Here is a 56768-nt window from a genome sequence, read left to right on the forward strand (position 1 = left end):
TGTGCGATCACGCCTACGTTACTTAGAGTGGTCAAGGATGAGCAATCCGGCACCGACCACTACGATCCCGCCCCTCCCGAGCGGGTCCTCGACGCGCTACGGTATCCACCGGCCGGGCCTGCTTCACCACCGGTGATCAGCTTTTCACCCCAGCCCCCTGTACCCCGGATCAGCGCTCTGGCCCGGGGTACAGCCGTGTCTCCACCAGCAACGCCGCCTGGTTCGGCACTCTGTGCGCATGACCGACGTCTTTGACCACGCCCCGCAGGTATGGAACGCCGCGCAGCTCCGCGCAGCACTCAAGGACCTGCCCGACGACACCCCCATTCACATTGGTGTCGCTGAAGACCCCGGCGACTTCGGCGGGTACCGCGAATCCGTCCTCGTCGACGCCCACCACGTGGAGAACTGGTGGCCGGCCACTGGCACCACGCCCGAACGGGCAGAGAAGGAGAAGGCGCTCACTCTCTTTGCCGACTGGACGCCCGGAGAGTACGACCTGCTCGACTGAAGCTCCCGCGCAACGGCATTCCCGGAGCCGGCAGCCGCGCCCGGCGACGCACCGGCCCCGATCGCGGCGGCCCGTACCCAGCGCCGCCGCCAGGCCGCGGGGACCAAGGCCGCCGCGCTGCGCCGGGCCCGAGCTGAGAAGGCCGGTCGAGTGGCTGTGCCTCTGCGCCTTGAGCAGACGGCGTGACCGGTGCTGGCTGCGGTTCAGGCGCTCTGTCGACGTCTCATCCGGCACGGTACCGGCCGCAGGACGGGGCGATCCGCCTATCAGCAGTAAGGGCGGGCCGGGCCAGCTACTCGCGGCGCGCGAGCTCCTCCGGGGTGGGCCGGTGCCGGGTGACGTACGGGCGGCCGCTGTAGTCGAGGGTCACCGCGTGCCGCGGCACGTCGTAGAAGACGTGCTCGATGACCAGGCAGGCCGGTCGGTGGAGATAGCTCAGGGCGACGCTGTGCTGGAGCGGCTGAGTCCCCAGCACCGGCGCGAACAGGTCGAGTACGGAGCAGGCCAGATGCTCGGCGCCCTCGAAGCGGCTGAACGTGGCGTGGGTTCAGGCAGATTGCACTGGGAGATTACTGCAGAACTGCACAGGCACATGAAGATCCTCGCCCCCACCGCCGCGTATATGTCAGACGCTTTCGCGCCTGCCCGGAAGCTGCTCGACCGGATCATCGCCGCTGACCCCGAGGCACCCGCCCTGCCGCCGCCCGACGCAAAAGACGCACACTTGCGGACCACTGCCGCCCGCGTCTGGGCCCTGACACGCGAACACCATCCCGACCTCGCACAGGCATTCCACTGCATCGCCGATCCCGCCTCAGCAGCCGAACGTCCCCTGCGGACACTGTTCGCCGCTCTCCCAGAGCATTTGAAACAGCACCCGCACATCGCTGACTAAATCCTGCTCGCAGCCGAAAGACTGGGCGCTGCCCATGCGCTTCGGTCTCGGTACTCCGGCCACAGTATCGATGACCTTTTCCGCGATAGCTTCGACAGTGCCTCCGAGACGCTCTTCGCCATGGGAACAGCGGCCGCCACGACGGCCAATATCCAAGCGCTTGCCCCGGCGTCCGGCGTGCCCGACACCCGAGCGAGAGTACGCCCGACGGCTCACGACCCGACCGGGATGCAGCAACTGCGGCAAGGCGCCGAATCACCCCGCCCACAACCCCTTCAGTAGAGCCCTCACACCCCGGCGGCCCCTTCCGCCTTCGCCGCCCGGTCCGTGCTGCCGGCGCCCGCGGGACTGTAAATCGTTCGGTGTAACTCCCGATCATGGAGGATGCATCGATGACCAGTGAGAACGTGGCCGAGGCCCAGATAAGCGAGGCGGTAGAGCCGCAGCCGGCGAGGGTGGTGGATGACCGGCTGATCGACGAGCTGGTCTCCCGAGCTCAGGCCGAGGGACTGCAGCTGACCGGCGAGGGCGGACTGCTCCAGCAGCTGACGAAGCGGCTGCTGGAGTCCGCCCTGGAGGGCGAGATCACCGACCATCTCGGCTATGACAAGCACGATCCGGCCGGGAAGAACGGCGGGAACCTCCCGCAACGGCACCCGGACGAAGACCGTGCTGACGGACGTCGGTCCGGTGGAGATATCCGTCCCTCGCGACCGGGACGGGGCGTTCGAGCCGAAGATCGTCAAGAAGCGGCAGAAGCGCCTGTCCGGGGTGGACGAGATGGTCATCTCCCTGTCGGCGAAGGGCCTGACCACGGGCGAGGTCCAGGCCCACCTCGCGGAGGTCTATGGCGCCGACGTCTCCCGCCAGACGATCTCCACGATCACCGACAAGGTCCTCGAGGGCATGGCCGAATGGCAGAACCGCCCGCTCGACCCGGTCTGTCCGGTCGTGTTCATCGACGCCATCCACGTGAAGATCCGCGACGGCGCCGTCGCCAACAGGCCGATCTACGTGGCCCTGGCCGTCACCGTCGAGGGCCGGCGCGAGATCCTCGGCTTGTGGGCCGGGGACGGCGGCGAGGGCGCCAAGCACTGGATGCACATCCTCACCGAGATCAAGAACCGCGGCGTCAACGACGTCCTCATGCTCGTCTGCGACGGGCTGAAGGGCCTGCCCGACGCGGTCGAGACCGTCTGGCCGAGGACGATCGTGCAGACCTGCGTGGTCCACCTGCTGCGGAACTCCTTCCGATATGCCGCCCGCCAGGACTGGGACAAGATCGCCAGGGCTCTCAAGCCGGTCTGTACGGCGCCGACCGAGGAGGCCGCGCTCGAACGATTCGCCGAGCTCGCCGACACGTGGGGCAGGAAGTATCCGGCGATCGTCAGACTCTGGGAGAACGCCTGGGAGGAGTTCACCCCGTTCCTCCGATTCGACACCGAGATCCGCCGCATCGTCTGCACGACCAACGCGATCGAATCGGTGAATGCCCGGATCCGGCGGGCGGTCAAGGCCCGCGGCCACTTCCCCAACGAGCAGGCCGCCCTGAAATGCGTCTACATGGCGATCATGTCCCTCGACCCCACCGGCAAGGGGCAAACCCGCTGGACCCTGCGCTGGAAGACCGCGCCGAACGCCTTCGACATCACCTTCGACCGCCGCCTCTCCGCACCCCGTCAGTAACCCCAAACACCCCTGATACACCGTTCGATTGACAGACCCCCTCGCCCACGAACGGCTGCTCGGCAACGAGCACCCCAGTACTCGTGCTGTTCGTGGTGCGCTGTCCCGGTGGCGGTCGGCAGAGGGTGGTTCTGGGGAGCCTCCGTTGTAAAGAGGGACCGCGAAGATCTTGGTGGGCGGGGCGTCTTTCTGGTCGTGCATGAGGCGGTCGTGCGGGTGCGGCTACAGTCGCGAAGGGGCCCGGTGCGGGTCAGTCGACCTCGGCCGGCGGAGCGAGAAGCGCGAAGAACGCCTTGCGGTCCTCCTCGCTCAGCTTGCCATCCAGGGCGACGGCCCGGCGCAGGGTCCGGAGCGTCTTGTCTGCCGGGATCTGCCACCGGGTGTGGGCCTCGCGCGTGATCTCGCCGATGTAGTGGTGGGCGGATTCGGGGTGGTGGCGGATGAACCAGTCGAGCATCTTCGCGACCGGGCTCAAGAGGTAGAGGTGCCGCTTGTCGTCCGCGTGCGCCCCGGTCTTGCCGTTCAGGTCAATGGCGTCGGCGAAGTCGTTGAGGACCGCGCCCTGGATGGACGGGCCCAGGATGTCGGTGGGCAGGATGCGGTCCAGGCTGACCGCGACGTCCCAGGCCAGGGCGTCGGCGACCTCGCGGACGGAGTTCTCGTTGCGTGCCCGCAGGATCCACCGCTTGCGCACGTCCGGCCGGTCCCACAGCAGGCTGTGGAAGTCGTCGGCGAAGTGGTCGCGGACCTCGGCGCCGCCGGGCGAGAGGTTGTCACGGTTGCCGGATGACATGGCGGCCTGGACGCCGTGGTAGGAGCGCTGGCGTGCGTCCACCCAGTCGTCGGCCACCGCCCGGGCCCACTGGTCGCGGCCACCGACCGTCGCCTGTGGCTGAGGTACCTCGCTGTTGCCGCGCGAGATGTAGGCGCGCAGCGTGGAGGCGGTGATGCCGCCGAGTTCGGCCATGTCCGGGATGCCGAGCAGCTGGGCGCCGGTGAGCTCGGGGCTGGAGATATCGACCACGCACTTGTCCAGCGGGCGTGAGGTCTCCTGCTCCTGGTGGCGGGCGGCCCACAGTGCCAGGTGGTCGGGCCAGTTCTCCGGGGCCGGGACTTCGGGATCGAAGGTGGTGACCTTGCCGATGGAGGCGCGGGCCGGGTCGGCGCGGCGGTCGAGCATGTCGGCGGCGCTGACCGTGGCGGCGGCGCGGGACTTGCGCCGTTCGTGGTCCTGCGCGACAGGGTCCCAGACCTGTCCGGGCCGGTACCAGGTGGTGCCGTCCCACCAGTAGCCGCCGGCGCGGAACAGTAGCTGGCTCCCCGACCACTGGCTGTGCAGGTCGGAGGTGTCCTGGTCGCGCATCAGCAGCACGGTCCGGCCGTGCTCGGGGTGGTAGCGCACCGACCAGCCCAGGGTGTGGTTGAGCGGGTCGGTGGTGAAGGCGTGCCAGCCACCGCTCTCACGGTTGTGGTCGTAGCGTCCCCACATGCCGTCGCCCTGGTGGCGGCCGACCGCCTCGATGGCTTCGGGACCCTTGTCAAGGGGGATGTGCGAGTCGTCGACGAACGGCAGGCCGGGCACCGGGTGGTCGGTGCTTGCCCCGTTCGCGAGCGGGTGGACGTGAGACAACGTGATTCCCCATTCCCTGCCGAGTGCTGCACATCTTATGCAGCGATTCACTTACTCTCTTATACATCGTCAGCAACCCTTCTTGTACAGCATTTTCGAGCCAACTCTCTGCAGCGGAATGTCCGAGAGCGGCCTGCCGGGGGTGAACGAGCTCGCCGAAGCCGAGGCGGCCATGCGCCTGTCCTCGCTCATGGCCCGCTACACCAAGGTCGACCTGCTCTGCCGGCCCGGCCGATGATGAGGGGTGGGACTTGGCGTTCGAGACGATGGAAGACCTCGAAGAGCTAGTCGCTGAAGCCCGTGTCGCCCGAGCCCAGGAACGACGAAAGGCTCCCGGAGGGTGATGTCTTGCTCTCCTCGCTCAAGTCGGCGACATCGCCGTCCGCGGCGATACCCAGCTGCCGTACTCGACGCTTCCGCCCCCGGGACGGTTGGATCGTTCGGCAGGGCCTCACAGGCGCAAGAGCAAGGCGAACGCGCGCCCACCTGACGGCCTGTCGGCCGAACGCGAACCGCCCCGGGCTCCTGGGAGACTGGGGCGACTAACGGGCGCAGGGGCGCTCTACGCGGCGAAGCCGATGTTGGTGACGTACTCGTACTGACCCCACGGGGATCCCAGGTCGACGATGACGTCTTCCCAGGAGTCGTCGAGGGCCTGGTGGGCGCCGGCCGACCAGGCTTCGACGATGCGGTCCCAGCGGCGGACGTTCATCGCGCGGTACTCCACCAGCCGCTGGAGCGGCCGCGGCACCTGCGACTGGTTCAGCGGGTGGATCTCGACCCGTGTCCCGCCGTTGGCATTCAGACGTCGCAGGAGGTGCCGGGCGACATTCTGGCGGCGGACCTGGCGATAGGCGGCGTCGATGCGTTCCAGGTTGGCGTTCGACGGCCGGCGCCGCTCCTCCAGCCACGCCTTCAGCGTGCGGTCGGTCACCGTGAGTCCGGCATCGCGGGCCGCCCGGCGGCTGTGGTCGGTCCGGGTCAGGTAGTGCAGCCGCGCCATCAGACCGCGCTTCACAGTGACCGGGGTGACGTTGCCGTCCGCCAGCTCGTCGAGCTTGCGTGCGACGGCGTCGCTGCCCTTGATGCCCCGGGCGCCGAACTTCCCGAAGTCGATGTTCCTCTCCGGCATGAGTCTCTCCCCCCTTCCTCGTCGTGCGAACTGGTTACTCGTCAGCGTGGACAGATCTTCTGTACGCCTCTCTGCGCCGCGAACTCGGTCCGCCTCGGTCTCTGGGAAGGGCCCGGGGCGGCTGATCGTCAGCGAGAGGCGCCCTCAAGGGACTTGAGGGGCGGTCAGAAGGGCGGGAGGCCGCTGGACCCCGAAGCGGACACGGCGGCCAGCTCCGGGAACTGTGCGGCGATCTCGTCCCGGATGCGCTTGGTCTCTTCGGCGTCGGCCTGCTGCTGCGCGGTGCGCTCCGCGGCTTCTGCTGCTGCGTGCTCCTCGGCCTGGCGGTCCAGATCGGCGCTCAAGTCCGCGGCGGCCTGCTGCTCCGCCTCCAGGGCGATGGCTTCCTGCGCCCACCGGTCCGCCAACTGCTGCGCAGCGGCTGCTGCCTCGTCCTGGCACCTAGCGCACTCCCCGTCCTCCGGGGCCTGGCCCTTGCCAGGGGTGTGGCAGATGCTGCACTCCCACCAGCCAGGGCGGTGCGGTGCCTGCCGCACGGCGCCGGTGTTCCTCCCCGCTGCTGCTGCCGCTTTTTTGGCCGCCCGCGAATCTGCGCGTCGCTCCGCGCAGACCCGGCAGTCCGCGCCGGTGTCGATGTCGCGGCCGTCCTCGCACCGGAGGTGCGGGCACTCCCCCGCCCGCACCAGGGCCATCGCCACACCCACGGCGCTACCGATGCCCTTGCCCTCGGCGGAGTGCAGCGCATCGGCGTACCCGTGCTGCACCCAGCGCCGGGCCACGCGATCGATGATCTGCTCGGTGGTGCGCGCGCCCATGCTCTCCAGCCACTGCCGGCGGCTGCGCCTGGGCAGGGTGCCGTAGGGCAGCAGCGCCACCAGGGCGGCAGGCAGGGAAGCGACGACCGCCTTGACCCGGGCTGCCTGCTCCCCCGTCAGCTACTGGCCCTCCGCGCCCTCAGCCCGCTGCTTCGGGACATCCGTCCCGGCCGGTGCGCCCTGCCCTTCCGACGACGAGCCATCTTGCCCGGACGCGGCGGAGCCGCCCTCCGCGCGCTCGCACGCGCTACTACCTTGCACCAGCCCTCCGGGCGTCAGCAGCGCTACGCGGCGCAGGCGCTAGATCTGTTGTGGAAGAAGGGTCTGGAGGAACGGCTGTAGATAGGGCGTCACCCATGACGCCACCCGTCAGGGCGGGTAGGGCGCGATCCGGCCGTGACGGGTGGGGGAGAACCTGCCTGCTGCGCTCCCAGGCGCCACACGGGGCGTACAGCGGCGCAGTAGCACCTCGGGCCCAGGCTGAACTGGCACGCCCGCGCCATCTTCTCGAGCGGAGTCAGCGCTGGTCAGCGGCCTGAAGCGGGTACGGTGATCCGTTACGAGTGACGCTTTCGCGTACCTGCTCTGTCCGGTGACGCGCTCGGTAGGCTGCCTGCCGGCACGCAGAGCGGTCGTAGATCGAATCACGCCGATGTCCGTGCCCCAGGGCGAACCGTCGGCCGCACACGGGGCACTGCGCCACGAGCTCGGTCTCCACGCCCAGGTTGAACCACAAGCCAATGGCGACGGCCTCGGCGTAATCACGGCGCCATCGTCGCGCGGCCGCTTTGCAAGCGGGGCTGCAGAACTGCTTGTCGCTGCGGGCACCCGCCGGCAGCGGCTTGGAGCAGTTGATGTACGCGCACCGGCGCACCCGCCCGGCCATATCTCCACCGTGCGCCGCGCCAGGCGGGGCAGAACCTGCCTGGCGCGCTGCCAGGCGCCACACGGGGCCTGCAGCGGATCAGGCTGGTCTGGTCGGCAAGGCCGGCACCGTGCCGGGTGTGCTTCGTTACGCAGGCATGAGTGACGACGTCGAAGCCTCTCTCCGTGATGCATACCGTTCGCACGGGGCAGACGAAGAGACCATGCAGGGGCTGGCCAGCATCATCGGCCGCTTGCGCACAGAGCACGGTGAGGACTGGCCGGCTGCGTTCTTGGGAACGCTCTTCCACGCCTATCAGACGGACCCGCAGGTTCGGGCCGGGGCGCAGGACCTGGTCGAGCCGCTGCTTGAGACGGCGCGGCTCTCAAGGTCCGTGGGCGGTGATCCGCAGGTTGCCCTGCAGTACTCGCACAACCTGAGCGAACCCCAGGCGCGGATCTTCGATCTGATCCAGCAGCGGAACCGAAGAGGTTGACTGGGCTGTTCATTGGGCCGAACGCCTCAGGCGGGTGACAGGCCGCCTGGTGTCCAGGTCCAGGTTGAACGGGTCCGGGAGACGCAGCACCGCGCCGGGCCGAGCCAATCGGCGATGCCGACGAGGCCCAGTACCGGCAGGAAGCGGCGGCGTAGGGTCCGCGCCCGGCCGTGTGTGGTCGGCTTCTCGGCCCGCCCCTGCCGCGAAGAATGGCGGCCCTCCGCCCTGGGGAGGAGTGCGGCGTGAACTTTGAGTTTGAGTGCTGGCGCTGCGATACGGACTGCGTGGTCTACGGGAAGCCGGCCGGCTTCTGGACCGAGCAGTACCGGGTGCCTGACGAATGGGATTGCTGGAACTGCGGTGCCATCAACATCACACCGGACCCGCCCTGGACAGAAGCCGACTGACCTCCCGGAAACCAGCGCCTACGGCCGTTCCAGCTTCGGCTTCACCCCGAAGGTTCTGCCGCGGGCATTGATGTGCTCGCAGTCGGCCTTCTGGGTAATGAACGAGGCCCCCGTCTCACGCGACAGCGCGGAAAAGAACCGCTTCCCATCAGGAGACTGATGGGTCGTCGTCCAGTGGTAACCATCGGCCCCACGCATGGCCCGCAGGATCATGCGTCTGCCAAGCCCTTGGCGTTGCCAGTGGTCAGAGATGGATATCTTCCAGATCCGGCCCTGATCGCAGGGCCCGCACGTGCTCCAGGACAGAGTCGCGGCGTCCCAGCCGGTTCGGTCGCAAACCCGCAGCATCTGGAACTGGGCCGGCTGGCCTGGCGGGTAGTAGAGCCAGAGCCGTTCTCGGAGCGGGTGAAGGCGCAGCATCCGTGTCCACGCCTCGCTGCTCAATCCCTCTGGTGCCGTCACAGCGATTCCGGTCCGTAGATCGTGCAGGTGCGCCTCTTGGAGCCGTCCAGCCGGAGTTCTTCGCCGGTTTGCCGAGAGTGGATCATTGACATGCGTGCGTCTCCTGGGGAGGTCCGGGCCGACCACGAAGGCCGACCCGAACAGGGTGTCAGGCTTCCTCGCGGTGGCGGGCGACTTCTTCGACGCTCCACCCCACGAACTCCGCTACATCCTCGTTCGGCGTCCCGCCCGACCCCAGCCAGTCCTGCAACGCATCGGCAAGGCTGTCCCGGAGGCGCCCGACCTCAAGCTGCTGCGGTCACGGGCAGCCGATGCGTACGACGCCTTCCTCGACACGGCGACCGCCGACCTCGGGGAAAGCGGACTCCTGGCCTGAGGCCCTCGGGGTGCAAGACCGAGGCCAGATCGTGACGCTCTGTGGATTGTCAGTGGCGGGGCGTAGTGTCGGCCGGTATGGCTCATGGCGTGTTCCACAAGGAACTTGGGGCGATCAATCTCTCCGAACTGGACCTCACCTCCGCTGGAGACCGGCGGTTGTGGGAGTCGCTGCACGGCAAGACCGTCAGAGGCGACTTGGAGTGTCTGGAGTGCCGGGAGAACGACCCGGGCTGCCCCCAATGGATGTTTCTCCGGCTCTGGAAAGGGCGTCCTGTCGCCGTCCACTACAGCACGGGCATCCGGCATCCCACCGCACCGGAAAGCCCAAGACACAAGGCGCTCAAGGAGCGCATCGCCCGCGTCGCGGAACATGCTGGGTTCTCTGCCGACCTCGAAGCGTGCGCGGCCGACGGCCGCCGCCGTACCGACGTTCTCGTGCACGGCGAGAACGGGCTGCAGCTCGGCTGCGAGATCCAGTTGTCCTACGCCACAGCTCATGCCGTGGCCAAGCGGAGCGACATCGCCCGCGCTGACGGGCTGACCCCGCTGTGGACTACCGACGACATCGGTGCGCCGTTGATCGAACGCACCCCCTGGGCCCGTATCGACAAGATGCCGCTGGAGGCCTTCTCCAGCGGCAACGCACTCCTCGTCCGTGGCGGGGTCAAGGGCCTGAATCTCAAGAAGTGCGACAGCCGCAATCCTCTGTTGATTTTGTCGGGGTGAACGGGAGCCACTGCATCGGCGAGTTTGGGAGCCACTTTGCTCCATCTGTGACGAGGATGGGCCCGACACAGGTCCATGATCGTCAACGGGTTCGGGAGCCACCCCTGTCGGGTGACATCACGCCTGTGGATGTGGAGTGTCCGCCGTGGTCCGGAGGTGTTTGGCGATAGTTTGGTCGCCCCGGGTCCTGCTGGTCCGTGTCCCTGACAGGCGCGGTTCGGCAGGGCCCGGCCTCGCGTTCGGCCAGCTATTGGTCGGCGGTGTGCTTACTGACTTCGGATCGTCAAGGTGACGCTGGTTTGTCGAGGGTTAGGCCGGTGCCCGCTATGAAGCCGTCGAGCGTGTCGGGCCGGTACTGGAGGCGTTTGAGCCGGTTGCGGACGAGCGTTTCCAGGCGGTCGAGGGCGACGACGGCGAGGTTGGTTGAGGTCGGGCGAGTAGGCGGGCAGCAGGAACACCGTCAGCCATGCACGCTCGGCCATCAGCTCGCGCATGGCGTGGGAGACGTGGGTGTTCAGGCGGTCCCAGACCAGCATGATCGGCGCTTTGACGAGTTGGTGGACACCGTCGATCAGTGCGATGAAGTCGCGCTCGCTCATGCTGCGGCGCTTGCCTCTGCCGGCGGGGTGGGTACGCAGGCGGTGGCACGGACGGGTGCGGGAACCGGGCCGCATGGCAAGCAGTCCGGCCACCGACAGCCGTCCCGAGCGTCGCCCGCTCACCGTCACCTGCGGTGTGCGGCCGCGTCGGCCCCAGGTGCGTCCCCTGGGCGGCCTGCGGGTGAAGCCTGCCTCGTCCTCGAAGCAGATGTAGCCCCGCAGGCTGCCCGGGCTCTTCTACCTCCGCCCAGGTCGCCTCCTTCCAGACGGTGACGGCCTGCTCGTCGCGCTCGGCGACCCGCCGCGCGGGGACCTGCGGGCTGAAGCCGAGCCGGTGCATCAGCCTCGTCGCGCCGGAGACGCCGTAGGAGACGTGGAACTTCCTGCCGATCAGCGTGGCGACCCTTGCCGCGGTCCACACCTGGTCCTCCACCCAGCCGTGCGCGGCCGGGCCCTGCTCCAGATACGCGGCCAGCTTCTCCAGACAGCTCGGACAGACGGCACCGCGATCCGCTCGGGCCACGGGAAGCCAGAGCCCGCACACCACCCTCCCGCCACAACTGGTGCCACTGTTAGCCCGACTTCCGGCTCACCCGTAGACGCTGTGCCACCTCCAGCGGCTTGATGCCGTGCTCGAACAGCTCAGCCGCCTGCAGTCGTACCGACTCCCGGCGCAGCCGACCCGCAGCAGTCAGCCCCCCATCCGCATACCTCATCCACCACCGAACACAGCCACCACACCGGGCCCCTCAGGGACTTCGAGAAAGTTCACCCCAACGAGCCGAAGTCAGTAAGGACGTGCGCTCAGCCGTCTACGGGGATCGGCCGGTTCGGTGGGCCGTCGGTCAGCAAGGACGCCAATAGTTTCGGCAGCTCAGCCGGCCGCAGCACATCCGAGGTCGCGGCCAGTTCCGCTATGGTCCACCAGCGGTGCCCGGTGATCGCGGCCTTCTCGATCTCCTCGAAAGCCGAGGTATCGACCTGGAACGCAGGCGTCCGGGCCATGTAGTAGCGCTGGCGAACCTCATAAGCGACGCCGCCCCGGACCGCTGTCCACGGACGCCCTCGCCAAATCTCCGGACCCAGCGAGAGGTTCGTCAGCCCGGTTTCTTCTCGCAACTCCCGCAGGGCTGCCTGCTCGTGGCTTTCGCCTGGCTTGAGTCCGCCTCCAGGGGTGAACCACCGAACGGAACCGTCCCCCTTGTTCAGGGCAGAGAACAGCAGTAGCCGACTGGCGTCGTCCAGCAACACCACGCGCGCGCTCGGGCGCGGCGCCAGGCTCCCCTCCGGTTTCATCACCTCGTCAGATTAGAACCGCGGTCCCTGGGTGACCAACGGAGTTGGTCACCGGGCTGAGCTTTCACGCAAGTCTGGTCAGAGCCGGATTCAGAGAGCCTCATGACCGTGCGGTGGCCTGGCGGTCGGCTTCGGTGGACTGGAAGCGGTAGGACTCGGTGCCGGTCTGGATCAGCGTGCAGCGGAACGCAATGCGGTCGGCGATGGCCGCGCAGAGCCGGCGGTCGCCGAAGGTCTTGTCCCACTCGGCGAACGGGGAGTTCGTGGCGACCGCGGTGGCCTTGCGCTCCTCGCGTTCGGTGAAGATCTGGAACAGCAGCTTGGCGCCCTTCTTATCCAAGTTCGCGTAGCCAAACTCGTCCAGGCAGAGCAGGTCGACCTTGGTATAGCGGGCCATGAGCGAGGACAGCCGCCTGGCCGCCTCGGCTTCGGCGAGCTCGTTCACCAGGGCCTGGGTGGTGATGTAACGGGCGGACAGTCCGGCCTCCGCGACCGCGGTACCGACCCCGATCAGCAGGTGGGACTTGCCGGTGCCAGAGTCACCGATCAGCACCAGCGGAGCACGACGAGCCGGACCGTCGACGTTCCGCACAGTCCGAGCTGCGCTCAAGACTCGATGAGGGACGGGCCCGCGCCCGCCTGGATCAGACAACACTCGCCAGGAAAGCGGGTCTGGGGCGTACGACGGTGTCGAAGACACTCTCCCCCAGCGGCGGGGTGCCGTCGGCGGACACGGTGACGGCGCTGGCCGGCGTGCTGAAGCTGCCGGTAGGCGAGCTGCTGGAGTTGCGGCGGACCGCGGCCGAGGAGGCAGACACTGCGTCAGCTGACGTGTCGGGGCCGGGCCGGCCGATCGGACAGTGGGATCCGCACGAACTGGAAGTCCACCCCGCCGGCCCCGGCAAGGGCCCGTCGGGCGCCGACGGCGTGCGGGCACTGCCGGGGTATGCGCGACGCGAGCATGACCAGGTGCTGGCCAACGCGGTCACGGCGGCCGCAGCGGGCCGCAGCGGAATCGTGGTCCTGGTGGGGACCTCCTCGACAGGTAAGACCCCGGCGTGTTGGGAGGCCGTGCAGCCGCTCGCCGAGAAGGCCTGGCGGCTATGGCACCCCTTCGATCCGACCCGCGCCAAAGCCGCACTTGAGGACCTGCACCGGGTCGGGCCGCGGACAGTGGTGTGGCTGAACGAGGCACAGCACTACCTCGGCGACCGGAAGTTCGGCGAGCGGATCACGGCGGCGGTGCGCCAGCTGCTGCTCGACGAGGAACGCGGCCCGGTCCTGGTCCTGGGCACGCTGTGGCCCGAGTACGCACACGACTACACCGCCCCGCCCAAACCGGGAGAGGACGATCCGTACAGCCTGGTGCGGGAACTGATGGCCGGACACACCGTGAGCGTCCCCGACACGTTCGACGCCGCGGCCCTGGCCACCGCGACGGCCCTTGCCGAGCAGGGCGACACCCTGCTGGCCAATGCCCTCACCCGCAACCGGAACGGCGGCCGGATCACCCAGGACCTGGCCGGAGCCCCCGAACTCCTGCGCCGCTACGAACAGCCCCGCCAGGCCGCCTCCCGCGCGCTTCTGGAAGCGGCGATGGACGCCCGCCGGCTCGGCACAGGCCTCCACCTCCCGCAGGCCTTCCTGACCGACGCCGCCCCCGACTACCTCAGCGACCACGACTACGACCAGCTCACCGACGACTGGGCCGAGCAGGCCTACGCCGAACTCGCCGAGCAGGTCCACGGCAAGCAAGCACCCCTGCGCCGCACCACGCCCCGGCCCTCACGACGCCCACCCACCCCCACCACTGACGCCGGCACCACCCTGCCCCCTCCCCCGGGCCCGGTGTTCCTGCTCGCCGACTACCTCGAACAACACGGCCGCACCACCCGCCACCGCCTGTGCCCACCCGCATCCTTCTGGTACGCCGCACACACCCACCTCACCCACCCCGACGACCTGAACAACCTCGCCAAAGCAGTCAAAGACCGGCACCGCCTGCAATGGAGTCACCACCTCCTCCAACGCGCCGCCGACCACGGCAGCACCGGCGCCCTGGCCTACCTGGCCTGATGCGGGAGAAGGCCGGGGACCGGGACGGCGCCGAAACCCTCGCCCGGCTGGCCGCCGACCACGGAATCACCGACGCCCTGCTCCGCCTGGACGCGATGCGGAATATCGGCACTGTCACGTTGGCTGACGAGTGGGATGATCTTCGGGTTGATCACGGTGGAGGGGGTTGTCCGTGGACAGTACGCCGCCGTCGTACAAGGGGCACCGGTACCCGGTCGAGGTGATCTCCCACTGCGTGTGGCTGTACTTCCGCTTCCCGTTGTCATTCCGTGAGGTGGAGGAGCTGATGCTGCAGCGCGGCTGCATCGTCTCCTACGAGACGGTCCGCCGCTGGTGTCTGAAGTTCGGACAGGCTTATGCCGACGGACTGCGCCGCCGTCGGCCACGGCCCGGGGACAAGTGGCACCTGGACGAGGTCTTCATCAAGGTCAACGGCGAGCTGAAGTATCTGTGGCGGGCCGTCGACCAGAATGGCAACGTCCTCGACATCCTCGTCCGGAATCGGCGGGACAAGGCCGCGGCAAGGCGCTTCTTCCGCCGCCTGATAAAGAAGACCCGTACGGTGCCGAGGGTGGTCGTCACCGACAAGCTCCGCTCCTACAGCGCGGCGCACCGCGAGGTCATGCCCTCGGTGGAACACCGCTCCCACAAGGGCCTGAACAACCGGGCGGAGAACTCCCACCAGCCCACGCGGCAGCGTGAACGCGCGATGAAGGGATTCCGTTCCGTAGGCGGGGCCCAGCGGTTCCTGTCCGCGCTCAGCGGCATCTCGCTCCACTTCCGCCCTCACCGCCACCTGATGACAGCCTCCGATCACCGAGCCGAGATGACCGTCCGCTTCGCGATCTGGGACCAGATCACCCAGGCTGCCAGCCGGCCCACCACGGCCTGACCACAGGCCCGGACCGCAAGCCCACCATGCCCCAACGCGCCGTCAGGCACCGACATACTCAACAACTTGACAGCGCCTATCGAAGCGTACGGGCGTCGCGTCCACGTGCACCGCCACGGCGCCGCAGCCACCGGCATCGGCGGGGCGCGCTGTCAGCGGCGTCGTCACCCGTCGCCGGGTTGCACGGAAACCTGGTGCACATGAATCGAGGTGACATAGAGTCATCTGCAACGCATGGGGGGTGGGTGGTTCGGTGATGACCGGGCGTGTGGATCCACAGCGCATCGGTCCGTACACGGTGTTGCGCAGACTCGGCGGCGGCGGAATGGGCTTGGTGTATCTCGGCGTCGGAGGAACGGGGCGCGCCCACGGTCTCGCGGCCGTGAAGGTGATTCGCCCCGAGTACGCCGAGGACCGGCAGTTCCGGCGCCGGTTCGCCCACGAGGCGCGGACCTCGGCACGGGTCTCCGGCCCCGGTATCGCAGCGGTGCTGTCCGACGGGGTGGACGAAAACCCGCCATGGCTGGCCACCGAGTTCGTCCCCGGCCCTTCACTGGGCGAGGCCGTCCGTACGTACGGGCCGCTGGACGTGCGCCGACTCGGCGTCCTCCTGGCGGCGGCCCTGCGGCAGATCCATGTGTCCGGGCTGGTGCACCGCGACCTCAAGCCGTCCAACGTGATGATGGGTAACAGCGGCCCGGTGATCATCGACTTCGGGATCGCCCGGGCCTACGAGGACACCCGGCTGACCCGGACCGGTGTCGTCGGTACGTCCGGATACATCGCTCCGGAGTACCTGCGGCATGGCCGGTTCGACGCCCGTTCCGACGTGTTCGCGCTCGGCGCGGTGCTGGCGTTCGCGGCGTCGGGGCGGTCGCCGTACGGCACAGGCAACCCGGCGGCCGTCGATGTCCGGGTCCTGTCCGAGGACCCGGACCTGACGGGGATCGATCCGCCCGTGGCCGACCTGCTGCGTGCTTGTCTGGACCGGGACCCCGCCGAACGCCCCACACCGGCGAGACTCGAGACTGCGCTGTCCAATCTGCCCGGTGGGGCCCCGCCCTGGCCGCCCCCCGCGCTCTCCGCGGAGATCGCCCGCCAGACCAGGGAGGCCGCCGAGCAAGTCAGCTATGTGCCGACGGTGGTGGACCCGGCCGCCGACCCTCTGCACGGCACCCGGACCCGTACCGCAGCACGGCCTGTGCCGCCGGTGTCGCAACCGCAACCACAGCCGTCGTCGCAGCGGAGTCTTCGGCCGGACCCGCCCGTGCTGCAGGGGTTTTCGCCGCCCGCGGGCTCCGGTCGTCGGCGGCTGCCCCGCCGAAAGCTGCTGCTCGGCCTCGCGGCGTTGTCGGCGACCGGAGCCGGGGCCTACACATTGGCCGGAGTCTTCCAGGAGGAGCAACCGGACCCGAGGCAGAACTGGCGCTTCGCACCGGGGAGCGAGATGGGCGAGGCGGTGATGGCGGGCGGTGCGCTCTATCTCGGAAGTCACGAGAACAGCAACCTGTACGCGGTCGACGCGGCCACCGGCCGCCGACGGTGGGCCTACACCGCGGAGAGCAGCATGGCCGACAAACCCGCGGTCCTCGGTACCACGGTCTTTGCGGCGAGTTCGGAGGGCAGGCTCCACGCGGTCGACATCGCTACCGGCCTCCGTCGCTGGTCCGTACCGCTGGCCAGTCTCGGAGGGGTCTCGGTGGCGGCGGGCGGCAAGCTCGTTTACGCCCGCGCCACAGACGGCTACCTGTACGGCCTCGACCCCGCCACCGGCCGCCGGCGCTGGCGCTTCCAGACAGGAGAGGGCATGCCGACGGGCCGGACCCCCGTCGTGGCAGACACTGTTTTCGCCATGACGAACAGTGGCGTGCTGCACGCCGTGGACGGCTCCACGGGCAGGCGCCGGTGGAAGTTCTCCGTCACCGGCGACACGACCAGCGGCTCGCCTGCCGTCCACGGCGGTACGGTCTGCCTGGGCACCCGGGAGCACTGGGTGCACGCCCTGGAAACCGCCTCGGGCAAGCAGCGCTGGAAGCGCCGGCTCGGGGGCAGCATCAATGACGTCCAGGTGCAGGGCGACGCCGTCTACGTCCACTGTCAGGACCAGTTCCTCTACGCCCTGGACGCGAGAACGGGCAAGCAGCGCTGGCGGTGCGAGATCGGTGCGGGCACCGAGGGAGTCGCAGTCGTCGGGGACACCGTCTACGCGGGGAGGTCCCATCCGAGCAAGCTCCTGGCTCTCGACTCCCGTACGGGAAAGCCGCGCTGGGAGGTGCCGCTGAGGGATCCGTCCGCCCTGCCGTGGAGTGAGGACGAGGCCCGGATCTCCTCAGAGATCCACATCAGCGGTCGCAACGCGTACTTCACCGCTCTCGGTCTGTACTCGTTCCGCATCGATCCCTGACGCGCCGGCTCCGGGTCCCGGACGCTTGCTGTCACCCTTCGCACGGTGCACTGCGGGACCGCCCGGCCAGCAACAGCCGATCCGTCGCAAGGGCGCATGGGCCAGGTCCGCGCCGGACAGACCGCCGGTGACCTTGACCAGTTTGCTCAGGTCGACGTTCTCGATGGGCCGGTCCCGCAGGTGGTAGCGGAGGATCGCCTCCCGGGCGGGCCCGTCGGGCGGGAGGACGAGGATCGTCCTGTCCAGACGGCCGGGAGGGCGCAGGGCGTTGTCCACGTCCCAAGGCACGTTGGTGGCGGCCAGCACGAAAACACCCTCGTTCGCCGCCGAGTCGATGCCATCCAACTCGCTGAGCAGCTGGTTGACCACATTACGCATGCCGCTGTGCGCGGTGCGGCTGCGCTTGGCGCCAAGGGCGTCCAGCTCGTCCAGGAAGACCACGCAGGGTGCCTGGCGGCGAGCGGTCTCGAAGACCTCGTGCATGTTGCGCTCGGAGTTGCCGATCCACATGTCGAGCACCTCGTTCACGGACACGGACAAAAAATCCCCTCTCGTCCGAACGGTTCGTGCAGGCGACCGCAGCATGGATCGAGGGAGCGACCGAACGAACCGCCGCCTGGGACGTCAGTGCCGTGCTGAGCGTGACCGCCGACGCGGCGGGCGAAGAGCTCACCCGCCGCGTCCTGATCCAGCTTCCACCGGGCTACGACCTCCTCTTCGGCCGTCCAGGGCACGCCTGACCCCGGAAGGGGGCTGATGGCGACTTTGGCCGCGCGCAGGGTGCAGGCCGTGCCTTAAAGAAGAGTTCGCAGACGTACTCCTGTTTCTCGCCGGTGACCAGCAAAAAGACAGCGAGCGGGCGGCAGGCCAAATGGCCCGCCGTCCGCCCTACGGACGTGACGCTGTCTCAGTCCTTGGTCGACCTGGCCGGATATGTTGGGGCATCGCCGCGGCCGCAGCCCGCCTCTGCTTCAGGCGTTTCACGAGCCGGCGCCCGGCCCTGCCCCTCGCCGATGACGAGGAAGAGCACGGCGCCCATCAGCAGCACCGTGCCGGTGCCAACGAGCGCGTTCAACCGCTCACCGAAAACCGCGATCCCGATGACCGCGGCGGTAAGAGGCTCGACCAAGGCGACCACAGAGGCCGTTGAAGCCCGGACAACACTGAGCCCGGCGAAGAACAGCGTGTACGCCAGCGCCGCCGGAATGGCACCCAGGTAGCCGATCAGTGCCACCGTCGACACCGCCTGCTCCATTTCGGGCAGGAGACCTTCCAGCAACGCCAGCGGCAGCAAACAGACCGTGCCCACCGCGAAGCCCGTCACCGTCGACTCGAACGCGCCGCCGGAACTCTTGCGGCCGGACGCGCGCCCGAGCAGCGTCACACTCGCGTACCCGGCGGCGGAGAGCAGCGCATAGCCGATCCCCAGCGAAGGGGCCGGGCCCGTGCTTCCGTCGGCGCCCCCCATCAACAGCACCAGGCCAACAACACTGCTCGCCACGGCGGCTGCCCCGGCCGCGCCGGCGCGCTCGCCCAGCAGAAGCCGTGCCCCCACACTGACCAGCACCGGGCCCGAGCCGAGGGTCACCACAGTGGCGACCGACAGCCCAGCCTGCTGAACTGCGGCGAAGTAGGCGGTCTGATACACCGCCAGACCGAAGCCGGTGATCAGGAGCCTGCGCTTGTTCGCCAAGAACGTCGCGTGCAGCGAAACGGCCGTGTGAGGACGACGGGCCCGCCGGACCAGGTGAGCCGTCAGAAGCAGCCCGAGCCCCGTCAGGAACCGCCAGAAGGACACGGATACGGGGCCGATGTTCCCAACGTCGTACAGCTCGGCCGCGACAGCACCGCCAGTGCCCCACGCAGTGGCCGCAATCGCGACATAGAAAACACCCTGCCGGAAAGACAGGTCCAAAGAGGAATGCAACGTAGATCTCCTCGCTTGATTGCCATCACGATGTCGTCGTGAGCACTCAACGCAGCCGCTCCGGCATGCCCGGGGCGGCTGGGAGACGGGTGCCCGCCTAGACGGCGGGCGGCGGAGGAGTCAGAAACAGCTGCATGTCCCCAAACTACGGGCAGCATGCGGACGCTGACGGCCATTTCCGTGACCTCGCTGTCAGTCATGGCATGCGTGGCATAGAGGTCATCGCTGGTCACAGATGCCTGCGACCCGCCACAGATCCTTTTCAACGAAGTCCGTAAGGTCCGCCAGCTCCTTACCCCGGTCGCCCAGGCCGAGCCCGGCGCTGCATACGGGGTCGATATCCAGCAGCAGGTCGGCTGACTCTCGGCACTCCTGGGGAACCTGGCTTTCCACCTGGACGATCTGCCCAGAGCCCGCACACACCCCTCCGCGGCAGAAACTGCGCAAGATGCGCATGCCGGTGCAGCCGGCCTCGACGGCGGTGGCCAGCGTCTCGCTGATGAATTTCGGGGCGCCCCGGGAGTCGGCTGCTTTGCCGCGGCGCATTCGCACGGTGGCGATCACCGGTCGGGAGGCGGGGGTGCAGATCGTGGCGAGGAGGGGGTGCAGGGTGCGGATGTCCTTGAACCGGCCGTACTCGCCACCCTGCTTGGTGCGGCCGTAGACACGTTTGTGGGTGGAGTCGACGTCGATGAACGCCTTCTCGCCGGAGCCGGGCAGCAACGGGGTGTGCGCGGCCAGTTCGCCGAGGAACCTGCGGTGTACCGCGTGCAGTTGGAGGGCGTGACCGTGGGTGAAGGAGCGGAGGAAGGTGCCCAGGGTGGACGGGGCACGGACCCCTTCGAACACGGCCGACATCGCGCCGTGGCGCAGAACGTCGAGGTCGTCGATGCTGTCCGCCCCTGCGGCCATGCCGCCCACGATGCCGGTGACCTTGGCGTCCGCCGAGGCACCCGCGCCGTTCTTCGTCCCGGTCAGCCTCACGTTCTCCCTCACCAGCCGGGGCAGACCGTATCGCTCGGCCAGCCGCATCACCGGAACCAGCCCGGCATGCGCGATCAGGTTCGCGTCATCGAAGGCAGCGGAGACCGCCGCCCGCGTGTGGGAAACTTGCATCTCGGAAGTGCCTTGCTGATTGTGCGTGCTGGAAGCCTGAAGAACTCCCATCATCGCAGGTCACAAGGCACTTCTTCGTTTTCCGAGACGTTATCCACAAGGCACGGGCCGGTGGATCGAGGCTTAGCTCAGGGCGCCGCTCGCCGGGCGCGGTGCGCGCGTACCCGTCCGCGGCTGGCGCACGACGGGGAGGGGCACCACCGGCGACGGCCGGCGGGGTCGGTGAACACGCCACGGCAGTCGTTCTCGGGGCACACCTTGAGCCCGGCCCGGTCCGCGCCGGTTAGGTGGTCCGCGGCCTGCCGCGCGATGCGGACGAGGGCTTCGCCGACGGTGGTCGGCGAGCTGCGGCGCAGGCGGTCGCCGCCGGTGAGTTCCACCGGGTCGTCGGCGGCGAGGAAGTCACCCAACTCCGCGACCGCTTCGTCCGGAGGTGTGCGGTCCTGGGTGGTGGCGAGGGCCAGGGCACGCAGGCACTCCCGCAGCTGCCAAGTGCGTTCCAGGTCGGCGTGCGTGGGCCTGCGGTGCGGCGCCAGCTCGCTCACCCTGAGCCAGTCCGCCAGCCGCTCCGCCGAGTCGAGGCGTTCGACCGGGTGGCTGCTGAAGGCGCGGCCCCGCGTGGCGAGCAGGTTGAGCCAGGTGGCGCCACAGTCGAAGCGGAAGCTGTGCGGGTTGTCGGTCACCATGCCCCGAGTGTAACGCCTCAGGCGTTACGTCTGTTAGCGTCGTAACGCCCTGACCGTTACGTATTGACGAGGAGACCGATCATGGCCGATTCCGGACCTGTCGACCCCGTGCCCCTCTCCGAGCGGCTGACCGCTGCCGTTCTCGACCGGGAGGAGGGCTATCGGACGCTTGACACCCTCCAGGACCCCACGGCCCAGTCGCTCTTCCCTTGGTTGGAGGATGTGGCTCCGGGCTTTCCCGATTGGCTGATCACCACCCTCTTCGGTGGTACCTATCAGCGCCCCGGACTCTCACCGCGCGAGCGGCAGTTGGCGAACCTGGCGGCGCTTACCGCGCTCGGCGGCGTCGATCCGCAGCTGGCCGGACAGGTCGTCACCTCGCTGCGGGTGGGCCTGACGCCCGAGGAGGTGGTCGAAGTCTTCGTCCATCTGGCGCCCTACGTCGGCGTTCCCAAGGCGCTGGCCGGCCTGCGAGTCGCCGCCGCGGCGCTGGAGGACGCGGCCCCGCGCGAAGCGGATCGGAGCGACCTCCGGTGAGCGGGGGGACGGACCACATGACGGGGCAGACGGTCAGGACCGTACTTGGCGACATCGCCCCCGGCGACCTGGGCGTCTGCGACGCCCACGACCACCTGTTCCTGCGAAGCCCGCGCCTCCCGGGCAAGGAGCTCGACGACACCGCAGCGGCACGGTCGGAGCTGGACTCCTTCGCGCAGGCCGGGGGACAGGCCATGGTGCAGTGGACGCCCTGGGGTATGGGACGGCGGCTGTCCGCCCTTCCCCCGCTCTCCCGCGACAGTGGCGTCCACCTGATCGCGGCGACCGGCCTGCATCAGGTGAAACACTACGAAGGCGACCGGTTCCCGCACGGGGTCGACGAGTTGGCGGACCTCTTCGTCCGGGAACTCACCCAGAGCCCGGTGAGAGCGGGCCTGATCAAAGTGGCCGGCGCCTTCCACCGCCTGGACGAGCACGCTCGCCGGACGATGGCCGCAGCGGCGGCCGCCCACCACGCCACCGGCGCACCGATCGGCGTCCACCTGGAGGGCGGCACCGCAGCCCTGGAAACCCTCCAACTCCTCTGTGAGGACCACGGCGTACCGGCCCGCCGGGTGATCCTCGGCCACCTTCTCCGCTACCCCGATCCCGCTGTCCACCTGCGCGTCGCGGAAGCCGGGGCGTACCTGGCGTTCGATGGGCCCTCCCGGGCCAATCACGCTGGTGACCATCGACTAGTGGAATGCGTGGCGGCACTCGCCGACGCCGGGCACGCCGACCGCGTGCTGATCGGCGGCGACACCGTGGTGGCCTCGGCCCGCTCGTTGGCGGACGGGCCAGGGATGCGTCACCTCCTGGAAGGGGTCAACCCCCGGATCGCCCAGGAGATCGGTAGCGACGTGGCCCACACGATCTTCATCGAGAACCCCGCCCAGGCCTTCGCGGCACACTGGCGGACCCCCGCGCGACAACCGCCAGAGACGCCGAGTACGCCTGCAGAGACCAGCTGATCCGCGTATCCGAGCAATGGGAGAATGGCCCGCCTCGCTCTGCTGTCCGAGGGCGGTCACGTCATCGACGTCCGGCCCGCCGCCGACTTCGCAGCTGGCCACATCCCCGAGGCCCTATCGATTCCGCTGCGCGAGCAGTTCGCCACCTGGCTCGGCTGGCTCCTGCCCGACACCGCACCCCTCGCCTTCGTCACCCGGCTTCGTCCTCGCCCTCGTACTCCTCGACCGCCCCCTGCTCGCGGGCATCGTCTCCGCTGCCTTCCTCGGCCTGGGCACCGCCATGGTCTACCCGGCCCTCATCGTTGCTGACACGCGATCACATGGTGGCCTTCATCGCTGATCAGCGCCACCGCGCCTCCCGCGGGCTTCCCACGCTCGCCCTTCAGTGCGGCACATCCCGTGGCCCGCAGAAATCACGCCAGGTCACTGCTGGAACGGCTGCCCAGGTCTTCACCGGTGCCGCCAAAGCCCGCGCCAGTTCGGCAAGCTGGTGACCTTGCTGCGGCGTGAGGGTGCAGACGCGGTCTGCAAGGGTTGGTCGTGGGGCCTTCCGCTGGAGGACCGGGCGCTGCTGGTCATGGCGTACTGGCGGACGAACTTGACGATGCGGCAGATCGCCCCGCTGTTCGGCATCTCGAAGTCCACAGCCCACAGGATCATCGCCCATCTCGGTCCGATGCTCGCGCTCCAGCCCCGCAAACGGCACTGTCACGTTGACTGACAGGGTGGGATGATCTTCGGGTTGGTCATGCTGGGAGGGGTTGTCCGTGGGCAGTACTCCGCCGTCGTACAAGGGGCACCGGTACCCGGTCGAGGTGATCTCCCGCTGCGTGTGGCTGTACTTCCGCTTCCCGCTGTCATTCCGTGAGGTGGAGGAGCTGATGCTCGAGCGCGGTGTGATCGTCTCGTACGAGACGATCCGGCGGTGGTGCGCAAAGCTCGGCCAGATCTATGCGAATGAGCTGCGCCGACGCCGGCCACGGCCGGGTGACAAGTGGCACCGGTACTCGTTCCAGCTCCCCGAACTGCCGGGCGGCCTGCGCCCGCTGCGCGATCCGGACGCGGCCGAAGAGGTGTGACCCAGGTGCGGTGACCTTCACCGCCGGGGCTGTCCCGGCGGTGACGTTTGCACTGGTCACCGGCTCGCAGGGTGCCGAGAGCCGTAACACCGACGGAGGGCGTGGCGGCTATGCGTGGCGGCGGGTGCGGTAGGCGGCCGGTGAGAGCTCCGGGCTGCTGCTGGGCCGGGAGTGGGGTGCGGGCGGCCGCCACACCGGGTGGGTGCGGCGGCCGTTGGTGGAATCGGCTCGTGGTTCGAGTCAGTCAGCAGAGCGGCGGATCAGCCTGGCGTCACCGCACCCCTCTGGCACTCCGAACCACTCCTCCAGCGCCTCCGCCAGCCCGGCCGTCGGCGTCGGCGCATGCGCCCCCGCGTCGGCCGCCCAGGCTGTGAAGCCGTCCGGACGGACGAGGACCGCCGCCAGTTCCGGGCGGGACGGGCAGCCGGCCGTCAGGGTGTCGACGCGGCCGGCATACCCCGCAGCGAGGGCCCTGAGCTCCGGATCGTCGGTGAGGTCGAGCAGGAGCGCCCGGCCGCCGTGGAGGTGGTCCGCAAGGCGGCTGCCGTCGGCGAGTTCGAGGTCCGGGGCGCTGCGGCCGATCAGCGGGTGCTCGCCCGGCAGCTCGTAGCGCACCCCGGTGCTGTTGAGCCGGGCGGTGAGGTACGTGGTGCCCGTGACCGTCTCCGCCAGGTCGCTGACGATCTCGCGCAGGGCCCGGGTCTGCGGGTCCGGGCGCATGGCCGCGACCTGGGAACGGGTCCAGTCAAGGATCCCCGCGCCGACCGGGGGCCGTTCGGCGGTGTAGGTGTCCAGCAGCCCTTCCGGTGCCCGGCCGCGGATAACCGCGGCGAGTTTCCAGCCGAGGTTCATCGCATCCCCGATGCCCAGGCTCAGCCCCTGGCTGCCGAACGCGGAGTGCACGTGCGCCGCGTCGCCCGCCAGCAGCACCCGGCCTTTGCGGTACTCAGTGACCTGGCGGGCGTGGTCGGTGAAGCGGGTCGCGGTCTGAACCCCGGTGATCGTGACGTCCACACCGGAGACGCGGCGCAGCCTCGCCTGGAGGTCCTCGGTGGTGACCGGCGCGTCCCGGTCGGCCGGCGGGCCGTCGAACTCCACCGTGACGATGCGGCCCGGCATCGGCCCGTGGGCGTAGACCCCGGTGTCCGTGGCGGTCCAGCCGACCGTCAGGTCCTCGGCGCCGGTCATCTCCACGACCGCCTGGTGACAGGTGATCTCCGGGTCCGTGCCGGGGAATGCGAACCCCGCGAGTTTGCGGACCGTGCTGCGGCCGCCGTCGCAGCCTACGAGCCAGCCGGCGCGTATGGCCCCGTGGCTGGTCCGCACCGTGACGGCCCCGTCGTCCGAGTCGAAGCCGGTCAGCTCCACTCCCCGGCGCACGTCGACGCCGAGCTCGTCCGCCCGCCCGCCGAGCAGCCGCTCGATGTCCTGCTGCGCCACGAAAGCGATCTCGGCGGCGGGTCCGGCGTCGCCGAGGCCCGGCTCCGTACGGTCGACCAGGTCGGCGCGCAGCATGATTCCGGCGAAGTGCCCGACGAACCCGAGCCCTTGGCCCGTGGCCCCGCCTCCGTCCCCGCCGTTCCGTTCGCGCATGAATGCCTGGAAGCGGTCCATCGCCTGCCGCTGCACCTCGGCCAGCGCGGGCAGCATGCCCCGGCGGTAGAGCGCCTCGGCGCTGGGCGTGGTGATCGCCCCGCCCTTGATCGTCGGGTCCACTTCGGTGAGGCGCTCCAGGACGGCCACCCGCGCGCCTCCGAGCCGGAGCTCGCAGGCCAGCATCAGTCCGACCGGGCCGCCTCCGGCCACCACTACGTCATAGTCCATGGCGCCGACTATGACCGAGGGCCGAGAAGGCCAAAAAGGCGCCGTGGTGTCAAGGAGCCAACCCGCGAGGAGGGACGGGAAGCGGGCCATCCGCGCTCCTCCTCAGCTACCTCACCCGCCCCCGCCGGTGTCCCGGCCGGTCCTCGATCGGCTCGGTCAGACGGTCAGCGCTGCAAGCTCCGCGCTGGCGGCGGCAATCAGCTCATGCCCTGCAGCCGCGGGTCGAAGGTGCGCGCCGTCCGAGACGCCCAGCCCTACGTGTCCGTTCGCCGTAGAGGCTCATCGGCTGCTATCGCCGGGAGCGAGCAGGGTCGTGAGCTCGGCGATCGCTCCGGGGACGGCTTGAAGTAGCGGCGGACGTTCTCCGGCTTCTTGTGCCGGGACTTCGCCATGAGCATCAGGAGTGACGAGCCCTGCTCGCCGAGGTGGGTCAGAGAGGAGTGGCGGTATTCGTGCAGGTCCCAGGCCGTACCGGGACCGCGGAGGGCAGTGTGCTCGTCCAGCAGTGCTCGGGCCTGCCCGTACGACAGCCTGGCCAGCCCGGTGTCCGGGCAGACGTAGCGGGGGCTGACGACCTTGCCCGGCCCCGGACGGTCACAGCCGGCTCGAGCTGGCGAAGTACCGCAGCCCCGCGGTGATCAGCGCCGGGCCGCGCAACCGGCCGCACAACATTCTGGGCACGCACCGCGTCATGTTCGCCGTCGACGACATCGCCCCAGCCCTCTTGTGTAGCCGGGCCTCAGCTTGACTCTGTCGGGGATCTTGAAGTCGCCGAGGTCAGCTGCCCAAGGTTTGCCAGGACTTCAGCCGGGGAATCTCGCGCTGGTCGAGGTAGTCCTGGAAGGCGGTCGGTCGGCGGGGTGCGGGGGTTTCCTCGTCCGGTGGCAGTCCGCTGAGGCGCTCGATGTTGACGGCGATGGCCGTCAGGACGTGCTGGATGTGGGCCTTTTCCTGTCCTCGGTAGCGGCAGCGCCGCATGCCGTGAACCGTGGGCGAACTCGTTGACCGTGCCCTCCACTCCGGAGCGGACCGCATAGCGGGCCTTCCACTCGGGCGTCTGCTGCTCGGTACGGACGCGAGGTTGCAGGTCGCGGAGTTCTCGCGGGGGAAAGCCCACAGTGCGCGCACTGTCTGCGGTGCTGGTGCACTGCGCGCGGGCCGGGCAGGGGCGGCACTGGCTTTTGGTGAACCTGGCCACGATCAGCGGGGCCGCGGTGGGCGAGGAGGTCGGGTAGGGGCCGTGCCAGCCCGCGCTGACCTGTCCCTTGGGGCAGGTGACCTGCTGGCGGTCGTAGTCGATGTGGAAGTCGTCCCGGGCGAAGCCCTCGTTCCGACGGTGCTGGAGGGTGGGGTTGCTCCGGAGCGGCCCGGAGACGGTGACCTGGTGTTCACGGGTGGCTTGTGCCAGGTGGGGCAGGGAGGTGTAGCCGCCGTCGACCAGGTGCTCGGCGGGCAGCAGCCCGCGACGCGCCAGGCGGGCGTGGATGCCGGGCAGGACCTGGCTGTCGTGGGTGGTGGCCGCGGTGGTGACCACATCCGTGATCACATTCGGGCCGTCGGGAGCACAGGTCTCGGTCAGGTGAGCGGAGAACCCCTTCCAGCTGATGATGTGCCCGTGGCGTGCGTAGCGGGCTGAAGTGTCGTAAGGAGAGACGATCGCCCGGGACGAGGGCGGCAGTCCGGGCCCGTCTTCCTTCTCGGCGGTGCGCCAGCGCAGGTGTCCTGCGGCGTCACGGTGGTAGTTCTGCACCACGATCTGGCGCAGGGCCTGGACGCGCGGGCCGGCCGTGTGGTCTGTTCCGTGCCGGTAGAGGTGTTCCAGGAGCCGGACGGCGTCGTTTCCGGTGGCGAGGATTCTGGTCTTGGGTTTGGTGGGGTTCTTGCCCAGGCGGACCGGTCGGCCGTAGCGGAGCCCCCAGTCCTCGTCGACCAGCTCGTCGAGCAGGTGAGGGGAGGTGCCGGCGACTTCTTCGAGTACGGCACGGACCGCCTCGGTGATCAACTCCAGGCGGGTCAGGTCGCGCACGCCGGCCAGGACGTGGGTGGAGTCGGTGCGCTGCGTGGTGCGCTCGCGCACCAGTCCGGCCTCCTTGAGGCGGGCCAGCGCGAGGTCGAGAAGACGGTCGGCGCGGTCGTCTTCGGCGAGGCGATCGCGGAAGTCGGCCAGCACGCTGTGGTGGAACCCAGGGTCGTCCAACTCCATGGCCATCGCGTACTTGAAGTCGATGCGGCAGCGAACCGCCTCGGCGGCCTGCCGGTCCGACAGGCCGAGCAGGAACTGCAGTACGCAGACAGTGGCCTGCTGAGCAGGCGAAAGCCCCGGACGCCCGTCCCTCGGGTACCAGTCGGCGAAATCCTCGTCGCACCACAGCCCGTCCAGCCGGTCACGCACCCATATCGCCGTCGTGCCACCCGGGTTGCTCGCCCGCGCAACCCGCGCGGTCAGAGGCGGAACTTGCTCACCGGAACGGGGGCGAAGGGACAACGGGCACCTCGACAGCTTCGTCGGTCGGCGGAACTACCCGAGCATGACCGTTGACCACGCTGTCGCACCGGGAAACTCCAAGATCCCCGACAGAGTCAAGCTCAGCTTGTTCTTTATGGTCTGACCTCGAACGATGCCCCGAACGTGATCGCTCGTACGGGGATTCCGGGGACGTGAACACGGCCTCCGTCTGATCCTGTGCTCCGACAAAGAGGCACCTGACCAGCGCGAAGGCCGTGGGGGAATGAGTCTGCTGCATCACGATGTCCGGCGGGAAGCGTTCGCGGCGGCGTCACACTTCCGGGACGACTTCTTCGACTGCCTGCCCGTGCGCGGGGACACGCTGTTCGAGCTGACCGACGCGTTGCTGTGCGCGGACGGGCCGGTGACCACGCCGGTGGACCTCACGCTGACGGCCGAGCACCGGCGCGGGCACGGTGCGATGTACGACGCGCTGAACAGCGGGGACGTGGATGTGCCGCGGCTGCGGCGGGTGCTGGCCGGGCTGCCGCAGCCCGAGGCCGCCGACGGCCGCCTGGTCCTGGCGGTGGACGTCACCCACTGGCTCCGGCCGGACGCACCGACTAGCCGGGACCGCTTGTTCTGCCACGTCTACGGCCGCAGCGGCCGGTCCTCGGACCAGTTCGTGCCCGGCTGGCCCTACTCGTTCGTCGCCGCGCTGGAGCCGGGCCGGACCTCGTGGTGCCAGATCCTGGACGCGCTGCGGCTGGGGCCGGCGGACGACGTCGCCGAGGTCACCGCTGCCCAGGTCCGCCGGGTGGTTGAGGACCTCATCGACATGCGCCGTTGGCAGGCGGGTGACCGCGACATCCTGGTCGTATTCGACGCCGGCTACGACGCTCCGCGCATGGCCTATCTGCTGGAAGGACTGCCGGTGGAAGTATTGGGACGGATGCGCACGGACCGAGTGATGCGCAAGCCCGTCCCGGTCCCCTGGATCTCGCCGCCGAAGGGCGGGCGCCCGCCGAAGCACGGCAAGGAGTTCCGCTTCGCCAAGCCCGACACCTGGGGCGAGCCTGATGCCGAGACCGTGCAGGTCACCGACCGTTACGGCACCGCTCGCGCGATGGCCTGGGACCGCATCCATCCTCGGCTGACCACCCGCTCCGCGTGGATCGACCACACCGGCGAACTCCCCGTTATCGAAGGGACGTTGATCCGCCTGGAGGTCGACCGCCTGCCCGGCGGCCACGATCCCCTCCCCGTCTGGCTGTGGTCGTCGGCAACCGGCCTGGCGGACGAGGCCGTCGACCTGCGCTGGCAGGCGTTCCTGCGCAGATTCGACCTGGAGCACACCTTCCGGATGATCAAGCAGACGCTGGGCTGGACCCGCCCGAAGCTCCGCACCCCGGAGGCGGCGGACCGGTGGACCTGGCTAGTCATCGCGGCCCACACCCAGCTCCGCCTCGCCCGGCCGCTGGCCGCTGACCTCCGCCGCCCCTGGGAGAAGCCGGCCGAGCCCGGCCGGCTCACACCCGCCCGGGTCCGCCGGGCGTTCAGGAACCTCCGCCCGACCCTGCACTGCCCGGCCCGTGCGCCGAAACCATCGCGGCCAGGCCCCGGTCGCCCGCTCGGCTCGAAGAACAAGCAGCCCGCCACCCGCTACGACGTGGGCAAGACCGTCAGACGCCCGGGCACCCTGATCGAACGCGATCAAGCCCGGCCGTGAGGCCATGATCTGGGTCTGTCAGTGGCGCCGGGCAGAATGCACTCCCGTGAGCCTCCACTACGAAGTTGTCTTCACGTGCTTCCTCCGGGACGACACGCCCGACACGGTCCTGGCAGCCCTGCGATGGCACCTCGGCCTGGCCCCCGAGCGTCCAGCAGAGCTCGACGCGGAGGAGCACTCGTATCCACTGCTCTCCCCGGATCCGGACAGTCGCCTGCCAGGAGGCGATTTCGTGTCCCTACGACGCCAGTCCCGAGGCTTCACGCCCAGTGGTGAGCTCCACGCATGGGGACTGTTCAGCCGCAACCTCTGGCTCGACGACATGATGGGTGACCTCTACACCGTCCTGGACCTGCTCGCACCCCACGTCGAAGAACCTGGCTACAGCGGGTACTTCCGGGAGGAGTTCGACACCGAGCCGACCGTCTTCACGTTCCGAGACGGCACCTTCGGGCCACTGAAACTCTGAATCCAGTTCAGTCTGAACGCCGAAAGGGTTAAAGAACAAGCTCAGAAGCTGTTTCCGAACTCACGATGCTGTGGCACGTCCGCGCGAGCGTTCTCTACGGTGAAGCCATGCCCACCGAACCAGCCCCGGGTCAACCCGTACGCGCACACCTCACCACTCCCGACGGGCGGTGCCTCTCCTATCTCGACTTCGGGCCGGCAGAGGGACGGCCCTTGCTCGGGTTGCACGGACACCTTGGCGAAGGAGCTGACTTCGCGGACCTCGCCCGCGACCTGAGCCCCGACGGGTGGCGGGTGGTCGCACTGGACCAGCGAGGGCACGGGGACTCCGACCGGGCGAAGCAGTACGACCGGAACGGATACCTCGACGATCTGAGCCTCCTGCTCACCCACCTGGGCCTTGATCATCAGCCCCTGCCCGTCCTCGGGCACTCCCTCGGTGCCATCAACGCTTACTACCTGGCCGCGGCCCGACCTGACGCTGTAAGCGCCCTGATCAACATTGACGGGCCTGCGCACCTGCCAATTGTGAACCCCGCCCCGCTGTCCGTTCTGCTCGACCTTCCGTACTCCGCCCCTACACACGAGGAACTCCTGGCCGCCTGCGGCTCCCTGACACCCTTGCTGGAAAACGGACTGCGACCGCACCACGACGGGTGGCGGCTCGGCTCTCACCCCACGGACGTGATCGACTCCGACACCCGCGTGCTTGGCGACCACTGGCACCAATGGCTGGGCTCCCGCTGCCCCGCGCTGCTCCTGCACGGCACGGCCAGCACCGTGCTGCCCACCGCGCAGGCCCGCGAGATGGCATCTCGACGCCCCGGCACCACCCTGGTCGAACTGAACGCCAACCACTGGCCTCATCTACGGAGACCGAAGGAGTCAGCGGTTGCAATCCGCCGATTCCTCGACTCCATTCTTGGCGGCCGGTGCAGGAAAACCTGACCCACTTTGAGTCGTTGTCCGCGGAGTTTGCCCTGGCCGGCCCGCCCTCGTCCCCCACCGCCAGGACCAGATGGTGCGGCCTGAGCCGGGGGCGGTGAACCCCAGCACCAGGGCGTCGACCGTGTCCGCGTGCCGAACCTTCACCCACCAGCGCTGACCCGACGGCGGATAGCCCGCCCCACCGCGTTTGCAGACGATCCCTTGTGCACAGAAGGTCACTGACCATATACCTAGCACCATGATCGTGTATGTGTGGCGGGTTCGGGCCACGACGGAGGAGTTCGACGAACTGGCCCCCGACATCCTCGCCGCCCTGGACACCTACCGCGCCCATCACGACTCCTGCACCCGCCCCCGCACACAGTTCTTGGCCGCCTGGCCGCACCTGGCCACCGGCGGGGCCGCCCTCGTTGAACACCCCGGCTCCGATGCCCGGTTCCGCTTCGGCGCCTTCCCTCTGGCGCGCCTGCTGCAGGGCGCCTGCTACATCCTCATCGCCGACCTGTCCGGGATGCGCGACAGCGAGATCAAGCACCTTCATGCCGACAGCACCCGTGCCCTGCGCGACAGTTCCGGCCACGCCTACCGGTGGTCCGTCACCAGCCGTGCCTTCAAAGGGGAAACCGACCCAAGCGGCACCATCGCCACCTGGATCATCGGCGCTCCGGCAGCCCGCGCCGTCACGGTCCTCGAACGCCTTCAGCCACCCGAGACCGAGCTGCTCTTCCGCAGCGTGCACCCCAACGGCCGCATCAGGGAGGGAGCGTTGACGCTCCGCTCCAGCAACGAACTGATCAACCATGTGATCACCTGGATCAACGCCTACTGCCGTCACTACGGTCTCGCCGACGCCCTTCCGGACGTCAACGGCGCCCCGTGGAACCTGACCGCACGTCAGTTCCGCCGCACCCTGGCCTGGCACATCGCCCGCCGCCCCGGAGGCGTGATCGCCGGAGCCGTCCAGTACCGCCACCTTGGCATCCAGATGTTCGAGGGATACGCCAACCCTCGGGAATTGCATCAGACGGGCGAGAAGTCGCAGGTCGCGAGCTCAGGGCGACGGGCTGGTGGACTCCAACGCTACTACGAACTAACGGCCTGAGCAGGCATGTTGCCAGATAGATCCCGCCTGATGCATGATCTGCCCTCCAGAAGGGATGGCCTGGAGTGGTGTATCAGCAGAAGGTGGCCCTGGCCGGGGCGGCTCACATGGAGCTCGTGTCCGGCGTGGTCCAACTGCGTCCGGAGGACGCGATGTTCGACGCGATGCTGCGAGGCTGGAGGGCTCAGCAGAAGTCGCGAGGGCTGAAGGACGAGACGATCGAGCCGCGGATGCGACTGGTCCGCCGGTTCCTCGACTATGCGAACGAGTACCCGTGGCAGTGGACGCCGGCCCACCTGGACGAGTGGTCGGCCTCTCTGGCGGGCGAGAAGCATCTGGCGCCGTCGACGATCCGCAGCTACCAGGGCGACGTCCGGCTGTTCACCGAGTTCCTCATCGACGCCCGCTACGGGTGGGGAACGGCCTGCAAGGAAGCCTTCGGCACCCACCCAGTGGCGGTCGCCCATGAGTGGAACACCCTCCCTCACCTGCAGGATTACGAGGGGGATCCGGAAGCGAGGCCGTTCACCCGCGAAGAACTGCAGCGTTTCCTCGACTACGCCGACGACCAGGTCGCACGCGCCGTGAAGTCCAAACGCAAGGGAGCCCTCGCCGCCTACCGCGACGCCACCCTCTTCAAGGTCGTCTACGGGTGGGGGCTTCGCCGGACCGAGACGTCCAAGCTGGACGTCGTCGACTTCGGACGCAATCCGAAGGCTCCGCAGTTCGGCCGGTACGGCACGCTCAATGTCCGCTACGGCAAAGCGAAGAAGGGGCAGCCGCCGCGACGGCGGAACGTGCTGTCGGTGATGGACTGGGCCGTCGAGGCTGTCGAGGACTACGTCGAGAACGTGCGGCCGCGCTTCGGATTCCCCGACCATCCGGCCCTATGGATCACGGAACGCGGCGGACGCCTACAGCCCGGCTCTATCAACGATCGGTTCGAGGCATACCGAGATGCCCTAAAACTCTCAAAAGATCTAGTTCCGCACTCAATCAGACATTCATACGTCACGCATCTGACCGAGGACGGGATCGACCGTCGTTTTATCCAGCAGCAAGTCGGCCACGACTGCGACAGCTCCACCGCCATCTATACGCACGTCAGCGACGACTTCATGAACACTGCCCTGAGCAAGGCCCTGGCCCCGGCGTTCGCCGGCGTCTGACGAGGAAGGACCCGATAATGGCCGCCAAGCTCGACTACCACTGGCACCTGCGCAAGGTCATGGCGGACCGCGGGATGTTCTCCACCACCGACCTCCTCCCACCGCTGAAGGAATGCGGCATCACACTGTCCACGAGCCAGGTCTACCGGCTCGTCGTCGAGCGACCGGAGCGACTCAGCCTGAAAATCCTCATGGCCCTGCTGGACATCCTGGACTGCACGATGGACGACCTGATCGAGCCGATCGCCACGGCCGGGGTGGCGAAGAAGCCCAAGAAGGCCGCCGCAGGTGGGACCGTCGTCTCCGAAGGCGTCGGCGAACTGCGGCCAAGGCGGGCTCGGATCACCGGAGTTGACCGGTGACCGCGCCCGCGATGACCGAGGAGGTTCTCGCTGATCCGGTCGGCTTCATCGTGCGGCTGGTCAGCAACGTCGAGAAGCACCTGGACGCCGACCGCATCCGCGGCATCGTCTGCACGCTCGTACGCACACGGGCCGGTCGCCGCAACCTCGCCCAGGCCCTGCACGACAACCCCTCGCTGCTGCGGACTGGCAAGCCACCCGCGCCGTTCCGCGTCGCCAAACTACTGATGGCCATGCACGAAGCGGGCGCCCAGGACACCGCCCTACCCCGCTGCGGCGAGTGCGGACGCCCACGCCCCTACGTCGGGAGCCGCTCGGGCGGACGATGGGGATGCTCGCCCTGCTTCGACAAACCCGCTGTCTGCGCGGGCTGCCACCAGCAGCGGCGAGTCGTCAGCCGCGACCGCCACGGCCAGCCTCGATGCGCCAAGTGCCCCGACACCGACGGTGATCCGGTCAAGGAATTCACCCGGCTGATCACCGGCCTCGACCCCGCGCTCGACAGGGACACCGTCCGGACCGCTCTTGAGCGGGCCACGAAGCGGCCCGCCGGACAGCGTCGACTCGCCTGGGCCGTGATCGAACGTCCCGAGCTGCTGACTAGCACCGGATACGAGGCCCCCACTCCGGCAATGCTGCGTTTCATCGGCGAACTCGTCGCCGCCGGCGCCACCACGGTCGTCAAGCCGGCCTGCCCGCGCTGCCACGGAGTGAAGGCGCTGTCGAAACTCCTGAACGGCAAGCGGATCTGCCGGGCCTGCTTCGCCAAGCACGCGGCCGTCCCCTGCGCACGCTGCGGCGCCGTCCGTGAACCCGCCACCCGGGACGCCGCCGGTCAGCCACTGTGTCCCAACTGCCTGATCCGCGACCCGATCAACCTGGAAGTCTGTGTCGGCTGCGGACGCCGTCAGCCGGTCGCGGTCCGGCTCACCGACGGCGTCCGCTGCAACAACTGCAGGCCGAAAGAGATCAGAGAGTGCGGACACTGCGGCCGCACCGCCCCTTGCGAAATCTCTCGGGCCACCGGGCAGCCCTGGTGCGAACGCTGCCAGCAGCGATGGGTGACCTGCAGCGGCTGCGGCACCGTCGCCCAGGCCCGAGGCGGCACCTGGGAGGAACCGTTGTGCGCGAAGTGCACCAACTCCGACCCCGATTTCTGGGGACGCTGCCCTGCCTGCGCGACCACGTGGCAGCTCAGCCCTCGCGCCTGCCAGCGATGCGTCCTCGACCAGAAGATCCGCGACCTCCTCGGCGACAGCACAGGGGCCATCGGGCCCGAACTCGCACCCTTCCATGAGGCATTGACCAGTGCCGAGCGTCCCGACGTCGCCTTGGCCTGGATCTCCCGAGCCAAGGCACGCGACCTGCTGGAACGCATAGGCCGCGACGAACGTCCCGTCACCCACGACGTCCTCGACGAACTCCCTCCAGGCAAGGTGCTGGCTCACCTTCGCAGCGTCCTCGTCGCCACCGGCACCCTGCCGCCGCGCGACGAACGGCTCGTCGCCCTGGAGAAATGGATCACCGAAACGGTCCAGGCCCACACGGACCCCGCAGAACGCCGGATCCTGCACGGCTACGCGGTCTGGCACCACCTGCGCCGCCTCCGCCGCCGCATCGGCGACCTGCACACCACCCAGCTCCAGGACCTCAACGTTCGATGCCACGTCACCGCGGCCGACAACTTCCTCATCTGGCTCGCCGCCGAAGGACTCACCCTGGGCACCTGCACACAGGCCGACCTGGAACGCTGGATGACCGATCCCGCCTTCACCTACAGAGACGAGACCGGCCACTTCGTCCGCTGGTCCGTACAGCACCGCCATGCCCACGGCCTCACCTACGGCACCGTCCGCTGGACCGGCCCACAGGGCACCATCGACAGCGAGAAACGCTGGGCCGACGCACGCCGCCTCCTCAACGACAACACACTGCCCACCGCGGACCGCGTCGCCGGACTGCTGCTGATCCTCTACGCACAGAAGATCGCCACCATCCGCCAACTCACCGTCGATGACGTCGACATCACCGGAGAGACCGTCGCGATCTCCTTCGGAACCTCACCCGTCATCCTCCCGATGCCACTGGCGACCTTGGTCCGCGAGCTCGTCGCAACCCGACGCGGCAAGGCCAAGATCGGCACCCCGGACGACGCCCCCTGGCTCTTCCCCGGAGGACAGCCCGGCCGTCCGCTCAGCGACAGCCAGATCGCTTTGCGGCTGCACAAGATCGGCATCCGGCCCCAGCAGGACCGATCCACCGCCCTGTTCACCCTCGCCGCCGAGCTCCCCGCCGCGATCCTCGCCCGGATGCTCGGCGTCCACATCCAAGTCGCCGTCCAGTGGCAGAAGGCATCCGGCGGTGACTGGGCCGCCTACGCAGACGAGATCAGCCGCCGAAAGAAGGACTGATGAAAGCATCCATAGCAATCGCGCAATTTCCCATCACCTGGGACATCGAGCAAAACCTCGCAGCCATCACCTCGCTTCTGGCAGACGTCCAGCCAGACGAGATCGTCGTACTCCCCGAAGGTGCGCTGTCCGGCTACGGCGCCGACCTCTCAGCCCTCGAACGCCTATCGCCCTTGGCCCTCGCGCATGCCATGGACCGCCTCGCAGAGCTAACTCAGCGCAGAGCCATCCACCTGTTCTGCGGCACGTTGCTATTCGAACGTGGTGCTTGGAGCAATGCCGCCCTCTACTTCTCTCCGGACGGCACCCGCTGGACTTACCGGAAGATCAACCTGGCGATGAACGAGCGAGGCCAACTCGATGCCGGCTCTGAGCTCTCGACGCTCCCGATCCATCTGGCGAGCGGGCCCATCACGCTCGGCGTCCAGATTTGCCGGGAGATCCGTTTCCCCGAGCAATGGCAGCATCTAGCCGACTGCGGAGCACAAGCTTTCATCTACCTCACCCATGCGGCCAACCCCTCCGAGCCTGCAGGGGTCTGGCGGAGCCACCTCATCAGCCGCGCAGCGGAGAACCAACGGTTCGTCCTGGCAGCCAACGTGGCAGATCCTCACCAGCACTGCCCCAGCATGGTCATCTCACCGAGAGGGGAGGTCCTCGCCGAGGCGAACTCTGACGAGACCACCGTAATCAGAACCACGATCGACCTTGACGAGTCCGCCAATTGGTACCTCGGCCAGCGCCGACGAGACCTACTCAAGTCGAGCTATCAAGATCGGACAAACGTATAACAACGGGACGACTGGAGGACCCCTACGGCCAGGCATTCCGGGAGTTCCAATACCCGACTCCACCATTAGGCACCAGCGATTCAGGGTTTCGGGCCGAGGTCGAATCCGAACAGGCCCTCCAGCGCGGGGAGCACCTCCTCGCCCTGACCACCGACCACCTGCACGAACTCCGCGGCCCCGCGGCTGCCGAGGCCGCCGTCCGGCTCGCCGACTTCCAGCAGCGCACCGGCTTCACCGGCTCCGTCGTCACCGACCCTCGCCGCCTGCGCCGCGTCCTCACCCGGCACGACCCCGAGGTCTACCCCGGCACCTACGTCACCTGCGTCTTCAACCCCGACAAGGCGCTCTGCCGCCCCCGCACCAACCACGACGGCCGCACGTACCCGGTGCCATTGGACTGCAGGCCGCTGGAATGCCGCAATGTCGCGCTCACCGCCGACAACCGGGCCGCGCTGGCGGCCGAGGCCGGCCGCCTCGACGCCGAGACACGCAGCCGGCCCACCCTCCCGCCTCTCCTGCTCGCCGACCTAGCCCGGCGCCGCGACAGGATCCGCACGTTTCTCACTACCGAGGGGGACCCTTCGTGACCGCACACCGCCGCCTCCTGCCCGCGCAGGCCGACGTCTGTGCCGCCCGCGACGCCCTCACCGCCGAGACCGGCAGGCCCCCCAGCGTGCTGGCTCTCGCTACCCGACTCGGCCTTGCCAACACCACCTTCCGTCGCAACTTCCCCACCGTCTGCGCCGAACTCTCAGCCGTTGCCCGCAGCGGAGATGGCGGGCCAGCCGCAGACGCCTACACCACAGTCAAGACCGACAACGCCCGCCTCCGGCGCGAGAACCGCGACCTTAAAAGGGAACTCGACCTGGCCATCGCAGCCACCCAGCGCCTCAGCACAGACAACGACCGCCTGCGTACCGCCCTCCACGATGCCCGAGCCGTCACTCCACTGCACCGGCGTCCCCGATAGACGGACTTCCGACAGCGGCCTGAACATCGCTAGGGCCGTGTTCGGGAAGATCCAGGACGAGAACCTGGCCCGGTTGCCCCCGCTCGAACACCGCAATCTCAACGTCCTGGGCCGCTACTTGTTCAACATCAAGGCCAGCGGCCCCGGCCAGGGCCTACGGCCCATCCGCGACCCGGGGGTCGCCGAGAAAGAGAATGACGACAGCGTGGACTGGCTGCGCCGGGAAGCCGAGGCCGGGCCGCTGATTAGAGAGTGCGCTCTATAGCTGCGTCCAGGTGGTGAGTAGCGCACCGTAATCGGGGTTCAGCGGGGGTCGGGGGCACCAGACAAGCCGCTGACCTGCTTTGACGCCCTACCAGATCCGACCGGGGCCCTGTGCTCCTGAAGAGGTTGGCAGGGGGCCGCCTCACCCGGTTGAAGGCCGCTCGCCGTGCCAGGTGCGCCAGAGGGCGGCATAGGCGCCGTCGGCCGCCACGAGGTCGTCGTGGGTGCCGAGTTCGGTGAGGCGACCATCCTCCATCACGGCGACCCGGTCGGCGTCGTGGGCCGTCTGCAGGCGGTGGGCGACGGCGATGACGGTCCGGCCTTCGAGGACGGCGGCCAGGGCCCGTTCCGTGTGGCGGGCGGTCCTGGGGTCCAGGAGGGCGGTCGCCTCGTCGAGTATCAAGGTGTGCGGGTCGGCCAGCACCACGCGTGCCAGGGCGAGTTGCTGGGCCTGCGCGCCGTCCGGGCGGTGGCCCCCGGGGCCCAGGTCGGTGTCGAGGCCTTCGGGGAGTTCGCCCGCCCAGTCAGCGCCGACGGCGGTGAGGGCCGCGTGCAGTTCGGCGTCGGTGGCGTGGGCGGAGGCGATCTGCAGGTTGTCGCGGACCGTGCCCAGGAAGACGTGGTGTTCCTGGGTGACGAGGACGACGTGCTTGCGCAGTTGGCCGGGGTCGAGGTCGGCGACCGGCACTCCGCCCACGGTCACCGAACCGGTGCGGGGCGCGTCCATCCCGGCCAGCAGCCTGCCCAGAGTGGTCTTGCCCGCCCCGGAGGGCCCGACGACCACCAGGCGTTCGCCCGGGCGGACGGTCAGGTCGACGCCGTGCAGGACGTCGCTTCCGCCGTCGTACGCGTAGTGCACCCCGGTCACTTCGATCCGGTCGTCAAAGGGCGTACGGGACGTGGCCGGTGGTGCCTGGGAGGCCAGGCCGAGGCCTTCGACCCTTGCGAAGGAGGCGCTGCTGCTCTGCAGTTGCTCCATCTGCTGGAGGATGATGTCCAGGGGTTGGGAGAGCTGGCGCAGGTACAGGGCTGAGGCGACCACGGCGCCCAGGCTCATCGCACTGTGGCTGTGCAGCAGGCCGCCGATGAGCAGCACACCGGCGACGGGCACGACGTACGAGATGTCGATCGCGGGGAAGAGCACGCTGCGCAGGAACAAGGTCCGCTTCCGGGTGGTCCGGCACGCCTCGATCTGTTCCTGGCATGCGGTGATGCGCTGCTGCTGGAGCCCGAGGGCCTCAATGGTGCGGGCGCCGGTCGCGGTGGCCGCGAGCTGTTCCGCGAGAGCCGAGTGGGCGGCTCCCTCGGCAAGGTACGCGGTGAGCGCCCGACGCAGGTACCAGCGGGAGGCGAACCAGATGCCGAGCAGGCCCACCACTCCGCACGCGCCGAGCAGCGGGTCCACCAGGAAGACCGCGCCGAGGATGAACAGGGCCTGGACCCCGGCGACGAGGATCTCCGGCCCGGCGCTGCGCAGGGTGTGGCCGACCGCGGCGACGTCGGTGGTGCCGCGGGTCATCAGGTCGCCGGTACCGGCCCGTTCGACCACCGTGGCGGGCAGGGCGAGCGCCCGGCCGGTGAACTGTTCGCGGATACGGGCCAGAGTCCGCTCACCGAAGCGGTGGCCGACGTAACTTGCGTAACGCACCAGGACGAGCTGCACCAGCGCGAAGAGAAGGATGGCGAGCGTGAGGCGGTCCACGGAGGCCACCGGGGCCCCGGCCCTGACCTCGTCGATGATGCGGCCGATCAGCCACGGACCGACGAGCCCGGCAGCGGCGGCGAGGGCATTGAGGACGATCATAACGGCGAAGGCCCGCGCGTCGAGCCGCACCAGCCGCAGGGCGGCGCGGCGTATCCGGGACGACTCGGCGATGGGGAGGGAGGAGGGGGTGGTCACCGCGTGGCCTCCTGGTGGGGCGCGGTTGCCTCAGCGCCTTCGGCGTTCGTACGGTCGAGGCCTTCGTCCTCCGTGCCCCGGGAGACCAGGAGACGGTAGTCGGGCCGGCCGTCCAGGAGTTCGCGGTGGCTGCCGACGGCGGCGACTGCCCCGTCGACCAGGTAGTGCACGGTGTCCGCCTGGTCCACCAGGAGCGGCGACGTGCTGGTGACGACTGTGGTGCGGCCGGAGCGTGCGGCGCGCAGTCGGGCGGCGACGGCCGCCTCGGTGTGTGCGTCGACCGCAGATGTCGGTTCGACCGCCAGGAGCACCTCGGGGTCGGCCAGCAGCGCCCGGACCAGCCGGACGCGCTGCCGCTGGCCCCCGGAGAGGTTGCGGCCCTGCGCCTCGACAGGCGAGTAAAGCCCGTGCGGCAGGCCGCGGACAATGTCCTGCGCCATGGCCGCGTGGACGCTCCGGCCGATGGTCTCCTCGTCCAACTCGCGCTCGCCGCCGATCACTTCACGCAGCGGACCGGCGAACAGATCGGCCTCGTTGTCCGCGACGAGGATCCGCCGGCGCACCTGCGTCAGGTCGATCTCGTCCAACCGTATCCCGCCCCAGGTCGCGGCCGACCCGGCGAACCGGCCGAGCCGGTCCACAACCGCCGCGCTCTCCGCAGGGCGTGCGCTGACCAGCGCAGTCAGCCTGCCGGGTGCCACCTCGACGCCGGACTCGGGATCACGGAGTACGGCTGGGGCGTCCGGGCCCGCCGAAGTTGGCTCCTTGTCCTGGGAATCGGGCTCCAGGGCCAGGAACCGTATGACCCGGCGGGCGGCCACCAGTCCGCGGGTGAGGTCGTATCCGCCCTCGATGAAGAACGAGACCGGCACCACCAGCACCGCGGTGTACCCGTACACGGCGACCAACTCGCCGACGGTGATGTCTCCTTGGGCGGCCATCCTGGCCGCCAGCCAGGTCACCACCCCGAGGAACAGGGTGGGCAGGCCGACGCCCAGTGCCTGGATCCAGCTGGTGACCCTGCCGACGCGGTAGCCCTCCGCCCGCAGTGCCTGCGAGCCGTGCCGGTATCGGTCGGCGTATACCTCCTTGCCGCCGATGCCGTTGAGTACGCGTAGCCCGCCGACGAGGTCCCCGAAGCGCGCGGCGAGTGAGCCCTGCTGCTCCCGGTAGGTAGCTTCGACGCCCTGCAACCGGCCCAGCAGCGGGCCGATCAGCATCGCGAGCAGCGGAACGCCGAGCAGTACCACCACGGCGAGCAGCGGCGAAACGGTCAACAGCAGCGCGGCCACGGCGACGTAGACGAGGACCGCTCCGACGCCGGGCCCGGTGATGGTCAGTGTCTGGGCGATCACGCCGACGTCTCCGAACCCGATCGTCACGACCTCCCCGGCGGTGACCTTGCGCGGTAGTGCCCCGCCCAGCCTGGTCGCGTGCCTGACCACGACTTGTACGGAACGGAATGAGGCGTCGATCCGCACTCGGGTCATCGTCCGGTGCCGCATGATGGCCAGCCAGGCGTTCAGCACCCCGACGCCTACCAGCGCCGCGACCCAGCTGACGAGCGTGTTCCAACGTCCTGGTTCCAGCCCGTCGTCGATGGCACGCGACAGGAGGTACGGCGGCAGCGCCAGGCAGAGCATCCAGGCACTGCCGAACAGTGCTCCGGCGGCGATCCGGCGGCGTTGGCTGGTGACCAGCCACCACAGGTACCGAAGGGCGCTGCGGTGGTCCGGGGTCCCCGGACCCAAACTCGCTTCTTTCATCCGCCTCACAGTAGTAATCGCTGTTCGAGCCGCTCCGGGGGGCTGGTTCGTCCGCAAAACCGCAGAACACGCCGACCCGCCCAAGAGTTCAGGAGGAGCGGCCAGGCCCTGCATTCCACCCGGTCCCGCTCGTCGTCTGCTTCGTGCGTGCAAGTGTTGGAGAAGGAGAGTTCGCCCCTCAGCAGGGCGTGCTTCCAGCAGTGGACAACGAACGTTGCTGGAACTCGCCTGCGACCTTAACCCTGCGTTGGTATCGGCGTCGCAGTGGTCAAACGGTCTGCTCCAAACCGTGGCTACAAGATCCCTTCGATGCCCTGCTCGCGCAGGGCGTCGTACCAGAGCACGGCGACGTCCCGGTCGTCGGTCGCCGGGGTGACCTGGACCGGCGGCCCGACATCGGCGAGGAGCTCCAGGAGGAAAGCGCGGCGCTCGGTGTAGGGGCGGCTTCGGCAGTCGCCGATCGCCGGGTCCGGGTGCTGCAGAACATCCCAGCAGACGTAGGAGGCCGGGTACCGGGCCGCCAGGGCGCGGGCCCGGGTCGTGGATGACGCGGCCCGTGACTGCGCGGCCGCGAAGTCGAGCCTGCCGTCCCGCCAGATCACGGCCTCGCCGTCCAGGACCGGGCCCCGGCATCACGATCTACGTGCACAAGCGTCCATGCGCCCTGCCCGTCTCGGCCCAGCCGCAAACATACCCGCAGCGCAGGCCTTGATCTCCCGCCCGCGACTGACGCTGATCGGTCGCGGGCGGGGCACTTTCTCGGTCAGCCGCTCGCGTGCCGCCCAGGGACGGCGTGTGCGCGCTTCGGCGACGACCGTGACGGTTGGGGGCTCACCTGCGGGCGGCCCGCCGCCGGGTCATCCGCCCCTTCGCCGAGTGGTCCGTGCTCCGTGAGGCACGTCGGGAGGCCGCGCAAGGCCGATACAGCGCCAACTCGGCTTTTCCGTCAACCGCAACGACGTCCGACCGCGCAGTGACCGCTCCTGTCAGCCTCCGTTTCCGGTGCTGACTGTACCCACGGCATGGCTCAGCACGAAGTCGCGCGCCAGGCGTGCGGCCTGCTCACGGGCCTCGAAGGTGATGCCGTGCCGAGTACGCGGCAGGATTACCAGACGTGCGCCAGGGATCTCCGATGCCATGAGTTCGGCGACCTGAGCGCGGACGATGGGGTCCTCCGCGCCATGCAGCACGAGAGTAGGAGCCGTGACTTCATGCAGCCGGGCAGTGCAGTCGTGGTTCTGAATCGCTGTCATGCGGCGTGCGTCGGCGTCTACGGGACGCCCCCGCAGGGCGCGCTTGGCGTCGGCGACGAGCTGCGGGTCGTTCGCCTGCCCCTCGGGTGTGAGGAGCAGGTCCAGCACGATCTGCGCCCGCGCGTCCGGCCCCATGGCGGCGATGCGGTCACCAAGGCTCTCAGTCATGGTCCAGCTCGGGGTCGCGCCTGACAGTATGAGAGACGCAACCCGCTGGGGGTAGTGGATCGCCAGGTGCATGGCGATCGCTCCGCCGTACGACACTCCCATAACATGCGCGCGCTCAAATCCCAGCGCGGCAAGGAAGTCGGCGCAGTCAGCGGCTTGCCGAACGATGTCGTACGGCTCGGGCCCGTTGAGTGTGTCGCCGGTGTCACGCTGGTCGAAGCTGATGGCCAGGATTCCAGCGCCTAACAGGGGGCGGAAGGCATCAAACTGCCCCCTATGGCTCTCCCCGCCATGCAACAGAACCAGCGGTTCGCCCTGGCCGGACTCAACGTAGGCAATATCGATGTCGCCGACTTTGACGTGCTGAAACCCCTCAGAACTCGGCGACACGGTAAATCCGTGTCGCCCCCGACTTTGTCTCTTTCAGGCTCCGCCGTCCCGGCGGGCTGCCTCTTCCACCCGCCTGTGTGCCGAGCGCGACCGGCTGCGCACAGACGTCCAGCAGCTGGTGCGGGTCGTACACGTCCTGGAGGTGGAGAATCAGCAACTGAGCGAGGCAACCGACAGTGATGGCGTCATTCAGTGCTGCTTGTCCAACACCGGCCCTCGTCAGCTTGATCCTCAGCAGAGCCCTGGGAACTCCCGGAGCTCTGCGGTAACCAATATTCTGTTTACGACAACCCGGCCGGACGACCGCCCGGCCGGGAGCCTTAGGCGCAATACCGTTCAGTTAGTGGCTTGGATGGTGATGTGGGGGCTGTGTTTGGGCTGGGGCCAGTGTGTGTGGTGGGAGCGTTTCGCGGCCCATTTCAGGACTTTGCGTTTGACGACTCGGGGGTGTGAGCGTTTTCGGCGTGTTGGGTTGAGGTGTTGGGTGAGCCATCGGATGGCGTGATGCCAGATCGCGTCGGCTGCGTCAGCGCCCGGAGGGGGGAAATGCGCTCTGCGCGACTGAACGGCGAGCGATGCGGAGGGCTTTGACGAAGGAAACTCTGTCGGGGTCGTGGCCGGAGAGTGCGGCAGTGTCGGCCATCAGGGTGCGGATGGCGTAGTGGCAGCACAGGTGTCCCCAGATTTCTTGCTGGACAAGGTCGGGGGCTTTCGAGCGCAGTACCGCGCGGGGCCCGCGCTGGTGGGTTTTCAGCTCGTCGAAGGTGGTCTCGATCTCCCACCGTTGGGCGTAGGCGGCTGCGAGGTCCTCGGCGCCGGCCTCGGCAGGGTCGAGGATCGTGGTCAACAGCCGGTACTCCTCGGCGTTGTCCCGGCCGTCATCGACCGTGTAGTCGATCACTCTGACCGTGAGCGGCTCCGTCGTGGCCCGGTTCGTGCCCGACGTCGGGACGATCCGGGCCAGCCAGGACCCATCGGCCAGGGTTTCCAGATACCGGGGCCGCAGGTTCGTCTTCACTCGCCAGAGCAGATCCGCACCCGTGGCCGCGGCCTGCTGCCAGAGGCGGAACCCGTAGAAGCCCCGGTCTGCCAGGACCAGCTGGCCCGGCTCCAGCCGCCCGACGAGCTGCCGGGACAACTCGATCTCCGACACGCTGCACGGGCCGGTGGCAGCGTCGAAGACCACATGGGTGCCGCATTCCGCCAATGCCACCAGGCGGGCCTGCGGAAACGCGGCCCGCTCCCCCCGGCTGGAAGCGGGCCGCCCGAAGAACTCCGCGTTGGCTGCCGTGTCTGCCACATCCAGGCACGTCCCGTCGATCGCCACCAGGCGACGCCCGGCCAGCCACGACCCCGGCGTGCCAGGCCCCGCCAGCGGACGCGCAACCCGAGCGAAGAGATCCCGCACCGGCTCGAACCCCAGACGAGACCTGGCCTGGAAGATCGCCGACTTCGAGGGCGGCGTGAACGACTCCGACCACCCCGACGCCCACGACAGCCCGTCCGTGAGCTGCGCGAACACATCCTCGTAGGAGCCATCCGAATACAGCGCCATCCCGATCGAGAAGTACGCCATCACCCGTGCGGGCAACGACCGGTGACGCCGCTCGGTACGCCCCGCCTCCTCGATCACCGCGTCAACCACATCCGCGGGAAACACCCGCGTCAGCAACCCCACAGACACCAAATCCGACAACCGGACATCAGACGACGGCTTCACCCAACCAGAACGCGGCATCCCCCACGATAACCCAGAAGCACTTAACTGAACGGTATTGGCCTTAGGCGCGGTGCACGGGCTTCAGAGTGGCTGATCGGGGAGCATCAGCACTCGTAGGCCTCCAGCGCCTTGCCATCCTTTGAGTCCCACCTGAAGGTGGCGCTCCTCCCGCTGCTGAGCTTCTGGCAGTCGGGGTCCAACGCCCAGTCGACGGAGACGGTGGCGTGTATCGCATAGCTGCATACGTTCTTGACCGTTGCTTTGCCTTCCCAGTTGCCGGTCAGCTGGGCGCAGCCGCTGAACGATGCGGCATGAGTGATGGTCGACGGCGCAGGGGCTGCTGCTGCGGGAGCCGCCCCTGTCGCAGCGAGGGCCCCCGCCGCGATTGCCATGGCGAGGGGCGTCAGGATGGTGCGACGACGAGTACCCATACTTCTCCTCAAGGTCGAACGGGTTGATGCCCTGCTTCCCTCTGGTCGCTGAGCGGCCGGGGACGTGCCACTCACGGTGCCGGGGCCGGCGTCGGCGAACCTTCGGAAAAGCTTGAATCCGCCTGGAACCACAGGTCGGTGGCGCCCAGAGTGGGGGGCGTAGAGACGACCGGGTGTTGCAGGGGGTGTGATGGCCACGCGTTTCGGGATCCTGGGGACCATCGAGGTACGGCGGGACGGGGCCCCGATCGACGTGGGGCACGCGATGCAGCGCCGGGTGCTGGCCGTGCTGCTCGTCGACGCCGACCGGGCGGTGTCGGCCGACGCGCTGGTGGACCGGGTATGGGGGGACACCGAGCCGGCGCACGACCGCCGGAAGCTGTACGGATACCTCTCCCGGCTGCGGCACGCACTGGCTGCCGACGGCACCGCCATCACACGGGAGCGGGGCGGCGGCTACCGGCTGGCGGTCGAGCCCTCGGCGGTGGACGCGCACCGCTTCCGCGAACTGTCGGACCGGGCCCGGAAGGCGGGCGGCGACGTGCAGGCGGAGGCTCTGTGGCGGGAAGCCCTGGAGCTGTGGCGGGGCAGCGCGTTCGCCGGGGCGGACACCCCGTGGTTCAACGCGCAGCGCCACCTCCTGGACGGCGAGCGGCTGGCCGCCGAGCTGGAACTGGTCGACGTGCGGCTGCGACTGGGTCAGCACGACGGACTGGTGAGTGAATTGACTGCTCGGGCCGAGGCGCATCGGCTCGACGAACGGGTGATCGGGCAACTGATCCTGACCCTGTACCGGTGCGAACGACAGGCCGAAGCCCTGGAGGCGTACGAGCGCGCTCGGCGACGCCTCGCCGACGAGCTGGGCGTCGACCCGGGCGCGGCGCTGCGGCAACTGTACGAACGGATCCTCACCGGCGAGCCGCAGCTCGCCGCGCCCCGCTCCGCCACCACGAACCTGGCCGCCACGGCGAACCCGACGGGCACCATGCAACCGGCCGCCACCACAAAATCGCCCGGTAAGAGCGGGACGGTGGCGAACGTGGGCCCGCCGATGGCACGCCAGCTCGTCCCCCGGCTCCTCCCGGCGGACGTGTCACTCTTCGTCGGCCGGGAGGACGAGGTGGAGGAGGCTCGCCGGCTGCTTGGCGAAGAACGGCCCGGCCCGGCGACACTGCTGGTCACCGGCCCCGCCGGAGTGGGCAAGACCGCCTTCGCGATACGGACGGGGCACCTGCTCGCCTCCCGCTTCCCGGACGGCCAGCTCCACGCGGATCTGCGGGGCTTTGGCGACGAGCCGGCCGAGCCGTTCACGGTCCTCGGCACCTTCCTCCGCGCGCTCGGCATCCCCGGCGGTACCGTGCCCGCGGAGCTGACCGGCCGCGTCCATCTCTACCGCACTCTGCTGGCAGGGCGGCAGACGCTCGTCGTCCTGGACAACGCCGCCAGTGCCCAGCAGGTGAGTGACCTCCTGCCCAGCGGCGCGCGCTGTGCCACCATCATCACCAGCCGGACGACCATGGCGGAACTGTGCGGCCGCCGACTCTCCCTGGACGTACTGCACCCCGCGACGGGGCTCGACCTGCTGCGCGAGATGCTGGGCCGGGGCCGGACCGACGCCGACTCGGGGGCGGCCCGTTCCATCGTGGAAACTTGCGGTGGCCTTCCCCTGGCGGTGTGGGTCGCCGGTGCGCGGCTGGCCGCCCGACCGCACTGGCCTCTGGCCAAGGTGGCGCACGCCCTCGCCGACGAGCAGCGCAAGCTCGACGAGTTGGCCGTCGGCCACATCGCCGTACGGGCCAGCCTCGAACTGACCTACCAGCAGATGTCCGCGGCGACGCAGCACGCTCTGCGGATGGTCGCCCTGCTGCCCGGGCCGAGCTTCGCCGCCTGGGCGCTGGCCGCGCTGCTGGACACGGCCCTGTCCGAGGCGGAGGCCGTCCTAGACGATCTGGTCGAGGTGCACCTGATGCAGGCCGGTTCGGTGAACGCGACCGGCATCCGCTATCAACTGCATGACCTGGTACGCCTGTTCGCCAGGGAGCGCACGGAGTCGGACGTCCCGGAGCGGGATCGCACGGCAGCCCTCACCCGATTACTCGGGGCGAGCCTGCACCTCGCCGACCTCGCCGCGGACACCCTCAGCGTCGACTTCCAGGGCATCTCACAGCTGGATCTGGCCTCCTGGCGGCTGGCTGCGGCCGATGCCGATCAGCTGCTCGCCGATCCCCTCGCCTGGTTCAACGACGAACGCCAGTTCCTCATCGACGTGGCAGAACAGGCTCTGGACGGAACGGAGGGTGTCGCACCCGCCGCCGGTCTGGCCACCGCCCTCACGACCCTCTTCCAGGTCGGCAGCCACTTCGACGACTGGGAGAGACTTCAGAACCGCGCACTCAAGGCGGCCCTCAGCAACGGCGACCGGCACAGCGCCGCGAAGGTCCACCGCTGCCTCGGCGAACTCACCACCATCCTCGACCGCTATCCGGAAGCAGTGGACCACTTCGAGCAGGCCCTGCTGCTCGCCGAGGGGGAGGGGCCCACGTACCGGGCCAGTGCCACGGCCGGGCTGGCCTATGTGCACCGGCTCCTCGGCCAGTACTCCACCGCTGTGCTCCGTTTCGAAGAGGCCGCCGAGCTCGCCGAAGCGGCGGGCAACGTCAACTGTCTCGTCTACGCGACCAACGGCCTCGGCGTCATCGACCTCGAGCTGGGACGTGTCGAGGCCGCCATCGCGCGGTTCACGAAGTGCCTGCGAGTCAGCCGGGTCGCGGGCTACCGGCCCGGGGAGGCCCAGGCGTTGCGATGCCTGGGTCAGAGCCATCGTGCGCTCGGCGCCTACCCGGCCGCCGCCGACGCCTACCGGCGAGCCGTCGCGATGAGTGAGGACCTCGGCGACCGCCTCAGCGCCACACACGCGACGTGCTGGCTCGGGGACGTCCTGATCCGGCAGGGCGAGCACCGGGAAGGACGCCGCCTGCTGGCCCGGAGTCTGTGGATCTACCGGGAGTTTGGCAACCTCTGGGGCGAAGCGGCAACACTGTACGCGCTGGCCGAGGCACAGCTCGCGGTGGGCCGTCCGGCACCGGCCCGCAGGCGCGCCAAGGCCGCCGTCATGCTCTGGAGGCAGATCGGCTCCAGCAGGTGGCTGGCCATCGGCCTCGACACCCTGGCCGAAGCACACGCTCTGGCTGGCGATCACACAGCCGCGGCTCGTGCCCGCGACGAGGCCGAAGGGGCGCGGAAGGCTTAATACTCCAGTCAGATTTCGCGTCCTGAGCTGGCTCTTTTTAGGTAGTGGCATCGTTGGGCGATGGCTTGGTGGCGTCTGCGCCAGTGGGACCATCTCAGGGCATGCTGGCGCTGGTTGAGTTCGGGTCTGGGGTGGGGCAGGAGAGTGTCCAGGAGCCGTCGGATTTCCGCCACGGTGAGGGAGACGAGGCTGGTCGGTTCGTTTCTGCGGTTTCCCGGTGGGCGGCTTGGGCGGCCAGGGCGGTGAGGAGGGCATGGGCGAGCATGGCCAGGGTGATGTGCCGGTACCAGCCCGGATAGCGGCGGAAAAGCATTCCTCGACCGCCCACCGGCTGCCGGCGATCCGGGCGAGTTCGTCGATCTCGATGCCGACGGGTGCGTGGGCGAGGTAGTAGGCGAGCTCGGTGGGGTCGGACAGACAGCGGCGGGCCAGCACCCAGCGATGATGGGTCGGCGGATCCGGGTCGAAGATGATGTTGGCGGGCAGTTTCGCCGCGGCCCAGTCATAGACGCGTGGGCCCTTCGCTCCGTCGCCGCAGGACAGCCGCTGCCAGGCATCGGCGGGGGCCTCGTCAATGAGCTGGTCGATGCGCCAGATCCCCGCCAGGGACTTGATCTGCTGGGACTTGGGCACCGCAACCACGTATCCGATGTCGTGTTGTTCGAGCAGGCGTCGGAAGTTCCAGTCCTGTCCGTAAGCCTCGTCCGCGGTCACCCAGGCGGCCGGCAGGCCTGCGGCCAGGCAGCGGCGCATGATGTCCCGGGCCAGCTCGCCCTTGGTGGCGAAGCCGCGTTCCTCAGGGATTTTCGCTGCCCGGCACCGTTCACGGTCGGAGGTCCACGCTTTCGGCAGGTAGAGCTCCCGGTCCACCAAGGCCCGGCCCGAGCTGGTGACGTAGGCGGCGAACACGCCGATCTGGCAGTTGTCGACCTTCCCCGAGGTGCCGGTGTACTGCCGGCCCACCCCGGCCGAGGCGGTGCACTTCTTGACGAACCCGGTGTCATCGATAATCAGTACCCCGCCCGGACCGAGCCGCTCTGCGGCGTAGTCCCGCACGTCGTCGCGAACGGCATCGGCGTCCCAGCGGGCACCGTTGAGCAGGTGCTGCAGGCCCGCCGGATCACGGTGGCCGGCCCACTCGGCCAGCTGCCAGCCGTTCTTCCGCCCGACCGGCGCCAGCAGACCCCGCACGTAGTCACGCATCCGCCACCGCAGATCCGCCCGCCCGAAGCGGCCCGCCACCCGAGCGAAAGCTGAATCCAACTCAGCCTTCCAGTAATCGAATTCAGGTATCACATCCATACCCGAACAACGACAACCAGCAGCTCAGGAAACGAAATCTGACTGGAGTATTAAACCGTGTCCTACATGGTCATTTTGAGGAGCCGTTTGTAGCAGCAGAGGGTGGCGGCAAGTCCGAGAAAGGCCAGGTAGTTGCGGGGGTGGCGTTCGTAGCGGTGGTTGAGGCGGGGGCCTTCCCCCGTGAAGGTGGGCACGCGGTTATTGATCACGCGGCGACCGTGAGTTTAGCGGTGTGGTGTCGGTGTTCGTATTCGTTGGGGCTGAGGTGGCCGTTGGCGGAGTGCCGGCGGCGGGTGTTGTAGCGGGTCAGCCAGGCGAAGACGGTCCTGCGGCAGGTATCGGAGTCGCCGTAGTCGTGGGCGCCCTGGAGGGTCTCGCGTTTCAGGGAGGCGTGGAAGCTTTCGCAGGCCGCGTTGTCGGCGCTGGTGCCGACCGCGCCCATCGACCGTGTGACCCCGAGTTGGTCGCAGAGGCCGGCGAAGGCCCGGGATCCGTATTGCGCTCCGTGGTCGGAGTGGAACGCGGCGCCGTTCAGGCGGCCACGGGTCGAGGCTGCCATCCGCAGTGCGTCGGCGACCAGGCCGGTGCGCATGTGGTCGGCGATGGACCAGCCGACGACCTTGCGGCTGAAGCAGTCCAGCACGGTCGCGAGATAGAGGAACTCCCCTCCTGCGAGCGGGAGATACGTGATGTCGCCCATGTATTTGCGCCCCGGCTCGGTAGCGGTGAAGTCCCGCTGGAACAGGTCCGGGACCGGTGAGGCTGCCGGGTCCGGGACGGTGGTGCGCACGCGTCTGCGCAGGCGGATGCCGGTGATGGAGAACGTCCGCATGATCCGGGCGATCCGCTTCTCGTTGACCCGCCGCCCTTTCTCGCGGAGTTCGGCCGTCACTCGCGGGGAGCCGTAAGCGCCGCCGGACTCGCCGTGGACCTCGCGGATCTCCTCGGCCAGGATCCGGTCCTCCCGCTGCCGAGTGGCCCGGGCCTCGGCGCCGGCGAGCCACTTGTAGTAGCTGGACCGGTTCACGTCCAGGACTTGGCAGAGCCGCTTCACCTCGTAGGTGTTGCGATGGTCGTCAACGAACTGGAAGCGGCTCCTCACCAGTTCGTCTCTCCGGCGAAATACTTGGCCGCCTTGCGGAGGATGTCCCGCTCGGTGGCGAGCTTGCGCTCACTTGCCTCGAGCTCGGCCACCCGGGCCTCCGACTGCCGCACCCGCTCGTCCGGATCAGCGGACGGCACCGCCTCCGGGGCTGGGCGCCCGGCTTCGCAGTCTCGGCGGTGATGCCACGGCGTTCGCGGTCCCTCAGCACCCACTCACGCAGGGTCGCCCGGTTTGACGCCCAGGTCAGCAGCGATGCTCTTGTAGACCGCCCCGGGTGTGGACTCGTACAGGGCCACGGCATCGGCCTTGAACTCGTCCGAGTAGTCCTTCATCGCCATCGGCGGTCTTCTCGCTTCCTCCGGATCAAGAAGATCCAGTATCAGCGTGTCCACCACTCAGGGGGAGGCCCCGCTTTCGCGTGGTGGCGTCTCATCCGCATGCTGCGGGAACGTCACCGATGGAGTTGGGGCGATGTCCGCCGCCGGTTCACCACCCCCACCGGGCGGTGGCTGCCGATCGCGGCGGACGGGATCGAGCTGTTCCGGATCGCATCGGTCACGGTCAGCCGTTACCGATACCGAGCCAGCACGATCCCCAACCCTTGGCAGCCTGCGAACCCCGTCTGACGGCAGAGACCGTGGAGAGCCCGTTGCGCTGAGAGACGCACGGCGGGTTCGGCGAGAGGTCCGGAGAAACGGACCGGGAGCAATCCCGGCACCGCGCTCCGGGCCTACTCAGCGGCGCGGTCACTGAGAGCCAGGAGACTCGTCGTTGCGGATGAGAGTGGGCGGCCGACCGGCCGGCAGGAGATTGGAGCCGGGGCTGCTCGCGATATAACTTCCCCGTAGGTTGCCGGTGGGATCAGCCTCGGGGGAAGACGTAGGCGAGGATGCCGACGAGTGTGCCGATGATGCCAGCAATGCCTCCCAGAACAGCCATCACGAACAGCAGGACCTCTTGTCGGCTCCCGCCCGATGCACGGTGGTTGGCGCTGCGCTGGGCAACGAACCCCTGAACGCCTTTCGGATCGTTCAGCACGATGCTGCGGGTCAGGTATATGTCAATCCTGTACGTAATCAGGGCCATCAGAATGGCGCCACCAAATGTAAATGGCGCCGTGGCCGATGTCTGGGTGGCCAAGCTCTGCAAAGCAACGGTAGTCAGGACCGCCTCAGCGTAGGTAAGCCCGTTGGTGAGCCAGCGTCCGAGGAATCGGGCTTCGGCGAGTACATCGGCGATGCGCAGAGCGGCGCGACGCTGTGACGTGTCGGTTCCTCCCCTCAGCTCCGCCCTGGCGAAGGCGCGTCGTCCGAAAGGCCGCCAGACGCGGGTCGGGGCGCCGACTTCGACCCGGATACGGGGGTCCTGCTCGTTCTGTGAGCGCCGTTCGATCACGACCTCGTTGAGAACTTGAGTGCTTTGCATGTCGGTCTTGAACGTGGCGAGGTCGGTCCACTGCTGGGTTTCTTGCGTGCGCCAGCGCACGCCCCCGCGATCCAGGGACTCGGTGCGCACGGTGTGGGATATGAGGAGCTGTCCCAGCGGCACTTCGTCTTCCAAGATGGTGCAAAGGTCCTCGATGTTCTTCATCGAGAACCAGCAGCCGCGGCGCCTGAGCGTCGTCCCCCTATCGGACATGGCGGGACTCTAGCGCGCTGGAGCAGGTGCCAAGAACTACGGTCCCGCGTCCGCGGAGTGATCAGGCCACCCGGGTCAGCCGGGTGGGCACTTCGCTCACAGCCCCGCACCCAGGCCAAGGTCCAAGCCGCCCACGACCTCAGCAAGTGGCACCGCGAGCTGAGACGCCAGTCGTACGTGGACTGCATCGTGACGTACGAGAAGCTGCGCGACATGATCGTCCTGCTATCCCGGGCGATCCCCTGGCCCGTGAGCCGAAACTTGACCGACGAGGAGGCATCTCAGCTGGATGCTCTCCTCGTCGTGCTGGGCGAGCGCTATGACGAGGCTTTCCAGAAGTGTCAGGTCGTCCGCCTGGAAGGCCCCGGAGAGGCACTGTCACGTTGGCGGGCGGCGTGGGAGGATCCTCGAAGTTGATCATGCTGGAGGGGGATCGTCCGTGGTGAGCGCGTTGTCGTCGTATAAGGGGCACCGGTACCCGGTCGAGGTCATCTCCCACTGCGTGTGGCTGTACTTCCGCTTTCCGCTCAGCTTCCGTGAGGTGGAGGAGCTGATGCTCCGGCGCGGTGTCACCGTCTCGTACGAGACGGTCCGCCGGTGGTGTGTGAAGTTCGGGCAGGCCTACGCCGACGGACTGCGCCGCCGACGGCCCCGGCCCGGGGACAAATGACATCTGGACGAGGTCTTCATCAAGATCAACGGCGAGCGGAAGTACCTGTGCCGGGCCGTCGACCAGGACGGCAACGTGCTCGACATCCTCGTCCAGGGGAAGCGGGACAAGGCCGCGGCCAGGCGCTTCTTTCGCAGGCTGATGAAGAAGACCGGTGCGGTACCGCGGGTGGTCGTCACGGACAAGCTTCGCTCCAACGGTGCCGCTCACCGCGAGGTCATGCCCTCCGTCGAACACCGCTCCCACAAGGGCCTGAACAACCGGGCCGAGAACAGTCACCAGCCCACCAGACAGCGTGAACGCGCGATGAAAGGCTTCCGCTCCGCCGGCGGAGCACAACGCTTCCTGCCCGCGTTCAGCGGCATCTCACCCCACTTCCGACCCCGCCGCCACCTCATGGCCGCACCCGACTACCGCGCCGAAATGACCGTCCGCTTCACCATCTGGGAGCAGATCACCGGCGCCACCGGCCTGCCCACCACACCCTGAGCACACAGCCGGAACCCGACCGCACCACACCCTGTCACGCCGTCAGACACCCACCCAACAACGTGACAGTGCCCTTCCCGCGCCTGGGCGGCCGTGCACGGCATCTCCTGCCTCCGGCAACTGCGACCGCCGGGTGACGGAGGGGACCAATGCGCCGCCGCGTCGGGTGCCTGCACACGAGCGGGCCCTGCGCGCACAGGAACGGGAACTCGAATCGGGCCATCGGCGAACAGCGGGTGACCATGCCCGCGTCTTCGAGGGAAAAACATGAGCCTAAGAGGCGACCGATGACCGTTTCACCGAGCGTCGGAGTCCACCGTGCCGAGGGCACGGACGAGCGGTCGGACTCCGACGCCTCGGTGATCGAACGGTCCTGGGACGAGCCCGATGCCTTCGCCGTGCTGTTCGACCGCTACGCCGACGACATCCACCGGTACGCGGCCCGGCGGCTGGGTGCCGACGTGGCGGACGATCTGATGGCGGAGACCTTCGTGATCGCCTTCCAGCGACGGCGCCGCTACGACCTGTCGAGGGCTCAGGCGCGCCCGTGGCTGTACGGGATCGTCACCAATCTCGTCGGTGAGCACCGGAGGGCCGAGGCGCGCCATCTCCGGGCGCTGGCGCGGGTCGCCGCCGGCGTCCCGGACGAGGGAGGCGGCGAGCCGATGGCCGAGCGGGTGGCCGACCGGGTCACCGCCGAGAGCGCCCGAGGTGCGCTGGCGGGCTGCATCGCCAAGCTGCCGCCCCGCTACCGGGACGTGCTGCTGGTGATCGCCTGGGGTGATCTCGACTACGTGGAGGCCGCGGAGGCCCTGGGGGTGCCGGTGGGCACCGTCCGCTCACGGCTGCACCGGGCTCGAAGGAGACTGCGCGACGCATTGGGCGGGTCCGATCCCACAGCCCTGCAAGAGTTCCAGGAGGAGCCCGATCATGGATGACCTCACCTCCGTGAAGGAGTTGGAGGCGGACACGCCTCCCCTGACCGCCAAGGCCCGTGCCGCCGCCCGCACCCGGCTGATGACCGCCATCGGCCGGGAGAGCCGCAGGGGGGGCGCTCTCGCTCTGCCCAGGCGGACGGTTTTCCGTGTCGCGGTGGCCGCGACGGTCGCCGCGGCAGCGGCGGGAACCGTACTGGTGGTCTCGGCGGACGGCGGGGACCCCCGTTCCCCGAGGATGACCACCCTCAGCGCGGCGCAGGTGCTGCACAAGGCTGCGGACAGGACGCGGTCCACTGGTGCCGGCCTGCCGATCCCGCGGAACGACCAGTACTTCTACACCAAGACCTACATCACGCGAACCCCCGTGAAGGGCGGGAAGACCAGGACGTGGACGGACGAGAGCTGGCTGTCGGTGGACGGCTCCAGGCCCTCGCGCCGGCAGGAGCACGGCAAGATCCACAACGATCCCCCGCTGGGCGAGCACGAGGTGCAGTGGCCGCCCAATGAATACGCGAAGCTGCAGAAGTGGCCGACCGACCCCGACGAGCTCCTCAGGTGGCTCGGCCGCGGGCGCGTCGAGGTCGTCGAGCCGTCCGGGGCGAAGGGGGGCAAGGCCGGCGGGCCCGCGCCCGACCCCGACAGGATGGTGTTCGTGGAGGCATGTCTGCTCATGCAGGGGCCGCGGGTCATGCCGCCCGGCCTGCAGGCCGCCGCTTTCGAGGCCCTGGCGAAACTGCCACGCATCAAGGTGGACGAGGACGAGGTCGACGCTCTGGGCCGGCACGGGGTCGGGGTGTCGTACCCCCACCTGACCTTCACCTTCGTCTTCGACCGTGAGACCTACGACTACCTGGGCATTCGTCTCAAGGGCAGCAATGCGAAGCGCGTCGACGGCGAGTGGCGGCAGGTCGACAGGTACTTCGAGATGCGCAGCAGTCAGGAGGTGGGCGTCGTCGACCGGATCGGCCAACGTCCGTAACCGCTCGAAGGGCCCGTGGTGACGGGAGGAGGGGCCGGGGGCGTGTCGGACGCCCCCTGGGCCCGGCCGTGGCCGACGAGGGAGCTGACGGCCTCCTGGGAGGGGCCGGGGGCCCCGCCCGCGGGCGCCCACCCGGCCTGCCGAGCAGTGCAGGGGAATGGCGGACGGACGGCCACGTGTTGGTTGGGGCAGGACGACCAGTCCTGGAGCACCCTGTGAGCCCTGCGAGCATCACCATCTCCGTGGCCGAGACCCTGCGGTCCTCGCTCGGCGCGGCGCCGCACTGGCTGTGGCTGGCAGGCCCTCTCCTGCTGACCTTCGCGATCCCCGTGGCCGACGCGTTCCTGCCACCGGACATCCATCTCGCGCACCTGCTGGTGGTCGCCGTGGCGGTCACCGCCATCGCCTTCGGTCCCTGGCTCACCGCGCTCGTCGGCGCGCTGGCGGTACTCGCACTCGTCGCCGCCGGAACGCTGCGGCACACCCTGACCACCGAGAGTGTCGTCGTCGAGATCGCCGCCCTCGTCGCCGTCTGCGCCTTCCTGGTCTTCTTCACCTACCTGCGGGGCCGGCGCGACCGGGAGGCTGGTGCACGTGCGCTCGGTCTCCGACGCGACGCAGCGCGTGGTGCTGCGCCCGCTCCCCGAGCACGCCGGGCCGATCTCCTTCGCCTCGGAGTACCACAGCGCCGAGGCCGAC

At 68.9% G+C, this 56768-nt stretch carries 48 protein-coding genes and 14 pseudogenes (1 of these 62 only partly in view); 34 read left to right on the plus strand and 28 right to left on the minus strand.

The features are described from left to right. Positions 1-238: 238 nt before the first annotated feature. Positions 239-511, plus strand: coding sequence for a DUF6225 family protein (locus OHA19_RS39785; protein ID WP_266726666.1), 273 nt, complete (start codon positions 239-241; stop codon positions 509-511). Between the two features lie 292 nt (positions 512-803). Here the strand turns inward: OHA19_RS39785 and OHA19_RS39790 are convergent, their stop codons facing one another. Beyond that, entirely contained in the window at positions 804-986 is a 183-nt protein-coding gene (locus OHA19_RS39790; RefSeq protein WP_331750482.1) for a hypothetical protein, read from the minus strand. Positions 987-1019: 33 nt separating this feature from the next. On the opposite strand from OHA19_RS39790, the gene OHA19_RS39795 reads away from it, so the two are divergent. Then, positions 1020-1406, plus strand: coding sequence for a hypothetical protein (locus OHA19_RS39795; protein ID WP_405722819.1), 387 nt, complete (start codon positions 1020-1022; stop codon positions 1404-1406). Positions 1407-1693: 287 nt separating this feature from the next. Here the strand turns inward: OHA19_RS39795 and OHA19_RS39800 are convergent, their stop codons facing one another. After that, entirely contained in the window at positions 1694-2002 is a 309-nt protein-coding gene (locus OHA19_RS39800) for a hypothetical protein (protein ID WP_405753542.1), read from the minus strand. Here OHA19_RS39800 and OHA19_RS39805 point away from each other — a divergent pair. Then, positions 1889-3092, plus strand: a pseudogene (locus OHA19_RS39805) (IS256 family transposase). The gene OHA19_RS39800 and the pseudogene OHA19_RS39805 sit on opposite strands and share 114 nt — an antisense overlap. Positions 3093-3342: 250 nt before the next feature. Here OHA19_RS39805 and OHA19_RS39810 read toward each other — a convergent pair. From OHA19_RS39810 to OHA19_RS39820, 3 genes are all read right to left on the minus strand, one after another. Then, a complete protein-coding gene (locus OHA19_RS39810) occupies positions 3343-4722 on the minus strand; it encodes a hypothetical protein (RefSeq protein ID WP_331750478.1) in 1380 nt (459 codons plus the stop codon). 562 nt (positions 4723-5284) lie between these two features. Next, on the minus strand, positions 5285-5854 hold the full coding sequence (locus OHA19_RS39815; protein ID WP_331754121.1) for a transcriptional regulator: 570 nt from the start codon (positions 5852-5854) through the stop codon (positions 5285-5287). 164 nt (positions 5855-6018) lie between these two features. After that, positions 6019-6729 (minus strand): hypothetical protein, encoded by a 711-nt coding sequence (locus OHA19_RS39820; protein ID WP_331754124.1) that lies wholly within the window; start codon positions 6727-6729, stop codon positions 6019-6021. 962 nt (positions 6730-7691) lie between these two features. On the opposite strand from OHA19_RS39820, the gene OHA19_RS39825 reads away from it, so the two are divergent. Together OHA19_RS39825 and OHA19_RS39830 are read left to right on the plus strand one after the other, a co-directional pair. Continuing rightward, positions 7692-8030: a hypothetical protein gene (locus OHA19_RS39825; RefSeq protein ID WP_331754127.1), complete on the plus strand. Its 339-nt coding sequence runs from the start codon at positions 7692-7694 to the stop codon at positions 8028-8030. A 242-nt stretch (positions 8031-8272) separates the two neighbouring features. Then, positions 8273-8437 carry a hypothetical protein gene (locus tag OHA19_RS39830; protein WP_331750472.1) on the plus strand — a complete coding sequence of 55 codons (165 nt, stop codon included), beginning with the start codon at positions 8273-8275 and terminating at the stop codon, positions 8435-8437. Positions 8438-8455: 18 nt separating this feature from the next. Here OHA19_RS39830 and OHA19_RS39835 read toward each other — a convergent pair whose 3' ends face one another. Next, the gene (locus tag OHA19_RS39835) at positions 8456-8899 is read right to left on the minus strand and encodes a hypothetical protein (protein ID WP_405753423.1); all 444 of its coding nucleotides are present in this window, start codon (positions 8897-8899) and stop codon (positions 8456-8458) included. A gap of 94 nt (positions 8900-8993) precedes the next feature. On the opposite strand from OHA19_RS39835, the gene OHA19_RS39840 reads away from it, so the two are divergent. Further along, on the plus strand, positions 8994-9275 hold the full coding sequence (locus OHA19_RS39840) for a hypothetical protein (protein WP_331763216.1): 282 nt from the start codon (positions 8994-8996) through the stop codon (positions 9273-9275). An 89-nt stretch (positions 9276-9364) separates the two neighbouring features. Then, on the plus strand, positions 9365-10003 hold the full coding sequence (locus tag OHA19_RS39845; RefSeq protein ID WP_331754131.1) for a hypothetical protein: 639 nt from the start codon (positions 9365-9367) through the stop codon (positions 10001-10003). 283 nt (positions 10004-10286) lie between these two features. On the opposite strand, the pseudogene OHA19_RS39850 reads toward OHA19_RS39845, so the two are convergent. From OHA19_RS39850 to OHA19_RS39865, 4 genes and pseudogenes are all read right to left on the minus strand, one after another. Beyond that, a pseudogene (locus tag OHA19_RS39850) lies at positions 10287-10812 on the minus strand (transposase). Next, a pseudogene (locus OHA19_RS39855) lies at positions 10728-11258 on the minus strand (winged helix-turn-helix domain-containing protein). The pseudogenes OHA19_RS39850 and OHA19_RS39855 overlap by 85 nt, the downstream one beginning before the upstream one ends. 148 nt (positions 11259-11406) lie before the next feature. Next, a complete protein-coding gene (locus OHA19_RS39860; RefSeq protein ID WP_331750780.1) occupies positions 11407-11898 on the minus strand; it encodes an NUDIX domain-containing protein in 492 nt (163 codons plus the stop codon). A gap of 100 nt (positions 11899-11998) precedes the next feature. Next, positions 11999-12508, minus strand: coding sequence for an ATP-binding protein (locus OHA19_RS39865; protein WP_405722811.1), 510 nt, complete (start codon positions 12506-12508; stop codon positions 11999-12001). A gap of 77 nt (positions 12509-12585) precedes the next feature. Between OHA19_RS39865 and OHA19_RS39870 the strand changes: the two genes are divergently transcribed. The 3 genes from OHA19_RS39870 to OHA19_RS39880 all read left to right on the plus strand — a co-directional run bounded on the left by OHA19_RS39870 (position 12586) and on the right by OHA19_RS39880 (position 17270). After that, positions 12586-13974 (plus strand): hypothetical protein, encoded by a 1389-nt coding sequence (locus OHA19_RS39870; RefSeq protein WP_331754139.1) that lies wholly within the window; start codon positions 12586-12588, stop codon positions 13972-13974. A gap of 172 nt (positions 13975-14146) precedes the next feature. Beyond that, positions 14147-14866 (plus strand): IS6 family transposase, encoded by a 720-nt coding sequence (locus tag OHA19_RS39875; RefSeq protein ID WP_405753425.1) that lies wholly within the window; start codon positions 14147-14149, stop codon positions 14864-14866. 256 nt (positions 14867-15122) lie between these two features. Beyond that, positions 15123-17270, plus strand: a complete 2148-nt coding sequence (locus OHA19_RS39880; RefSeq protein WP_331750458.1) for a serine/threonine-protein kinase — start codon at positions 15123-15125, stop codon at positions 17268-17270. On the opposite strand, the pseudogene OHA19_RS39885 reads toward OHA19_RS39880, so the two are convergent. Then, a pseudogene (locus tag OHA19_RS39885) lies at positions 17196-17813 on the minus strand (AAA family ATPase); the annotation flags it as partial. The gene OHA19_RS39880 and the pseudogene OHA19_RS39885 overlap by 75 nt on opposite strands. On the opposite strand from OHA19_RS39885, the pseudogene OHA19_RS39890 reads away from it, so the two are divergent. Further along, positions 17804-18010, plus strand: a pseudogene (locus OHA19_RS39890) (DUF2267 domain-containing protein); the annotation flags it as partial. The pseudogenes OHA19_RS39885 and OHA19_RS39890 sit on opposite strands and share 10 nt — an antisense overlap. Positions 18011-18177: 167 nt before the next feature. Here OHA19_RS39890 and OHA19_RS39895 read toward each other — a convergent pair. The 3 genes from OHA19_RS39895 to OHA19_RS39905 form a co-directional block, all read right to left on the minus strand. Continuing rightward, a complete protein-coding gene (locus OHA19_RS39895; RefSeq protein ID WP_331750456.1) occupies positions 18178-19185 on the minus strand; it encodes a DMT family transporter in 1008 nt (335 codons plus the stop codon). Positions 19186-19416: 231 nt separating this feature from the next. Beyond that, positions 19417-20313, minus strand: a complete 897-nt coding sequence (locus OHA19_RS39900; protein ID WP_331750455.1) for a transposase — start codon at positions 20311-20313, stop codon at positions 19417-19419. A gap of 128 nt (positions 20314-20441) precedes the next feature. After that, positions 20442-20999 carry an ABATE domain-containing protein gene (locus OHA19_RS39905; protein ID WP_331750454.1) on the minus strand — a complete coding sequence of 186 codons (558 nt, stop codon included), beginning with the start codon at positions 20997-20999 and terminating at the stop codon, positions 20442-20444. An 81-nt stretch (positions 21000-21080) separates the two neighbouring features. Between OHA19_RS39905 and OHA19_RS39910 the strand changes: the two genes are divergently transcribed. The 5 genes and pseudogenes from OHA19_RS39910 to OHA19_RS39930 form a co-directional block, all read left to right on the plus strand. Further along, positions 21081-21536: a carboxymuconolactone decarboxylase family protein gene (locus OHA19_RS39910; protein WP_331750452.1), complete on the plus strand. Its 456-nt coding sequence runs from the start codon at positions 21081-21083 to the stop codon at positions 21534-21536. Positions 21537-21553: 17 nt separating this feature from the next. After that, positions 21554-22507: a phosphotriesterase gene (locus OHA19_RS39915; protein ID WP_331750449.1), complete on the plus strand. Its 954-nt coding sequence runs from the start codon at positions 21554-21556 to the stop codon at positions 22505-22507. Between the two features lie 39 nt (positions 22508-22546). Then, a pseudogene (locus tag OHA19_RS39920) lies at positions 22547-22699 on the plus strand (rhodanese-like domain-containing protein); the annotation flags it as partial. A 220-nt stretch (positions 22700-22919) separates the two neighbouring features. Next, positions 22920-23210, plus strand: a pseudogene (locus OHA19_RS39925) (transposase family protein); the annotation flags it as partial. Between the two features lie 64 nt (positions 23211-23274). Beyond that, positions 23275-23508: pseudogene (locus OHA19_RS39930) on the plus strand (IS6 family transposase); the annotation flags it as partial. A gap of 318 nt (positions 23509-23826) precedes the next feature. Here the strand turns inward: OHA19_RS39930 and OHA19_RS39935 are convergent. After that, on the minus strand, positions 23827-25410 hold the full coding sequence (locus tag OHA19_RS39935; protein WP_331754148.1) for an FAD-dependent monooxygenase: 1584 nt from the start codon (positions 25408-25410) through the stop codon (positions 23827-23829). 413 nt (positions 25411-25823) lie between these two features. On the opposite strand from OHA19_RS39935, the pseudogene OHA19_RS39940 reads away from it, so the two are divergent. After that, positions 25824-26122 (plus strand): annotated as a pseudogene (locus tag OHA19_RS39940) (hypothetical protein); the annotation flags it as partial. Between the two features lie 65 nt (positions 26123-26187). Here the strand turns inward: OHA19_RS39940 and OHA19_RS39945 are convergent. Together OHA19_RS39945 and OHA19_RS39950 are read right to left on the minus strand one after the other, a co-directional pair. Then, a complete protein-coding gene (locus OHA19_RS39945; RefSeq protein WP_405753528.1) occupies positions 26188-26445 on the minus strand; it encodes a transposase in 258 nt (85 codons plus the stop codon). Between the two features lies 1 nt (position 26446). After that, positions 26447-27802 (minus strand): annotated as a pseudogene (locus OHA19_RS39950) (transposase); the annotation flags it as partial. Positions 27803-28139: 337 nt separating this feature from the next. Here OHA19_RS39950 and OHA19_RS39955 point away from each other — a divergent pair. The 8 genes from OHA19_RS39955 to OHA19_RS39990 all read left to right on the plus strand — a co-directional run bounded on the left by OHA19_RS39955 (position 28140) and on the right by OHA19_RS39990 (position 36836). Then, complete coding sequence (locus tag OHA19_RS39955) at positions 28140-29585, plus strand: NF041680 family putative transposase (protein ID WP_331750444.1); 1446 nt, start codon at positions 28140-28142, stop codon at positions 29583-29585. A 46-nt stretch (positions 29586-29631) separates the two neighbouring features. After that, positions 29632-30054, plus strand: coding sequence for a hypothetical protein (locus OHA19_RS39960; protein ID WP_317868836.1), 423 nt, complete (start codon positions 29632-29634; stop codon positions 30052-30054). A gap of 107 nt (positions 30055-30161) precedes the next feature. After that, positions 30162-31001, plus strand: a complete 840-nt coding sequence (locus OHA19_RS39965; RefSeq protein ID WP_331750442.1) for an alpha/beta hydrolase — start codon at positions 30162-30164, stop codon at positions 30999-31001. Between the two features lie 238 nt (positions 31002-31239). Then, entirely contained in the window at positions 31240-32103 is an 864-nt protein-coding gene (locus OHA19_RS39970; RefSeq protein ID WP_331754154.1) for a hypothetical protein, read from the plus strand. A gap of 107 nt (positions 32104-32210) precedes the next feature. Beyond that, positions 32211-33272, plus strand: a complete 1062-nt coding sequence (locus OHA19_RS39975; protein WP_405753428.1) for a tyrosine-type recombinase/integrase — start codon at positions 32211-32213, stop codon at positions 33270-33272. Between the two features lie 17 nt (positions 33273-33289). Beyond that, on the plus strand, positions 33290-33634 hold the full coding sequence (locus OHA19_RS39980; RefSeq protein ID WP_331750438.1) for a helix-turn-helix transcriptional regulator: 345 nt from the start codon (positions 33290-33292) through the stop codon (positions 33632-33634). Beyond that, positions 33631-36045, plus strand: coding sequence for a site-specific integrase (locus OHA19_RS39985; RefSeq protein WP_331754159.1), 2415 nt, complete (start codon positions 33631-33633; stop codon positions 36043-36045). Before OHA19_RS39980 ends, OHA19_RS39985 begins: the two co-directional genes overlap by 4 nt. Then, complete coding sequence (locus OHA19_RS39990; protein WP_331750435.1) at positions 36045-36836, plus strand: carbon-nitrogen hydrolase family protein; 792 nt, start codon at positions 36045-36047, stop codon at positions 36834-36836. Before OHA19_RS39985 ends, OHA19_RS39990 begins: the two co-directional genes overlap by 1 nt. Positions 36837-36916: 80 nt before the next feature. Here the strand turns inward: OHA19_RS39990 and OHA19_RS39995 are convergent, their stop codons facing one another. Next, a complete protein-coding gene (locus OHA19_RS39995; RefSeq protein ID WP_405753429.1) occupies positions 36917-37123 on the minus strand; it encodes a hypothetical protein in 207 nt (68 codons plus the stop codon). Between the two features lie 105 nt (positions 37124-37228). Here OHA19_RS39995 and OHA19_RS40000 point away from each other — a divergent pair, with 105 nt between their 5' ends. Genes OHA19_RS40000 through OHA19_RS40010 form a run of 3 tightly spaced genes read left to right on the plus strand, consistent with a single transcriptional unit; the run spans position 37229 to position 38071 of the window. Further along, a complete protein-coding gene (locus OHA19_RS40000; RefSeq protein ID WP_405753431.1) occupies positions 37229-37423 on the plus strand; it encodes a hypothetical protein in 195 nt (64 codons plus the stop codon). Then, the gene (locus tag OHA19_RS40005) at positions 37420-37806 is read left to right on the plus strand and encodes a hypothetical protein (RefSeq protein ID WP_331750430.1); all 387 of its coding nucleotides are present in this window, start codon (positions 37420-37422) and stop codon (positions 37804-37806) included. Before OHA19_RS40000 ends, OHA19_RS40005 begins: the two co-directional genes overlap by 4 nt. A gap of 37 nt (positions 37807-37843) precedes the next feature. Continuing rightward, positions 37844-38071, plus strand: a complete 228-nt coding sequence (locus OHA19_RS40010) for a hypothetical protein (RefSeq protein ID WP_331754163.1) — start codon at positions 37844-37846, stop codon at positions 38069-38071. 141 nt (positions 38072-38212) lie between these two features. Here the strand turns inward: OHA19_RS40010 and OHA19_RS40015 are convergent, their stop codons facing one another. From OHA19_RS40015 to OHA19_RS40040, 6 genes are all read right to left on the minus strand, one after another. Then, complete coding sequence (locus OHA19_RS40015; protein WP_331750428.1) at positions 38213-39970, minus strand: ABC transporter ATP-binding protein; 1758 nt, start codon at positions 39968-39970, stop codon at positions 38213-38215. Further along, complete coding sequence (locus tag OHA19_RS40020) at positions 39967-41736, minus strand: ABC transporter ATP-binding protein (protein ID WP_331750426.1); 1770 nt, start codon at positions 41734-41736, stop codon at positions 39967-39969. Before OHA19_RS40020 ends, OHA19_RS40015 begins: the two co-directional genes overlap by 4 nt. 293 nt (positions 41737-42029) lie before the next feature. Beyond that, a complete protein-coding gene (locus OHA19_RS40025) occupies positions 42030-42353 on the minus strand; it encodes a hypothetical protein (RefSeq protein ID WP_331750776.1) in 324 nt (107 codons plus the stop codon). Between the two features lie 369 nt (positions 42354-42722). Continuing rightward, positions 42723-43547: an alpha/beta hydrolase gene (locus OHA19_RS40030; RefSeq protein WP_331750425.1), complete on the minus strand. Its 825-nt coding sequence runs from the start codon at positions 43545-43547 to the stop codon at positions 42723-42725. 526 nt (positions 43548-44073) lie between these two features. Next, positions 44074-45285: an IS4 family transposase gene (locus tag OHA19_RS40035; protein ID WP_331734825.1), complete on the minus strand. Its 1212-nt coding sequence runs from the start codon at positions 45283-45285 to the stop codon at positions 44074-44076. An 86-nt stretch (positions 45286-45371) separates the two neighbouring features. Next, positions 45372-45698: a hypothetical protein gene (locus OHA19_RS40040; RefSeq protein ID WP_331750422.1), complete on the minus strand. Its 327-nt coding sequence runs from the start codon at positions 45696-45698 to the stop codon at positions 45372-45374. Between the two features lie 190 nt (positions 45699-45888). Between OHA19_RS40040 and OHA19_RS40045 the strand changes: the two genes are divergently transcribed. Next, positions 45889-48948 carry a BTAD domain-containing putative transcriptional regulator gene (locus OHA19_RS40045; RefSeq protein WP_331754169.1) on the plus strand — a complete coding sequence of 1020 codons (3060 nt, stop codon included), beginning with the start codon at positions 45889-45891 and terminating at the stop codon, positions 48946-48948. A gap of 94 nt (positions 48949-49042) precedes the next feature. Here OHA19_RS40045 and OHA19_RS40050 read toward each other — a convergent pair. From OHA19_RS40050 to OHA19_RS40065, 4 genes and pseudogenes are all read right to left on the minus strand, one after another. Next, positions 49043-50250: pseudogene (locus tag OHA19_RS40050) on the minus strand (IS701 family transposase). Positions 50251-50312: 62 nt separating this feature from the next. After that, positions 50313-50417 (minus strand): annotated as a pseudogene (locus OHA19_RS40055) (IS5/IS1182 family transposase); the annotation flags it as partial. A 38-nt stretch (positions 50418-50455) separates the two neighbouring features. After that, positions 50456-51693: pseudogene (locus OHA19_RS40060) on the minus strand (IS3 family transposase). Between the two features lie 523 nt (positions 51694-52216). Further along, positions 52217-52945 carry a hypothetical protein gene (locus tag OHA19_RS40065; protein WP_331750418.1) on the minus strand — a complete coding sequence of 243 codons (729 nt, stop codon included), beginning with the start codon at positions 52943-52945 and terminating at the stop codon, positions 52217-52219. A 237-nt stretch (positions 52946-53182) separates the two neighbouring features. Between OHA19_RS40065 and OHA19_RS40070 the strand changes: the two genes are divergently transcribed. The 5 genes and pseudogenes from OHA19_RS40070 to OHA19_RS40090 form a co-directional block, all read left to right on the plus strand. Continuing rightward, positions 53183-53410: a hypothetical protein gene (locus tag OHA19_RS40070; RefSeq protein ID WP_331754172.1), complete on the plus strand. Its 228-nt coding sequence runs from the start codon at positions 53183-53185 to the stop codon at positions 53408-53410. A gap of 22 nt (positions 53411-53432) precedes the next feature. Continuing rightward, positions 53433-54152: pseudogene (locus OHA19_RS40075) on the plus strand (IS6 family transposase). A 287-nt stretch (positions 54153-54439) separates the two neighbouring features. Next, on the plus strand, positions 54440-55090 hold the full coding sequence (locus OHA19_RS40080; protein WP_266816910.1) for an RNA polymerase sigma factor: 651 nt from the start codon (positions 54440-54442) through the stop codon (positions 55088-55090). Beyond that, positions 55083-56069, plus strand: a complete 987-nt coding sequence (locus tag OHA19_RS40085; protein WP_331750410.1) for a CU044_5270 family protein — start codon at positions 55083-55085, stop codon at positions 56067-56069. The genes OHA19_RS40080 and OHA19_RS40085 overlap by 8 nt, the downstream gene beginning before the upstream one ends. Positions 56070-56284: 215 nt before the next feature. Further along, positions 56285-56768, plus strand: the 5' portion of a protein-coding gene (locus OHA19_RS40090) for a hypothetical protein (RefSeq protein WP_331750408.1). 17 nt of this gene lie beyond the right edge of the window; the window shows 484 of its 501 coding nt (coding positions 1-484); it begins with the start codon at positions 56285-56287; its stop codon lies beyond the right edge, outside the window.

Origin of the sequence: Streptomyces sp. NBC_00012, assembly GCF_045040875.1 — a bacterium.
Lineage (GTDB): Bacteria > Actinomycetota > Actinomycetes > Streptomycetales > Streptomycetaceae > Streptomyces.

Coding starts and splice junctions, on each gene's coding strand:
- OHA19_RS39915 (WP_331750449.1), top strand. CDS start 21,554: ATGACGGGGCAGACGGTCAGGACCGTACTTGGCGACATCGCCCCCGGC.
- OHA19_RS40045 (WP_331754169.1), top strand. CDS start 45,889: ATGGCCACGCGTTTCGGGATCCTGGGGACCATCGAGGTACGGCGGGAC.
- OHA19_RS39935 (WP_331754148.1), bottom strand. CDS start 25,410: ATGGACTATGACGTAGTGGTGGCCGGAGGCGGCCCGGTCGGACTGATG.
- OHA19_RS39900 (WP_331750455.1), bottom strand. CDS start 20,313: ATGCAAGTTTCCCACACGCGGGCGGCGGTCTCCGCTGCCTTCGATGAC.
- OHA19_RS40035 (WP_331734825.1), bottom strand. CDS start 45,285: ATGCCGCGTTCTGGTTGGGTGAAGCCGTCGTCTGATGTCCGGTTGTCG.
- OHA19_RS39955 (WP_331750444.1), top strand. CDS start 28,140: ATGAGTCTGCTGCATCACGATGTCCGGCGGGAAGCGTTCGCGGCGGCG.
- OHA19_RS40085 (WP_331750410.1), top strand. CDS start 55,083: ATGGATGACCTCACCTCCGTGAAGGAGTTGGAGGCGGACACGCCTCCC.
- OHA19_RS39800 (WP_405753542.1), bottom strand. CDS start 2,002: ATGGTCGGTGATCTCGCCCTCCAGGGCGGACTCCAGCAGCCGCTTCGT.
- OHA19_RS39975 (WP_405753428.1), top strand. CDS start 32,211: ATGGAGCTCGTGTCCGGCGTGGTCCAACTGCGTCCGGAGGACGCGATG.
- OHA19_RS39990 (WP_331750435.1), top strand. CDS start 36,045: ATGAAAGCATCCATAGCAATCGCGCAATTTCCCATCACCTGGGACATC.
- OHA19_RS39905 (WP_331750454.1), bottom strand. CDS start 20,999: ATGGTGACCGACAACCCGCACAGCTTCCGCTTCGACTGTGGCGCCACC.
- OHA19_RS40040 (WP_331750422.1), bottom strand. CDS start 45,698: ATGGGTACTCGTCGTCGCACCATCCTGACGCCCCTCGCCATGGCAATC.
- OHA19_RS39825 (WP_331754127.1), top strand. CDS start 7,692: ATGAGTGACGACGTCGAAGCCTCTCTCCGTGATGCATACCGTTCGCAC.
- OHA19_RS39795 (WP_405722819.1), top strand. CDS start 1,020: ATGCTCGGCGCCCTCGAAGCGGCTGAACGTGGCGTGGGTTCAGGCAGA.
- OHA19_RS39860 (WP_331750780.1), bottom strand. CDS start 11,898: ATGAAACCGGAGGGGAGCCTGGCGCCGCGCCCGAGCGCGCGCGTGGTG.
- OHA19_RS39970 (WP_331754154.1), top strand. CDS start 31,240: ATGATCGTGTATGTGTGGCGGGTTCGGGCCACGACGGAGGAGTTCGAC.
- OHA19_RS39945 (WP_405753528.1), bottom strand. CDS start 26,445: ATGCGGTCCGCTCCGGAGTGGAGGGCACGGTCAACGAGTTCGCCCACG.
- OHA19_RS40020 (WP_331750426.1), bottom strand. CDS start 41,736: ATGAAAGAAGCGAGTTTGGGTCCGGGGACCCCGGACCACCGCAGCGCC.
- OHA19_RS40065 (WP_331750418.1), bottom strand. CDS start 52,945: ATGAAGAACATCGAGGACCTTTGCACCATCTTGGAAGACGAAGTGCCG.
- OHA19_RS39910 (WP_331750452.1), top strand. CDS start 21,081: ATGGCCGATTCCGGACCTGTCGACCCCGTGCCCCTCTCCGAGCGGCTG.
- OHA19_RS39980 (WP_331750438.1), top strand. CDS start 33,290: ATGGCCGCCAAGCTCGACTACCACTGGCACCTGCGCAAGGTCATGGCG.
- OHA19_RS39785 (WP_266726666.1), top strand. CDS start 239: ATGACCGACGTCTTTGACCACGCCCCGCAGGTATGGAACGCCGCGCAG.
- OHA19_RS39965 (WP_331750442.1), top strand. CDS start 30,162: ATGCCCACCGAACCAGCCCCGGGTCAACCCGTACGCGCACACCTCACC.
- OHA19_RS39880 (WP_331750458.1), top strand. CDS start 15,123: ATGACCGGGCGTGTGGATCCACAGCGCATCGGTCCGTACACGGTGTTG.
- OHA19_RS40080 (WP_266816910.1), top strand. CDS start 54,440: ATGACCGTTTCACCGAGCGTCGGAGTCCACCGTGCCGAGGGCACGGAC.
- OHA19_RS39815 (WP_331754121.1), bottom strand. CDS start 5,854: ATGCCGGAGAGGAACATCGACTTCGGGAAGTTCGGCGCCCGGGGCATC.